This window comes from Aeromonas sp. A04 (assembly GCF_047780465.1).
Taxonomy (GTDB): domain Bacteria; phylum Pseudomonadota; class Gammaproteobacteria; order Enterobacterales; family Aeromonadaceae; genus Aeromonas; species Aeromonas bestiarum.
The window spans coordinates 1-53,885 of the sequence record NZ_JBLNHP010000008.1 but is presented as its reverse complement, the minus strand read 5'-3'; the positions used below and the strand labels follow the sequence as shown (position 1 = coordinate 53,885).

The window sequence follows — 53,885 nt, the reverse complement described above, 5'->3', positions numbered from 1 at the left end:
TTGAGGCAGGCAAGCACGCCGGCGGCCAGGAACTGGCGGATCGGGTGTTCGGTCAGGCTTGCCACAGTGGTGGTCTGGAGGTTGGAGGTGAGGCAGGATTCGATGCCGATGCGGTGCTCCGCCAGATAGGCCATCAGACGGGGATCCTGGATCGCCTTGACGCCGTGGCCGATACGCTCGGCGCCCAGATCGCGGATGGCTTGCCACATGCTCTCGGGGCCGGCGGCTTCACCGGCGTGCACGGTCACGCGCATCCCCGCATCGCGCACCTTGCGAAAGTGCTCGGTGAACAGCTCGCCCGGGAAGCCCAGCTCGTCGCCGGCCAGATCGACGGCAACCAGCTTGTCGCGGTGGGCCAGACAGGCCTCCAGTTCGATGCGGCACTGCTCGGTGCCGAAGGTGCGGCTCATGATGCCGATCAGGTTGGTCTTGATGCCAAAGTCGCGGCTGCCGGCAGCCACGCCATCTATGATGGCCTCCACCACGCCTTGCGGGTGCAGCTTGTGAGCCATGGCCATGTAGGCCGGGCTGAAGCGAAGCTCGGCGTAGTCGATACCGGCACGCAGCAGATCTTCCACGTTCTCGTAGGCGACCCGGCGGCAGGCGTCATAGTCGGCCAGCACGGCCACGCCCCAGTCCAGCTTCTTGAGGAAGGCGACCAGACTCGGTTCGTTCTCGACGATCTGCACGTGGGGGCGCAGCGCCTCCAGTTCATCGGCGGGCAGCTGGATATTGTGCTGACGTCCCAGCTCGAGGATGGTCTGCGGACGAATGTTGCCGTCCAGATGGCGGTGCAGGTCGGTCAGGGGGAGAGATCTGTCAATCATGGTGACGCCTTCTTCGAGTCGGGTTTGAAAGCCTGCCATTCTAGGCAGGGCTCTCAAAAAAGATACCCCGTTTGAAATCAAACGGGGTCTTATTGGTCAGTGATTTGCGAAGGCGTGATGGGAATCGTTTTTCCCGAGGATTCAGGAGAGGTCGAGTTCCTTCAGCTTGCGAGTCAGGGTGTTGCGACCCCAGCCGAGCAGGCGGGCGGCCTCCTGTTTGTGGCCATGGGTGTGATCCAGTGCCGTCTCCAGCATGATCCGCTCGAACTGGGGCAGGGCATCGGCCAGGATATCGGTCTCCCCCAGCGCCAGCTTGCTGGCGACCCAATCCTGCAACTGCTGCTGCCAGCCACCGGTCAGGGCTGGCTGGCCCGGCTCGGCCGCGCTGGTGATGGGGGTCAGCAGCTCGGCGGGCAGATCCCCGACCAGCACCTCCTGGCCAGAGGCCATCACGGTCAACCAGCGGCAGACGTTCTCCAGCTGGCGTACGTTGCCCGGCCAGGGCAGGCGGCTGATGTAGGCCTGGGTGTCCGGATGCAGGCTCTTGGCCTCCACGTTCAGCTCCTTGGCGGCGCGCAACAGAAAGTGCTGGGCCAGCTGGGGTATGTCTTCACGGCGCTCCTTGAGGGCCGGAATGTGGATGCGGATGACGTTGAGGCGATGGAACAGATCTTCCCGGAATTCGCCGTCGGCGACCCGCCTCTCCAGATTCTGGTGGGTGGCGGCGATGATCCGCACGTCCACCTGCACCGGTTGATGGCCACCGACCCGGTAGAACTGGCCATCGGCCAGCACCCGCAGCAAGCGGGTCTGCACATCCAGCGGCATGTCGCCTATTTCGTCGAGAAACAGGGTGCCACCGTCGGCCTGCTCGAAGCGGCCGTGACGTATGTTGTTGGCGCCGGTGAAGGCCCCCTTCTCATGGCCAAACAGCTCGGATTCGATGAGATCTTTCGGGATGGCCGCCATGTTGAGGGCGATGAAGTTTTTGTGGGCGCGCGGGCTGTGCTTGTGCAGCGCGTGGGCGACCAGCTCCTTGCCGGTGCCGCTCTGGCCGTTGATCAGCACAGAGATGCTGGAGCGCGACAGCCGGCCTATGGCGCGAAACACCTCCTGCATCGCCGGCGCCTCGCCGATGATCTCGGGTGTGGCGGTGGCTTCTTGCTGACGAGACTTGCGCTTGGTGCGCTGCTCTTTCAGGTGATTCTCGGCGCGGCGCACCAGGGTGACCGCCTCGTCGATGTCGAACGGCTTGGGCAGGTACTCGAAGGCGCCGCGCTGGTAAGCGTTGACCGCGCTGTCCAGGTCCGAGTGGGCCGTCATTATGATGATGGGCAGATCGGCCTGGCGGCGGTGGATCTGCTCCAGCAGGCTGAGGCCGTCTATGCCGGGCATGCGGATATCGGAGAGGATCACATCCGGCGATCGCATCTCCAGCGAGCTCAGCAGGGCCTCGCCGTCGGCGAAGCTCTCGCACTCGAAGCCTTCGCTGCCGAGGGTGCGTTCCAGCACCCAGCGGATAGAACTGTCGTCATCGACGATCCACACTTTTGCTGTCATGACGTTCCCTTATTTGCGAAGCGGTAGAAAGATGGTGAATTCGGTGTGGCCTGGCCAGCTGATGCAGTCGATCCGCCCCTTGTGCTGATCGATCAGGTTCTGGGCGATGGAGAGGCCGAGCCCGGTGCCTCCCTCCTTGCCGGTGATCATGGGGTAGAAGAGGGTATCGCGGATGGCATCGGGAATGCCGGGGCCGTTGTCGATGATCTTGATCTCGGCCGCCAGCCGGTAGCGCTGGCCGTGGATGGTGATCTGGAAGGCGGTGCGGGTCTTGATGCGGATGAGCCCGGTTTGCTCGCCTATGGCCTCGGCGGCGTTGCGCACCATGTTGAGAAACGCCTGCTGCAGCTGATCCGGCTCCATCTCGAATTCCGGAATGCTGGGATCATAATCCCGTTCTATGCGGACCGTCGGCGGCAGCTCCAGCTCCACCAGGCGGCGTACCTGTTCCAGCACCGAGTGGACATTGTGCATCTGGTGACGACCCGGGCGTTGTGGACCGAGCAGGCGATCGACCAGCACTCGCAGCCGGTCGGCCTGCTCTATGATGATGCCGGTGTATTCACGCAAGGCCGGATCCGGCAGCTCTTTTTGCAACAGTTGGGCCGCGCCGCGCAGGCCGCCGAGAGGGTTCTTTATCTCGTGGGCCAGACCGCGCACCAATTCCTTGGCCGCCTGCTGCTGGGCATGTTGTTGCAGCTCCTGGCTGATCTTCTTCTGCTGATCGATCTTGCGCAGCTCCACCACCATCAACCTTTGTTCATGGTCGGCGAGCGGGCTCACGCTCATCTCCACCAGTCTGGGTTCTCCTTCCACCACCAGGGTCACTTCGCTGTCGGTGAAGCCCTGCCCCGAGGTGAGGCACTGCTTGAGACGTTGCAGATCGAGGGAGATGTGTTCCAGCAGATGGGGCAGCTCGATCCCGATCAGCCGGCGCTGGCTGAGGGAGAGCAGTTGTTCGGCCGCCGGGTTGACGAACTGGATGCAGAGCCGCTCATCCATCAGGATGACGGCGGTCAGCAAGTTATCGAGCAGTATCTTGGCTTGATCCGGGCGGGTTGGCACAGGTTTCTCCCTAAAACGGTGCTATACACCAGTAATGCACCAATGTGGTGCATTTAGTCTACCCGTATCGATGCACAGGATCACCCCTTGTTGGGGAGCGGGGTCACTTTTGGTGCCGGATTGAGGCTGGCTCGGTGCAGGTAGAAGGTGACTACCCTGGATTTAGCAAGGATCGTACCGTCTTTGGCCAGCAGCTCGAGTTGGGCCTCGTGCGCACCGCGATCCAGGTTCTCGACCCGAATGGCCAGGCCATTGTTGACTATGGGGGCCGCCTTGCCATCCAGCGTCAGGCGCACGTCGTACTGGGTCGGCGCTTTCGGGCTGATCTGGCCCTGGAACACCACGTTGCCCGTGTTGTCGCGCAGCGTGCTGCCCTGTTCTGGTGAGAGCAGCTCGATCACCAGCTTGGCCGCTTCCTTCTCCTTCTTGGCATCGACGCCGGTCAGGCTGTTGAAGTTCTCCACCTGTACCGAGCGCGGCGAGCTGCCAATGAGAGGGGCAACCCGCAGATCCACTTCTTTGGCCTGCTGGCCGGGGGGAGGGGCATCCGTGTAGTGGACGACACCCTTGCTGTCTGTCCAGGAGTACACCTTGGCGGCCTGAGCCCCCATGCTCGCCAGCAGCAGACTCAGTGCCCATACGGGGTATGTGTTTCTCATCCATCTCTCCTTGACGGGATTTTGCTTAATCCTATCAGAGAAAAAACCCGCCTGTTGGCGGGTTTGGTCAAGTTCTGAGCTGTGGTCCGGATTAAACGGAGTAGTACAGTTCAAACTCCAGCGGGTGCGGGGTCATGCGCACGCGGTCAACATCCTGCTGTTTCAGTTCCAGGTAGGAGTTGATGAAGTCATCGCTGAACACGCCACCGCGGGTCAGGAACTCGCGATCGCTGTCCAGTGCGGCCAGGGCTTCGTCCAGAGAGCCGGCAACGGTCGGCACTTCGGCGGCTTCTTCCGGCGGCAGGTCATACAAGTTCTTGTCCATGGCATCGCCTGGATGGATCTTGTTGATGATGCCGTCCAGACCGGCCATCAGCTGGGCTGCGAACGCCAGGTACGGGTTGGCAGCCGGATCCGGGAAGCGTACTTCGATGCGACGGGCTTTCGGGCTCGGCACTACCGGGATACGGATGGAGGCAGAGCGGTTGCGGGCGGAGTAGGCCAGCATGACAGGTGCTTCATAACCCGGCACCAGACGCTTGTAGGAGTTGGTGGTCGGGTTGGCGAAGGCGTTGATGGCCTTGGCGTGCTTGATGATACCGCCGATGTAGTGCAGTGCCATCTCGGACAGACCGCCGTACAGGTCGCCGGCGAACAGGTTGACGCCGTTCTTGGCCAGGGACTGGTGGCAGTGCATGCCGGAGCCGTTGTCACCGAACATGGGTTTCGGCATGAAGGTGACTGTCTTGTTGTAGGCGTGGGCCACGTTGTGGATCACGTACTTCAGCACCTGCACTTCATCCGCTTTCAGGGTGAGGGTGTTGAAACGAGTCGCGATCTCGTTCTGACCGGCGGTCGCCACTTCGTGGTGGTGAGCTTCAACGACCTGGCCCATCTCTTCCAGCACCAGACACATGGCGGCGCGGATGTCCTGGGAGGAGTCGACCGGTGCAACCGGGAAGTAACCGCCTTTCACGAACGGACGGTGGCCCTTGTTGCCGTGCTCATACTCGGTACCCGAGTTCCAGGCGGCTTCTTCAGATTCGATTTTCACGAAGCTGTGGCCCATGGTGTTCGAGAAGGTGATGTTGTCGAACATGAAGAATTCCGGCTCCGGCCCGAACAGCACGGTGTCAGCGATGCCGCTGGCTTTCAGGAAATCTTCGGCACGCTTGGAGATGGAGCGCGGATCGCGGTCGTAACCTTGCATGGTGGCCGGTTCCAGCACATCGCAGACGATGTTCAGGGTGGTCTCTTCGGTGAACGGATCCAGCTTGGCGGAGGCCGCATCCGGCATCAGCACCATGTCAGACTCGTTGATGCCCTTCCAGCCGCCGATGGAGGAGCCATCGAACATCTTGCCGTCTTCGAAGAAGTCTTCGTTGACCTGGTGGGAAGGGATGGATACGTGCTGCTCTTTACCCTTGGTGTCGGTAAAGCGCAGGTCAACAAACTTGACTTCGTGTTCCTGGATCAGGGCCAAAACGTTCTGGGCTGACATGCTAAGTAACCTCCGGTGTTAAAACTCTTAGGGTGAATGCGTCATCACATTCACATAAGCCAGTATCGTGCCAAGTTTGTGACAGCTTGATTTCAGGGCATTTGCGACTATAAGCCTGCCCCAAGACCCGCCATCTCAGCGCGTTACGCCTCAAAGTAGTGCAACAGTGGATCGTTTTGGTGCACTAAAATGGTGCGCAGTATACGGTCAGCCCCCATCTAAGCAGGCTTTGAACGGAAGGTCCATGATCCCGATCCCCTGTTATGCGTGAATGCACTGCAATTCTGCTAGGCAGATCACAAAGGCGAGAGTACAATTAGCGCCCAATTTTACCCGGTGATTGAGGCGAGAATGTTAGAGAATTTACGCAATATTGCGATTATTGCGCACGTAGACCACGGCAAAACTACCCTGGTTGATAAGCTGCTGCAGCAGTCTGGAACCCTGGACCGTACCACTGATGGTCAAGAGCGTCTGATGGATTCCAACGATCTGGAAAAGGAACGTGGTATTACCATTCTCGCCAAGAACACTGCGATCCGCTGGAACGACTACCGCATCAACATCGTTGATACCCCGGGTCACGCCGACTTCGGTGGTGAAGTAGAGCGCGTCATGTCCATGGTCGACTCCGTGCTGCTGCTGGTTGATGCTGTTGACGGCCCTATGCCGCAGACTCGTTTCGTGACCCAGAAAGCCTTCGCCCAGGGTCTGAAGCCGATCGTGGTCATCAACAAGATCGACCGTCCGGGTGCTCGTCCTGACTGGGTAATGGATCAGGTATTCGACCTGTTCGACAACCTGGGTGCCACCGATGAGCAACTGGACTTCAAAGTTGTCTACGCCTCTGCACTGAACGGTTGGGCTACCCTGGATCAGGGCGTTGAGTCCGACAACATGGAACCCCTGTTCCAGGCCATCGTTGACAACGTCGAGCAGCCGAAGGGTGACCCCGCCGGTGCCTTCCAGATGCAAATCTCCCAGCTGGACTACAACTCCTACGTGGGTGTTATCGGTATCGGCCGCATCAGCCGTGGTCGCGTCAAGACCAACCAGCAAGTCACCGTCGTCGGTGCCGATGGCAAGACCCGTACCGGCAAAGTCGGTCAGGTGCTTGGCTACCTGGGTCTGTCCCGTACCGAAGTGGTTGACGCGCAAGCGGGCGACATCATCGCCATCACTGGTCTGGGCGAGCTGAAAATCTCCGACACCATCTGTGACAACGGCGCTGTTCAAGCCCTGCCGCCGCTCTCCGTTGACGAGCCGACCGTGAACATGACCTTCCAGGTCAACACCTCACCGTTCGCCGGCAAAGAAGGCAAGTTCGTGACCTCCCGCAACATCCTGGAGCGTCTGAACCAGGAGCTGGTCCACAACGTGGCCCTGCGTGTGGAAGAGACCGAAGATCCGGACAAGTTCCGCGTATCCGGTCGTGGTGAATTGCACCTCTCCATCCTGATCGAAAACATGCGTCGCGAAGGCTACGAGCTGGCGGTATCCCGTCCGGAAGTTATCCTGCGCACAGTGGACGGCGTTCTGCACGAACCGTTCGAAACCGTGACTGTCGACGTGGAAGAGATCCACCAGGGTTCCGTGATGGAGCAACTCGGCCTGCGTAAGGGCGAGATGACCAACATGACCCCGGATGGCAAGGGCCGTGTCCGTCTTGACTTCATGATCCCGAGTCGTGGCCTGATCGGCTTCCAGACCGAGTTCCTGACCATGACCTCAGGTACCGGTCTGCTGTACCACACCTTCGACCATTACGGTCCGCACAAGGGTGGCAGCATCGGCGAGCGTCAGAACGGCGTGCTGATCTCCAACGCTACCGGCAAGGCTCTGACCTTCGCCCTGTTCGGTCTGCAAGACCGTGGTCGTCTGTTCATCGGTCACGCGACCGAAGTGTACGAAGGCCAGGTGATCGGTATTCACTCCCGTTCCAACGACCTGACAGTGAACTGCCTGAAGGGCAAGCAGCTGACCAACATGCGTGCCTCCGGTACCGATGAAGCCCAGGTGCTGACTCCGCCGATCCGCATGACCCTGGAACAGGCTCTCGAGTTCATCGACAACGATGAGCTGGTAGAGATCACGCCCAAGGCTATCCGTGTGCGTAAGAAACTGCTGACCGAGATGGATCGCAAGCGCGCTGGTCGTGCTTGATATCTGTTCCTCGACAGACAGAGAGAGGCCTTCGGGCCTCTTTTTTTATGGTCGCTCGGCGGGGTATCGTTGGCCAGCATGCCCGAACAGGTCGCATCGATCCGGCCCATGGGTGGCCAAATGGCCATGCAATCTGACACAATGCCGGCATGATGAAGACATTGGGAATCACGATGCAGCAGAAATTCGGTGGCCGTCTCGGCCATGCCCTCTCCTTTTTACGCCACGATGGTGGCCACTTCGCCCAGTTTGTCTGGGGTCGTTTCCAGCAGGACAGGCTGACGGTGACCGCCGGTTATCTGGCCTATGTCACCCTGCTCTCCCTGGTGCCCATGATTGCCGTGGTGTTCGGCATGATGTCCGCCTTTCCCGTATTCCAGACCCTGAAACAGGCGATGGAGCAGTTCGTCTATCACAACTTCGTGCCCACCGCGGGTGAGATGCTCAAGGAGTACATAGACGGCTTCGTGGCCAATGCCACCAATACCACTGCCGTCGGCATAGGCGCCCTGATAGTGGTGGCGCTGATGCTGATCTCGGCCATCGACAAGAACCTCAACTACATCTGGCGCTCTACCCAGGGCCGACCGCTGGCGCAGGCGTTTGCCATGTACTGGATGATACTGACCCTGGGCCCTGTGCTTATCGGCGCCAGCATCGCCATCTCCTCCTACATTTTCTCGCTGCGGCTGTTTGGGGCCGAGAGCCTGTTCGGCATCGGCTACCTGCTGCTGCGCGGCTTGCCGTTCCTCTTCTCCGTGCTCACCTTCCTGCTGGTCTATACCGTGGTGCCCAACTGCAAGGTGCGGCTGATACACGCCTTCATCGGCGCCCTGGTGGCCGCTACCCTGTTCGAGCTGGCCAAGCGTGGATTTGCCATCTACATCACCAACTTCCCCTCCTATCAGGCCATCTATGGCGCCCTGGCGACCATTCCGATCCTGTTTGTCTGGGTCTATCTCAGCTGGTTGGTGGTCTTGCTTGGCGCGGAAACCACCGCCTGCCTCGGCGAATATGAGCGACCGGGTGCTGATGAGTTGGCCTGATCCGGCCTCTTGCTGTTAGCATCGATGACCGCCCCCGTCAGCAGATGGGGGCGGTCATTTTGTTTCAAGAGGAGAGGGATGTGATTGCATTGATCCAGCGGGTTTCCGAGGCCAGCGTAACGGTAGAGGGAGAAGTGACCGGGGCTATAGGTCAGGGACTGTTGGTGCTGCTCGGGGTGGAGCAGGGGGATGACGAGGCCAAGGCCGACAAGCTGCTGCACAAGGTGAGCGGCTACCGCATCTTCTCCGATGACGAGGGCAAGATGAATCTGAACGTGAGTCAGGCTGGCGGCAGTCTGCTGGTCGTTTCCCAGTTCACTCTGGCGGCGGATACCAAAAAAGGCATGAGACCCGGCTTCTCCGGCGGCGCCCACCCGGTTGAGGCCGAGCGGCTATATGACTACTTCGTGGTGCAGGCAACTGCCAGCGGCATACCGACCGAGACGGGCCGCTTTGCCGCCGACATGAAGGTGGCGCTGCTCAACGACGGTCCTGTGACCTTCTGGCTGCAGGTCTGAGAGGATGTATCGGCAGAGCCGGTGGCAATAACCGGGAGCATCGCGGCTAGGCGAGGTGGCGCGGGATTGCGTGCAGGATCACGTTGATGTAGCCGGGCACGGGGTGCGCCTGGGTGGGGCCAATCCACTCCTCGGCCAGCATGAGTGCCTGCTCCAGCTCCCTGTGGGTGCGCGGCAGCAGGTTGATGATGAGGGGACCGCGCAGCCGGGCGGCCAGGGTCTGATAGAGGTGATGCTGGAACATCAGCAGGGGGTTGCCATCCTGGCTGAACAGGTCGAGCAGCGCGAAGTCATAGGTGTCGTCGCGGGCCAGCAGGAAGGCGAGGGCATCGGCGTGGTGCAGGTGCAGAGCCCGATCAGCGGGCTCCGCCGGGTGGCGGAAGAACACTTGAAACAGGGTCAGCACCTCTTCGTCCAGATCCACGCAGTCGTGCCGTGCCTCGGGCCAGCGTGCCCCCAGGTGACGGGTGAGATCGCCGCCGCCGAGCCCCAGCTCCAGCACCCGGGTAGCCGTCACCGGCAACAGGCTGGCGATGCACTGCTGATGGGGCAGGCAGAGACTGGCCGGCTGGGCGAGGGACATGGCCGACTGCACCACGCCGTCTATCTCCAGCCAGCGGTGATGGGCATTTTCCAGTATGGAGAGGCGCCGTTCCGGCTTGGCGCTCAGGTGCAATAAGTGGTCGGCTTGGTACGCTTGCAGATTGAAGTCCATGAATTTGCACGGCAAGATGGTTTTCGACCAGTGTAACTCAAGGATGGAACTATGTACCGGGTGGTCACTCCCCAGACGGCAGCCGAGCTGGATGCTTACTACCAGCTGCGTTGGGAACTGCTGCGTAAACCCTTCAATCTGCCCGTCGGTTCCGAGCGGGATGAATACGATACCGTCGCCATCCACCGCCTGATGCTGGCCCCTGACGGCACGCCCATCGCCGTCGGCCGGTTGTTTGTCGGTGGCGACGAGGCCCAGATCCGCTTTATGGCGTTGCGCCCCGAGTTTCGCGGGCAGGGGCTGGGTGTCCGCATGGTGGAAGATCTCGAGCAGTTGGCCCGCAGCGAGAAGGTGAAGCGGCTGGTGATGAATGCCCGCCAGGAGGCGGTGGAGTTCTATCGCAAGTGCGGTTTCCTCGAGGTGGGGGAAGGCCCCGTCTCCTTCGGTCGCATTCCGCACCGCCAGATGATCAAGTCTCTCAGCCCCTTGCAGACTATCCAGTATCGCCCCGAGTGGTGCCAGGATCTGACCACCCGCTGGTCGCGGGGCATCCCCATCAGCGAGAAGATGGGGGTACACATCACCCACTACGACGGCCAGACCTTCCATCTCAAGGCCAATCTGGCGGCCAACCTCAACGTGCACGACACCATGTTTGCCGGCAGCATCTACAGCCAGTGCGTGCTGGCGGGCTGGGGCCTGATCTGGTTGCAGCTCAAAGAAGCGGGTCTGGTGGGGGATACAGTGCTGGCGGAGGGCAACATCAAGTATTACCGCCCGGTCAACGAGGAGCCGGAGGCGCGGGTGGCCCGCGAGGGAATGCCCGCCGTGCTGGCGCCGCTCAAGGCGGGAGAGTCGGCCAAGTTCAGCCTCAAGATCAAGCTGTTCAGTGGTGACAAGCTGGCGGCCGAGTTCCTCGGTCACTACGTGGTGCAGCCCATCAAGCGGCCCGGTCAGCAGGCCTGACGCTTTTCACCTCGCAAGATTGCAACAAGGCCTCATGATGAGGCCTTGTTCGTTTTACTGCTCGCTGGTCGGCGTGGGCGCTTTGGCGGGCTGTGCCGGTCGCCAGAGCGGGCTGTTGCGCCCCTGGGCCGGATAGCTCACCCCCACCTCCCAGCCACAGGAGGCCTGCTTGGCCGGGAACTCCCAGCTCAGCACGGGGGCGTCGAGCGGGCCGCGCCAGTGGCTCAGCAGCTCGGCGCAGCGCTGGCCATTCAGGGCGCCGAGATCCAGCTGCCACTGTTCGTTGACCAGATCCATGCCCCCCTGCAGGGCGAGCAGGTGAGTGATGGTGGAGGCGCCGGCCTGCTCTATCTGCAACTGGCCCTGCTCCACCTTGCCCTGCAGCTTGATGCGGTAGAAGGGGGTGTCCCCCGCCTGCATGGCTTGCCACAGCTGATCCGGGCTGAGGGTGGGCGGGGTGGCGCCCTTGAACCACTCATCCAGCAGGGGATCTATCTGCACCTTGTCCCAGAAGGGCTCGGTGGCATCAAGGGCAAAGCTCCCCTGCAGGGAGCTGCGCCAGGCGCCCGGAGTGCCACCGTGCAGCGCCTGCAGATCGGCGCTCAGATCCATCTTGCCGGCGAAGGAGACGGGCGAGTGGAGGATCTTGCCCCACTGCACCAGATCCAGTTTCTCGCCCTTGATCTGCAACCGGCTGGTCTGGCCCGGTTCCTTGCCCCACTGGCCGCTCAGGCTGAGGGAGCCCTGGTCGGGCAGCGAGCTGGTCAGCTTGTTGAGCAGCCAGGCACTGGGGGTCAGCTCGCCGTCCAGCGCGCCGTTGCGGGCACTGAGGCCATCCCACACCAGCTCGAACCACTGGCTCTCTATCCTGGCCCGGCCGAGCAGGGGGGCGGGCTGTTGGCCCCGCAGGCCGAGATCGGTCAGATAAAGCTGCCAGCCGGTCAGCGACAGCGGCAGGGCATCGTCGAAGGAGAGCACCTTGAGCTTGTCGAAGGCCAGCTTGCGGATGTCGATCTGCTGTGGCCGCCAGCTCTGCCAATCCTGCCACCACCCCTGTGGCAGGCTGATGTCCATGCCGCTCAGGGCCATGTCTTTCAGGGTCAGCTTCTGCTGCTGGGTATCCAGCGCCAGCTCCAGATTGAATTCGCCTTCGTAGGCCTTGCCCTGCACCTCGGCGTCGATCTGCTGGGGCGAGAAGGCGACCTTGCCCTGGATGGCCTCCAGCTGGAACAGGCCGCGGCCGAGATCGCCGAGGGTCCCCGAGAAGTAGCCGGTCGGCGTGCTGCCGGCCTGCCAGTTGAAGGCGGTGAGCTGGCCGTTGAGGTTGTTGAGGGCCAGCTCCTGCTCGATGTCGTTGAAGCTGAGATCCCGGATCTGGCCGAGATCCAGGCTGACCTGACGCAGGGGAGATTCGGTCTTGGCAAGGGTGCTCCACTCGATGCGCATACCCTGGGTCTTGAGGTTGCTCAGCCGCAGGCTGCGTGCCGGCCAGTCCAGCTCCATGCCGGTTTCCAGCAGGCCATCGAACAGGTTGGTGGTCAGCTTGTCGGTACTCAGCACCTGGCCTTCCAGTCGACCCTTGAGGTTGAGGCGGGAGAGGGCCACGGCGGGGGTTGTCAGCTGATTGATGTTGAGGCTCAGGTTGGCCTGGGGTGGCCGCACCGGATTGAGCAGTTGCCAGTCGTTGAGGGTGGCGTTGAGGCCGCTCAGGGTCAGCTCGTCACTCTGCAGGCTGAGCCGATCGATAATGCTGTCGCTGATGGTGAGGGAGTGAACTGGCAGGTTCGGCAGCTGGTTGGGCAGCGGCAGCCTGATGACGGGGCGAATGAGATCGAGGTGGGCGATGCGCACGTCCCGGTTCAGCCAGTCGATGCTCTCTATCTCCAGATAGAGCTTGTCGAGGGTCACTGCGTCGCCATAGCTCACCTGCTCGGCCAGCAGGGTGTAGGGGTGGAGCGGGTTGAACACCAGCCGCCCTATGGTGACGGGCACCCCTGTCTGCTGGCTGATCCAGCCGGCGATGGGGCCCTTGGCCCGCTCCGCATCGAACAGGCCGAGGCCGACCCAGACAAACAGCAGCAGGAAGGCGAATGTATAGAGCAGGCCGCGTAGCCAGGAATTCATGGGTGCTTTCCTCCTGTTTCGGGATGGTTGTCAGGCGTTGGAGTAGTGATCTCGCAGACCCAGCCAGCGGCGGATCAAGGGGCCCACGCGGGAGCCGTGTCTGTCCATCAGGCAATGAGCCCATCTTCTGCATTTGCCTTGGTCAGGCATTGGAATAGTGATCCCGTAAACCGAGCCAGCGCCGTATCAAGGGATCGACATGGCTCGGGTGGCGGTCCATCAAGAAGCGCGCCATCTTCTGCACCTGCGGGATGAGCGACTGGTCGCGCACCAGGTCGGCGATCTTGAGATCGGCCAGCCCGGTCTGACGGGTACCGAGCAGTTCCCCCGGGCCGCGCAGCTCGAGATCGCGCTGGGCGATCAGGAAACCGTCGTTGGTCTCCCGCAACACTCCGAGCCGGCTCTGGGCCGTCTTCGACAGGGGAGCATGATAAAGCAGCACGCAGTGGGAGGCCACAGAGCCGCGACCGACCCGGCCGCGCAACTGGTGCAGCTGGGCCAGCCCGAGCCGCTCCGGGTTTTCGATGATCATCAGGCTGGCGTTGGGCACGTCCACCCCCACCTCGATGACTGTGGTGGCGACCAGCAGCTGCAATATGCCCGCCTTGAACTCCTCCATCACCCGCTGCTTCTCGATGGGGCGCATCCGGCCGTGCACCAGCCCGATATGCAGGCCGGGCAGCTGGTTTTGCAGCTCGGCGGCGGTATCCTCGGCGGCCTGGCACTCCAGCACCTCGGACTCCTCGATCAGGGTGCAGACCCAGTAGGCCTGCTTGCCCTCTTCACAGGCCAGCTTGACCCGCTCTATCACATCCTGGCGACGGCTGTCCGGCAGCGCCACCGTGGTGATGGGGGTGCGGCCCGGCGGCAGCTCGTCGATGATGGAGGTGTCGAGATCGGCATAGGCGGTCATCGCCAGGGTGCGGGGAATGGGGGTGGCTGTCATGATGAGCTGATGGGGATGGACTCCCTCCCGCTCCCCTTTTTCGCGCAGGGCGAGCCGTTGGTGTACCCCGAATCTGTGCTGTTCATCGATGATCACCAGGGCCAGGCGCTGGAATACCACCTGCTCCTGGAAGATGGCGTGGGTGCCCACCACCATCTTGACGCTGCCGTCGGCGATGGCGGCGAGCTGAGCCTCCCGCGCCTTGCCCTTCTGCTTGCCCGCCAGCCAGCCGACTCCGATGCCGAGCGGTGCCAGCCAGTGGCCGAAGTTGATGGCGTGTTGCTCGGCCAGCAGCTCGGTCGGGGCCATCAGCCCCACCTGGCAGCCGTTGCCGATGGCTTGCAGTGCCGCCAATGCAGCGACCAGCGTCTTGCCTGAGCCCACGTCGCCCTGCACCAGCCGCATCATGGGGTAGCTGCGTTGCAGATCCTGGCCGATCTCCGCGACCACCCGGTTCTGGGCACCGGTGGGAGTGAATGGCAGGGCGCCGAGCAGTTGTTCGACCAGCGCTGGCGCCGGCTTGAGGACACGGGCTAGCTGGGTTTGCGCTTGGGCACGGACTTTCAGCACCGAGAGGTTGTGGGCCAGCAGCTCTTCCAGCACCAGTCGCTGCTGGGCCGGGTGCTGGCCGCTTTCGAGCAGCGCCAGCGCCACCGAGGGGGGCGGACGATGGAGCAGGCGCAGGGCGGCGGCCAGTTCGATTTGCTGGGGATAGAGGCCGGCGGGCAGCAGCTCCTCCACCCCGTACAGGTCGAGCTGGGCCAGCGCCTGATCGGTGAGGTTGCGCAGGGTGAGCTGGCGCAGCCCTTCCGTGGTGGGGTAGACGGGGGTGAGCGCTTCTTCGGTCTGGCCAGCTTGTTCTTCGCCGAGCAGCTTGTACTCGGGGTGGGCCATTTCCAGCCCGTATTTGCCGGGGCGCACTTCGCCGAAGCAGCGGATCAGGCGGCCCTGGCTCAGGCTGTTCTTCTGGGCTGCGGTGAAGTTGAAGAAGCGCAGGGTCAGGGTGCCCGTGCCGTCGCTGATGCGACAGACCAGCATGCGGCGGCGGCCCATCACCAGCTGAGTGTCCTGGATTTCGCCCTCGACGGCGCCGTGCAGCCCGGGTGGCAGATCGCCGATGGGCCACACCTGGGTACGGTCCTCGTAGCGCAGGGGGAGGTGGAACAGCAGATCCTGTACCGTGGCCAGCCCCAACCGCTCGAGTTTCTCCTGCATCTTGCTGCCGACGCCCTTGAGGCTGTCGAGGGAGATTTTATCCAATTTCATCAATTAGATGCCCGAAAACACTGTAAATATGTCCAGATGATAGGGGTTGTTGATGGCTCGATGCAAGCCGCGTTGCTGTGAGCAGGGCCGGCCGGGCGGCTGGAAAAAGGCGATAGCCGCATGTGACAAAGGCCTGCCGAAAAACGGGAGGCCTTTGTTGCAGCTGCCTGCGGGCGGAAGTGGGGGCGATGCGCCCCGGCGTCAGATGATGCGTTTGAGCAGGATATGAGCCCTGACCCTGTGGATCCGGGCCAGCAGCTTGCGCACCTGTTCCGGGTAGTCCTTGATCTGCTCAATCTGATCGAAGTGGCTGATCCGCTTGGTGTTGGCGAGTATGTTCTCCCGCTCCCCGTTGAACTGGGCACGCAGGTGATGGCGACGATCGTACACCAGCAGACCGTTCTCCAGATCCAGCGCCCAGGCGCGGGGGTTCAGGTTGTTGCCGGTGAGCAGCGCCCACTCGTCATCCACGAAGATCCCCTTGAGGTGGTAGGAGTTGCGCTCGCAGCACCACAGCATCAGGTTGAGACGGCCGGCATCGATGTGATGCTGGTTGCGCTCGGCAAACTTGCGCAGATTGGTCTCGTACAGATAGGGCAGGCCGCCTATGGTGGTGAATTTCTCCTCCGGCGGGATGAAGAAGTCGTTGGCCGTCTTGTCACCCACCACTATGGTCACCTTGCAGCCGCGCTTGAGCAGGGCCTCGATGTCCTTGTTCAACTCCTTGGGCGGGTTGAAATAGGGGGTGCAGATGAAGATTTCCCGCTCGGTGGCACGCACCAGGGTACGGATCATCTTGTTGAGCTGATTGCCCCGCTTGCCCAGCCCCGTCATCGGAGTGATGGCGATCTCCTGGCTGTTGACCGGCATGCTCTCGAAGCGGTACTGGCCCAGGCGCAGGCTGTGTTTGAAGCGGCGGATCGGCCCCTTCAACTGCTTGGCAGTGGGGATGTCGGTGCGATCCAGCCGCTGCACCGCTTCGCTCTTGAGGAAGAGATCGTCCACATAGTGGACCATGCAGCGGGTCAGCTCGGGGCTGGTGATCTGGTGATAACGGTCGAAACGGTAGCGATCCTGCTGATGCAGATAGATGTCGTTGAGGCTGGCACCCGAGTAGAGCAGGGTGTCATCGAAGATGAAGCCCTTGAGGTGCAGCACGCCGAGCAGTTCGCGCCCCTTCACCGGCACGCCGTAGATAGCGATCTGGTGTTCGTGGCGGGCGGCCATTTCCTGATACATCAGGTGGTTGCCCCCCTGCTTGCCCTTGCCGATCAGACCGCGCTGGGCACGGTGGAAGTCGACGAAGAGCTTGATGTCCAGGGCCGGGTTGCGCTGCTTGGCGGCGTAGAGGGCGGACAGTATCTCCCGTCCCGCTTCGTCATCCTGCAGGTAGAGGGCCACCAGATAGATGCGGTGAGTCGCGCTGGCGATGAGCGAAAGGATCCGGCTCTTGAAGTCCCGGGCGCTGTTGAGCACCTGAAACTGATCTGCGGCGACGGCGATCTGGGGCAGACGAGCCAACAGCTGTCGATAGTGTGCCGATGAATGCATAGAGAAACCTGAAATCACTGCGTTAAGCGTTCCACTCGGAGCGATGGATAGGCGATTCTAGCAACCTCGACCTGTTAGCCAAAGAAAGAATCGTCATAAAGATGAAAAAGGCCTCACATTGGAGGCCTTTTCGACAGCAGTTATGTTCAAAGGAAGCTGTAGATGATCATCGCCATGACGCCGCCGGTGGTGCCTATGATGGTCTCCATCACAGTCCAGGTCTGCAGGGTCTGCTTCTCGGAGAGGCCGAGATAGCGGTTGGCCAGCCAGAAGCCGGAGTCGTTGACGTGGGAGAGCACTATGGCCCCGCCACCGATGGCGATGGTCACGGCGGCCAGCTGGGCACCGTTCAGCCCGAGCGGTTCCAGCATGGGCAGCAGCAGGCCACAGGCGGTCAGCATGGCGACGGTGGCGGAACCCTGAATGACCCGCACCGCGGCCGCCAGTATGAAAGCCAGTGCGACTATGGGCAGGCCGGAATCCGCCAGCATGTTGCCGAGGGCGGCACCCACCCCGGAATCCACCAGGATCTGCTTGAACACGCCACCGGCACCGGTCACCAGTATGATGACACCGGCTGGCTGGATGGCACTGTTGCAGACGCTCATCACCTCGTCACGGGACATGCCACGGCGGATCCCCAGCAGATAAAAGGCGGCCAGACAGGCGACCATGATGGCGGTGAAGGGGTGACCGATGAACTCCAGCCAGTTGTGCAGGGTGGAACCCGCCTCGACGAAGCGGCCGACTATGGTCTTGAGACCTATCAGCAGCAGCGGCAGACCGATCAGGCCCATGGCCAGTCCGAATGAGGGCAGGGTCTTGCAGTCGTCGTGGGCGCTGCTCTGGGCATCGGCGGGCAGCGGCACATCCACCACCTTGCTGATCAGCTCCCCGAACAGCGGGCCTGCCAGGATCAGGGCCGGCACGGCGGCGATCAGGCCGAACAGTATCATGTAGCCAAAATCGGCCCCCAGCTGGGATGCTACCAGAATGGGGCCCGGCGCCGGAATAAGGAACGCCTGGCAGGTGGCGATGCCCGCCAGCAGCGCTATGCCTATCTTCACCACGCTGCCGCCGCCGCGACGGACGATGGCAAAGGCCACCCCGATCAGCAGCACCACGGCCACGTCGAAGAAGAGCGGCAGAGCGCAGATGAAGCCGGTCAGTGACATGGCCCAGTTGGCGCGCTTGACGCCGAAGGTACCGAGCAGGGTATGGGCCACCCGGTCGAGGGCACCGGTGACCTCCATCACCTTGCCGAACATGGCGCCCAGCGCCACCACCACGGCGACGAAGCCCAGGGTGCCGCCCATCCCTTTCTGGATGGTGTTGGCGATTTCGGCCGGGTTCATGCCGGCGGCGAGGCCGGCCACCATGGAGACCAGGATGAGGGAGACGACCGCGTGCAGGCGGGCCTTCATCACCAGAAAGAGCAGCAGCACTATGGAGCCGGCGGCCGTCATGATCAGGGAGAGGTCAGACATTGTTGTGCGTTCCTTGTTCCAGATTCAGTATCGACACCCTGCCGATCCGTCGGCAGGCCATATCTTTATGATTTATTTAGATTTATGGCCAGGGCGCAAGCTCGCTTGCCCAGGTGACTGTGAGTTCGCTCAGTCTGTGGCAGACTTCACATTTCTTGTTGTTACCGGTAACATGTTACCGGTAACGTGCTAAGTTAGAACCCATCGGCAGCACGATTTTTGAAAAATGGGATAGAGGTCAAACAATGGCGGGCAAGAGCATTATCGTGATGGGTGTGTGTGGTAGCGGCAAGTCCAGCGTCGGCCTCAAGGTGGCCCAGGCGCTGGGTGCCAAGTTCATCGATGGTGATGACCTGCACCCCAGAGCCAATATCCAGAAGATGGCCGGTGGCAACCCGCTCAACGACGAGGATCGCGCCCCCTGGCTGGAGCGGATCCGTGATGCGGCGTACAGCCTGGAACAGAAGAACGAGGTGGGCGTCATCGTCTGCTCGGCCCTCAAGAAGCAGTACCGCGACCAGATCCGCGAGGGCAATGACTCGGTGCATTTCCTGTTTCTGGATGGTGATCAGCCGCTTATCCTCGAACGTATGCGGGCACGCAAGGGCCATTTCATGCGGGAAACCATGGTACAAAGTCAGTTCGATACCCTGGAGCGCCCGGATGGCGAGGCAGGTGTATTTCACATCGATATAGACGGCACCTTCGAGCAGGTGGTTGATCGGGCCGTCACAGCATTGGAGCAAGCCCAATGATCCATCAGGTTATTTCCAGCGTCACCGCCCGCATTCGCGAGCGCAGTGCCGCCCGTCGCCAGGCGTTCCTGGCCCGTATTCAGCGCCAGGCCGAGCAGGGCAAGACCCGCGCCGCCCTGGCTTGCGGCAACCTGGCCCACGCCGTGGCCGCCTGCAGCAGTGACGAGAAGGGTCGTATCCTCGACATGACCCGTGCCAACGTAGGCATAGTCACCGCCTACAACGACATGTTGAGCGCCCATCAGCCCTATCAGGGCTACCCGGACATCATCAAGGCCGCGCTGGCCGAACTGGGTCACAGCGCCCAGGTGGCGGGTGGCGTACCGGCCATGTGCGACGGCGTGACCCAGGGTCAGCCGGGGATGGACATGTCTCTGTTTTCCCGCGATCTCATCGCCCAGGCGACCGCGCTGTCACTCTCCCACAACACCTTCGACGCCACCTTGCTGCTCGGTATCTGCGACAAGATAGCTCCGGGCCAGATCATGGGGGCGCTCTCCCACGCGCACCTGCCCACCGCCTTCGTGCCGGCCGGCCCCATGGCCAGCGGCATCAGCAATGATGACAAGGTAAAGGTGCGTCAGCAGTACGCCGCCGGTGAACTGGGCCGCGATGCCCTGCTGGAGATGGAGTGCGGCGCCTATCATGCTCCGGGCACCTGCACCTTCTACGGCACAGCCAACACCAACCAGCTGGTGTTCGAGGCCATGGGCCTGATGCTGCCGGGCTCCGCCTTCGTCCATCCTCACAGCGAGTTGCGCCACGCGCTCACTGAAGAAGCCGCCCGTCGGATCAGCGCCATGATCCCTGGCTCTCCTGCCTACCGCCCCTTGAGCGAGGTGCTGGACGAGCGCTCCCTGGTCAACGGTCTGGTGGCCCTGCTCGCCTCCGGCGGCAGCACCAACCACAGCATCCACATGGTGGCGCTGGCGCGGGCCGCCGGCCTGCACCTGACCTGGGACGACATCAGCGATCTCTCCGATGTGGTGCCGCTCTTGGTACGCATGTACCCGAACGGCCCGGCCGATGTGAATGCCTTCGAACAGGCGGGCGGCGTTCCCGGCCTGATGCGTCGTCTGGCGCAAGAGGGGCTGATCCACATGGATGCCACCCCTGTGTTTGGCGAGATGCAGGATTACCTCAGCCGTCCGGCTCTGGTGGATGGCGAGCTGGTGTGGCAACCAGTGGGTGAAAGCACGGATCCGAGCGTGCTGTCGCCGACCGGTTCCGTGTTCCAGGCCACCGGCGGCACCAAGCTGCTGGCGGGTAATCTGGGCCGCGCCGTGGTCAAGGTCTCCGCCGTGGCGCCCGAGTATCGCGTTATCGAAGCGCCCGCCCGGGTTTTCTCCTCCCAGCATGCGGTGGAGGCGGCCTACAAGGCTGGCAGCCTCAATCAGGATGCCGTTATCGTGGTGCGCCACAACGGCCCGGCGGCCAACGGCATGCCTGAACTGCACAAGTTGATGCCTGTGCTCGGCAACCTGCAGAAGGCGGGCCACAAGGTGGCGCTGGTTACCGATGGCCGTCTCTCCGGCGCCTCCGGCAAGATCCCGGCGGCCATCCATGTCACCCCGGAAGCGCTGCACGGCGGCGCCATCGGCCTGCTTGCCGATGGCGATCTGCTGCGGGTGGACGCGGTAAACGGTCGCCTCGATTGCCTGACCGATTTGAGTGGCCGTACCCAGGCCGAGATTGACCTCACTCTGGAACAAGAGGGGTGGGGCCGTGAACTGTTCAGCGTGATGCGTCGCGCGGTATCGAGCGCCGAGTGTGGCGCCACCATCTTTGATTAAGGAAGCGTTATGCAAAACTGGAAAGTGACCCCCGCCGAAGTGTTTGCCGCCTCTCCGCTGGTTCCTGTTATGGTCATCAATGAGCTGGAGCAGGCCCTGCCGATGGCCAAGGCGCTGCTCGACGGCGGCATCTCGGTATTCGAGATCACACTGCGTACCCCGGTGGCGCTCGATGCCATCGCCCTCATCGCCAAGGCGATACCGGATGCCATGGTCGGTGCAGGCACAGTGCTCAACTGCGCGCAGTTTGATGCAGCCGTGGCCGCCGGTGCCCGCTTCGTCATCTCCCCGGGGATGACACCGGCGCTGCTGGCCCACGCCGCCAACAGCACGGCGCCCTTGATACCGGGTGTTGCCACCGCCTCCGAAGTGATGCAGGCGCTGGAAGCAGGCTACGACCATCTGAAGTTCTTCCCGGCCGAAGCGAACGGCGGCACCAAGGCGCTGGCTGCCATCGCAGCACCGCTTCCCCAGATCAAGTTCTGCCCCACCGGCGGCATAGGCCCGAAAAACGTGGCCGACTACCTGGCGCTGAAATGCGTCGCCACCGTCGGCGGTTCCTGGATGCTGCCGGCCGATGCTGTCAAGAGCGGCAACTGGGAGGAGGTGACCCGCCTCTCCCGCGAAGCGGTCGAGCTGGTGAAACGCTAAGCGCGCGTTCTTTATAAAAAAGAGCAGGCCACCCTTGGGTGACCTGCTCTTTTTTTGCCTTTGAATCAGGGGGATAAATCGGCTGGCGTCTCGGATCAGACTGCTTCACGTGCGTACCATCAGGCTTTGACCCTCCCTTCGCGCAAGCGTCAGCCCAGGCTCTCCCCGACATAGAGGGAGAAGCCCATATCCTTGCGGGTGTCGGGCAGTGGCTGGCCGCTGAGTCGTGCCAGCAGCATGGTCGCCGCCTCACGGCCTATCTCCTTGCGTGGTGTGACGATACTGGCCAGCTTGGGGGTCATGGCATGGCCTATGTCGAGGGCGTTGCTGCCGGCGATGGCGATCTGCTGGGGGACGGGTATCCATTTTGCCTGACACTGCAGCAGGGCGCCAACCGCCAAGTCGTCATTGGTACAGAAGAGGCCATCGAGGTCGGGATAGCGCACCAGCGCCTGATCCAGCAGTTGACCACCCAGGGTGAAGCTGGAGGATTGCTCGGTCAGCAGGTGCTGACCGGTCAGGCCGAAATCGGCCATCGCCTGGTAGTAACCCTCCATCCGCAGCTGGGTGCGCACGTCGAGCCGCGCCCCCAGATAAACCAGCTTGCGTCGGCCCCGGCGCAGCATCTCTGTTACCATGGCCCGGGCGGCGGCCCTGTGATCCATCCCCACTACCATGTCAATGGGGGCTTGCGGCAGATCCATGGTTTCCACCACGGGAATGCCGGCGGTAGCGATCATCTTGCGGGTACGCTCCGTGTGCTGGCTGTCGGAGAGGATCAGGCCGTCCACGTGATAGGAGAGCAGGGAGGCCACCTGCTCCTCTTCCCGCTCCGGGCTGTAGCCGTAGTGAGCGAGCAGGGTCTGGTAGCCGGCGGGCCGGGTCACCGACTCTATGCCATGTACCACGGCGGAAAACACCTGGTTGGAGAGAGAGGGGATCAGGATGCCGATCGCCTTGCTGGTGGCGTTGGAGAGAATGTCAGGTGCTCGGTTGGGGATATAGCCCAGCTCTTCCACTGCGGCGGCGATCCGCTCACGGGTGCCCTCGGCCACGGCGTGAGGATCGCGCAGATAGCGGCTGACGGTCATCTTGGTGACCCCGGTCAGGTCGGCTATGTCCTGCAGGGTAGGGCGGCGTTTGCGGGTGTCGTTCATCTGGGGATCCGGCAGGAATGTTACACGTAACATTACCGTTTTTGTTTAACAAAGTCAGCATATGACGCCATCAGGAGAGGATGACTCGGATGATCAAGGGCAAGTGCTTCGAGGGGAAGCGTTTCGAACAGCAGGATGTGGAAGAGGAACAGTTTGATGGTTGCCGCTTTGTCGACTGCAACTTCTCCTGGCTGGACTTGAGCGAGAGCCGCTTCGTTGACTGCACCTTCTATGAGCGGGAGCGCGAGCTGGGCTGCCAGTTGCAGGGTTGCGACCTGCGGGAGGCGAGCTTTCTGCGCTGCGATCTGACTCTGGCAGATCTCAGCCGCAGCCAGTGCCTGGGGCTGGAGATGCGCGACTGTCAGGCCATGGGCATCAATTTCGCCCACGCCAGCTTCGCCAACCAGATCACCGTCAAGAGCTACTTCTGCGAGGCCCATCTTACGGGCAACAACTTCAGCTACGCCAACTTCGATGGCTGCCTGCTGGAGCGATGCGAGCTCAGTGGCAACCGCTGGCAGGGGGCCAGCCTGCTGGGGGCCTCGTTGGCGGGATCTGATCTGAGTGGCTCCGAGTTTGGCCAGATAGACTGGGCCAGCTTCAACCTGCAGGGCTGTGATCTGCGTCAGTGCGATCTCCCCGGGCTGGATCTGCGTCGGGTCAACCTGGACGGGGTGCAGATCAATGAAGAGCAGCAGCAGGGGCTGCTCGAACAGCTCGGCCTCATCGTCTTCCCCTGATCCCGGCGGTCGAAAACGGGGTAAGTTTTCGTCATTCGATGCCGCTGACAGGGCCGTCGGCGACGATCAAAAAAGCCTGCGTTATGCAGGCTTTTTGTCATCGCGTGTACGGGGTCAGCGTTTGGCCAGCCACTTGGTCGGGTTGATGGCTTCACCCTGATAGCGGATCTCGAAGTAGAGGCCGGGTCTGTCCTGGCCGCCACTGTCGCCGACCAGCGCCACGGGCTCACCCTGCTCCACGCTCTGGCCCACTTGACGCAGCAGCGACTGGTTGTGACCGTAGAGGCTCATGTAGCCACGGCCGTGGTCGATCACCAGCAGCATGCCGAAGCCATCCAGCCAGTCGGCGTACACCACCTGGCCCGGTGCGACCGCCTTGACCTGGGTCCCTTCACTGGCGCCAATCAGGGTGCCCTTCCACTTGAGCTCGGCGGTGCGGGGTGAGCCGTAGGAGATGAGGATCGGGCCCTGCACCGGCCAGCGCAGGCTGCCGTTGGTGCTGAGACCGCCGTAGCCGCCACTGCTTGGCTTGCTATTGCGCGCGGCGGCTTGCTGCTCCGCCACCCGGTTCTGTTGTTCGGCGACTTTCTGCTGTTGGGCCGCGAGCCGTTGCTGCTCGCCGACCTTCTGCTGCTGCGCCGCGATCCGCTGCTGTTCGGCAATCCGTTTCTGCTCGGCGGCCAGGCGTTGGGCCTCCAGGCGGCGCTGGCGCTCCTGTTCGGCTTTCAGCTTGGCCAGCCGCTCCCGCTCGGCCCGCTCACGACGCTCCTGCTCTTCCCGCTGGCGACGCAGCTCTTCCAGCCGGGCCTTCAGGGCTTTCTCCGCCTTGACCAGCTTGGTCAGCTTCTGTTCGTCATCCTGTACCGACTGCTGCAGTTGGTTGCGTACCTTGGCGCGGCTCTGCTGGCTGGCCAGCAGGCTCTGGTGATGTTGCTGCTGTTCGCTCAGCAGGGTTTGCAGCTTGTTCTCGGTCTCTTTGGTGGCCTGCTGGTTTTTCGCCAGCTTGGTGCGGGTCGTGCGCAGGGCTTCGATGGCCTCGATGCGGGCCTTGTTGAGGTAGTCGTAGTAATCGAGAGAGCGGCTCAGTTTGGCCGGATCCTGCTGATTGAGCAGCAGTTTGAGGTAATCGTGGTTGCCCGCCTGGAAGGCGCTTTCCGCCTGCTTGGCCAGCAACTGCTTCTGATGGCTGGCCTGTTGTTCCAGATCCAGCTTGTCCTGTTGCAGGCCCACCAGTTTTTGCTGATTCTGTTTCAGCTGTTGTTTGGTCTGCTCGAGCTTGGCTGCCGCGGCCGAGATGGCCTGCTCATCGGCCTTGAGCTGGGTGTTGAGTTTGGCCAGCTCCTGCTTGCTGAGCTTGATGGTTTTCTGTTGCTCTTTGATCTGGGACTGCATGGTGCCGAGCTGCTGATTGGCAGCCAGGGCCTTGCCCGCGACAAACGACAGGCAAAAAAACAGCGCGCCGGCCAACAGGCCGACGCGACTGGTTTTGTTTGAAATAACTTCGCATCCCCGCATGGGGAAGGATTATTTCAGAATCATCAGGGGCTTGCCAGTCATTTCCGGCGGCACCGGCAGACCCATCAGGGTCAGCATGGTCGGCGCCAGATCGGACAGTTTGCCACCTTCAACCACCTCGGACTTGCGACCGAAATAGATGAGGGGAACCGGCAGGTTGGTATGGGCTGTGTGGGCCTGACCCGTCTCTTCGTCCAGCATCTTCTCGGCGTTGCCGTGGTCGGCGGTGATCAGGCATTCGCCACCCACTTCGGCCAGGGCCTCGGTGACACGACCGATGCAGTGGTCAACCGCCTCACAGGCTTTGACTGCCGCATCGAACACGCCGGTGTGACCGACCATGTCGCCGTTCGGGTAGTTGCAGATGATGGTGTCGTACTTGCCGCTCTTGATGGCGGCAACCAGCTTGTCGGTCAGCTCTTCGGAGCTCATTTCCGGCTGCAGGTCATAGGTGGCCACTTTCGGGCTGGCGACGATCTCGCGGTCTTCGCCGGTGAAGCAGGACTCTTCGCCACCGTTGAAGAAGAAGGTGACGTGGGCGTACTTCTCGGTTTCGGAGATGCGCAGCTGGGTCTTGCCCTGCTTGGCCAGCCACTCACCCAGGGTGTTTACCAGGGCGGTCGGCGGGTAGGCACAGGCGGTTTTGATGTCGGCCGCGTATTCGGTCAGCATCACGAAGTTCAGCGCCGGGGTGGCGGCACGGGCAAAGCCGGTGAAGTCGCTGTCGACGAAGGCGCGGGTGATCTCGCGGGCACGGTCGGCACGGAAGTTCATGAAGATCAGCGCATCGCCATCCTGCATGGGGGCGGCGGCACCGATGCGGGTGGCCTTGACGAATTCGTCGTTCTCGTCGCGGGCATAGGCGGCAGCCAGGGCTTCGCTGGCGCTGTCGGCGGTGAACTCGCCCTTGCCCTGAGTCATCAGGTCATAGGCTTGCTGCACGCGATCCCAGCGGTTGTCACGGTCCATGGCGAAGTAGCGGCCGATCATGGAGGCGAAACGACCCTTGCCCAGACGGGCAAACAGGGCATCGAACTGTTCGATGGAGGACTGGGCGGAGCGCGGCGGTACGTCGCGGCCATCCAGGAAGGCGTGGAAATAGATCTGCTCGGCGCCACGCTTGGCGGCCATTTCGATCATGCCCATGATGTGCTCTTCGTGGCTGTGTACGCCACCCGGGGACATCAGACCCATGATGTGCACGGCCTTGCCCTTGGTCACGGCACCGTCAACAGCCTTGGCCAGTTCGACGTTCTGGAAGAAGTCGCCGTCCTTGATCTCTTTGGAGATGCGGGTCAGTTCCTGATAGACGATGCGACCGGCACCTATGTTGACGTGACCCACTTCGGAGTTACCCATCTGACCATCCGGCAGACCCACGTCCAGGCCGGAGCCGGAGATCAGGGTGCTGGTGTAGTCACGGGCGAGACGGTCGAGGTTGGGAGTCTTGGCGGCAGCGACGGCGTTGTGCTCTTGCTTGGTGCTGTAGCCCCAACCGTCCATGATGACCAGAACCAAAGGTTTCTTAGCTGTTGACATAAGGCTATGTCCTCTCGGATAGGAATGAATTGCGGGAAGTGAAACTAGCGTAATATTACTACATCTGCCGAAATAGTCACCTGATAGCCAAGCCCAGGCCCGCCGTCGTTCAGGACTGTTGCCAGCCTGTTTCCCCTTTGTCGCCGGCTTGTCTCCCGGCTCGAAGAATCCTCGCCTCAAGGCGTCGGACGCCACTTTTTATTCCGATCCTTTATCGTGCCCCTGCCCGATGGGAGCCCGCTCCCGCTTTGCCGCCAAGATGGCTGATCTTGGTGGGGTCCCCATGTATACTCGGGCCCTTGTCTTGGTCCCTGGATAGTAGAAGATGCAAGAGTATTTGGATTTTGCGGCCCGTAACCCGCTGCTGACCGCAGCCTGGTTCGGCCTGGCAGGCACCCTAGTTTACACCACTGTGCGTGCTCGTTTTTCTCCGGTTAAGACGGTGAACAACCACACGGCTACCCTGCTGATCAACCGTGAAAATGCCACAGTGGTGGACATTCGCAGTCAGGAAGAGTTTGCCAAGGGCCATCTGGCCGGTGCCCAGCACCTGCCGCTCAGCCAGATCCAGAGCAATAACCTGGGTCCGGTTGAAAAGCATAAAGATGCCCCCATCATAGTGGTGTGCGAGTCGGGGATGACCGCTGGTGGCGCGGGTCGCCAACTGAGCAAGGCCGGTTTCAAGCAGGTGTATGTGCTCAGCGGTGGCATGGCCCAGTGGCGTGCAGATAATCTGCCGGTGACCAAAAAACGCTGATTTAAGGGCCTGCGCCCACATATTTTCTTAAAAAGGAATCAAACGAAATGGCTGACGAAATCAACAACCAGGAAGTACAACCGGAATTCCACATCCAGCGTGTTTACACCAAGGATGTCTCTTTCGAAGCCCCGAATACCCCGCACATCTTCCAGAAAGAGTGGCAGCCGGACGTCAAGCTGGACATGGACACCAAGACCAACATCCTGGCTGACGGCGTGTATGAGGTTGTGCTGACCCTGACCGTGACCTGCAAGCTGGAAACCGAGACTGCCTTCCTGTGTGAAGTACAGCAAGCCGGTATCTTCACCATAGGCAACCTGCCGGAGCCGCAACTGGCTCACTGCCTGGCCGCCTTCTGCCCGAACATCCTGTTCCCGTATGCCCGCGAAGCCGTGGCCAACATGGTGAGCAAGGGTTCCTTCCCGCAGCTGAACCTGGCACCGGTCAACTTCGATGCCCTGTTTGCCCAGCACATGGCGCAAGCACAGGCCCAGCAGGCGACTGCGGAAGCCTGATAATGGCTGACCAGATCGCTATCTCGGTCTTGGGGGCGGGGTCTTATGGCTCCGCCCTTGCCATTTCTTTGGCGCGCAACGGTCATCCGACCCTGCTGTGGGGTCACGACCCTGCCCATGTCGCCGAGCTGGAACAAGACCGCTGCAATAAGGCTTTTCTGCCGGATGTCCCTTTCCCTGCCGATCTGCAGCTGACCGCCGATCTGCAGGCGGCGGTGCAAGCCGCGCCCGTGCTGCTGCTGGTGGTGCCGAGCCATGTGTTCGGCCAGGTGCTAGCTCAGGTCAAACCCTTCCTGCGCCCCGATACCCGTATCGCCTGGGCCACCAAGGGGCTGGAACCTGACAGCGGCCGCCTGCTGCAAGATGTGGCCCGTGAGGTGCTGGGTGAGGCGATCCCGCTGGCGGTGATCTCCGGTCCCACCTTCGCCAAGGAGCTGGCCGCCGGCCTGCCGACCGCCATCTCGGTGGCGTCGACTCACGATGACTTCGCCGATGACCTCTCCCTGTTGCTGCACTGCGGCCGTTCGTTCCGGGTCTATACCAATCCGGACTTCGTCGGTCTGCAGCTGGGCGGCGCCGTCAAGAACGTCATCGCCATCGGTGCCGGTCTCTCCGACGGGTTGGGGTTTGGCGCCAACGCCAGAACCGCGCTCATCACCCGGGGTCTGGTGGAGATGCAGCGTCTGGGGGCGGCCCTGGGTGCCGACGCCAAAACCTTCATGGGGATGGCGGGGCTCGGGGATCTGGTGCTGACCTGTACCGACAACCAGTCGCGCAACCGTCGCTTCGGTCTGGCCCTCGGGGCCGGCAAGAGCGTGGATACCGCCATGGCCGAGATAGGTCAGGTGGTGGAAGGCTATCGCAACACCAAGGAGGTGCATCTGCTGGCGGCCCGTTGTGGCGTCGAGATGCCCATCTGCGAGCAGATCTTCCAGGTGCTCTATCAGGGCAAGAACCCGAAAGAGGCCGCCATCGCCCTGCTCAGTCGGGACAAGCGCGACGAATAAGAGTAAATCCCATTAGGCTGTTTTATTAGCCATTTTGAACCTGGGCAGTGCTCGAAATCCTCACGTATGCCTATACGCTCCGGTTTCTGCGCGCTGTCCGTGTTCAAACTGCCGTCAACAACGACGCCTACTGAGATAGGCTCATTCGGTTCGCCGGATAGCAAAAGGCCCCGCCAGATTGGCGGGGCCTTTTTATGTGCAGCAAGGGGATCAAGCCTGGCGGGTGATCGCCACTGGCACGGGATCAATAGTAGGAGTGATCGCCGCGCTGGTGCTCGGTGGCATCTTTGACGCCGTTGAGCTCGCCCGGGAATTTCTCCAGCAGCTGCTTCTCGATCCCCTCTTTCAGGGTGTAATCGACCATGGAGCAACCGTTGCAACCGCCGCCAAACTGCAGGATGGCCAGCTTGTCTTCGGTCAGCTCGACCAGGGTGACCTTGCCGCCGTGACCGGCCAGCATGGGGTTCACCTCGGACATCAGCACATATTCGATGCGGTCGATCAGCGGTGCATCGTCGGCCACCTTGCGCATCTTGGCGTTTGGCGCTTTGAGGGTGAGCTGGGAGCCCATCTGATCGGTGACGAAGTCGATGGTGGCATCGACCAGGAAGGGGGCGCTCAGAGGATCGACCAGGCAGTCGAAGCCGCTGAAGGGCAGGTGTTGATCTTCCGGATCGACCGCGTCGGGTGGGCAATATGATACGCCGCACTCGGCATTCTGGGTTCCCGGATTGACCACAAACACCCGGATATTGGTGCCATCAGGCTGTTTTTCCAGCAGTTTACGGAAATGGGCCTGGGCGGTGTCGGAAATGCTGATCATCACTATCCTCATAAACCTGAGTGTACGACTAGGGTATTCATGATAACTCGCTTGGCAGTGCTTGGGTAGCGTGCTGATGGCGCCGGGCATATGTCAAATATACCTATGGCCGCCTGATGTGACTGAGCCTGCGGGATACATGCCGCGGATTATTGAGGATGTGTGCGGGGGCGGCATACATCTCTGTGGCAGCCTGATATGCCTGGGCTTGCGGTAGCCATATCGAGCGTCATTTGAGGTGTTTGAGCGTGCGGCAAATGGCCCACACCTCCACTTTTTCGATGCCGCTCTCGTGCAGTACGCGGGTGAGCTGGCCTGCCGTCGCCCCCGTGGTCACCACATCGTCGAGCAGGGCCACGTGCCGATAGTGGTGGGGCTGGATCTGGAAGGCGCCGCGCAGATTCCGTCGCCGCTGAGCGGCACTGAGCCGGGTCTGCTGCGGGGTGGCTCGGGTTCTGCGCAGCAGCCGGGTGTCGCAGGGGATGCCGGTGATCTCGCTGAGGGTGATGGCTATCTCCTCCGCCTGATTGAAGCCGCGCCACCACAGTCGCCACCAGTGCAGGGGAACCGGAATGATGGCCTCGGGGAGATCGTCTCTCTCCAGATGATCGGCCAGCAGACGGGCGAGCAGCGGTGCCAGCAGGATCTGGCCAGAATATTTCAGCTGCGAAATGAGCATGGAGTAGGGGGCCTGGTAGTCGCCAATGACCTGTAGCCGCTGCCAGGGCGGTGGCCTGCGCTGGCAGCGCCCGCAGACAGGTTCGGTTTCTCCGTCAGGTTCCGGCAAGGGCGCCGCACACAGGCTGCATTTGCGATAGGGCTGGTGGAGGGCCTGCTGGCACCAGCTGCAGAGCAGCGGCTGTGTATCGCAAGGCTGTTGGCAGAGCAGACAGTGGCCCTGCCAGTCGGCATGGTTGCCAAGGATCGGACTTGCTTTGGCGAGCAGCCGCTTTAACATGCTGACCCCAAGAGAATGAACAGGGATCTTGAGTCTAGATGAGCGTATCGGTAGAGCGATTTGGTCAGGGGCCCGATCTGGTGCTGTTGCACGGATGGGGCATGAATGGCGCAGTCTGGCATGGTATTGCCCAGCCGTTGGCGGCCCATTATCGGCTGCATCTGGTGGACTTGCCCGGGTTTGGCAACAGTCCGCTGGCCGACGGGAGTGAGTACTCCTTGCCCTGGCTGGCGGAGCAGGTCGCCGCCGTCTTGCCGCAGAAATGCCATCTGCTCGGCTGGTCCCTCGGTGGTCTGGTGGCGAGCCAGTTGGCGCTGACCCAGCCTGAGCGCTGCCAGAGCCTGATCACGGTGGCGAGCTCCCCCTGCTTCATGGCCCGTGACGACTGGCCGGGGATAGCCCCCAAGGTGCTGACCGGCTTCAATCAGATGCTGGCGGGTGACTTCAAGCAGACCATAGAGCGTTTCCTCGCGATCCAGGCCATGGGCAGCGAACACGCCCGGGATGATATCCGCCAGCTGCGCCATTGGTTGGCCGAACGTCCGGCTCCCCAACTTGCGGCGCTGGAGGCTGGACTCGGTCTGCTGGCTGACGTTGATCTGCGCGATGCGCTGGCAACGCTGAGCCTGCCCTGGCTGCGGGTCTATGGCCGACTGGATTCGCTGGTGCCCAAGGCGGCCATACCACTGCTGGACGAACGCTACCCAGCCAGTCACAGCCTGGTGCTGGAAAAGGCCTCGCACGCACCCTTTATTTCCCATCCACAGCAGTTCGTTGAAATCATTCGACATTTTGTTGGTTGAAAAACAACCTATTTGCTTCATTAATCCTCTGACGTGACGGATAATTAATCCAGCGTCAGAGGAGTGTCATCATGCGTATAGATTCTGCATTGAACAGCGGAGTACAAGGGTTTCAGCGAGCGGAACAGATTGCCGACAAGGCATCCAGCCAGATCGCCCGGCTCAACACCCCGAGCGGTGATCAGGTACAACTGCCCGATGAGCTGGTCAACCTCAAGGTGGCCGAAGTACAGGCCGGAGCATCTGCCAAGGTGATCCAGACCGCCAGTGATGTTATGGGTACCCTGATCGATATCCGGGTGTGACATGAACATCAATGTCAGTCTGCCGACCATTATTCCTAATCAGCTGCAACCGCAGACGGAATCGGCACGCACTGACAATCGCCGTGCAGCCCTCATCCCCCAGACCCGTCAGAGCGAGGCATTCAATGCCGAGCCTGAAGTCGGCTCACAGAAAGACAAGTCCAAGGCCAGCCAGGCCAATCCCAACCAGACCTCCCAGCAGACGCGGGAAACTTCCCAGACCGGCAATCCGCAAACGCCGGTTGATCACCGCTTCGTAGAGGCCACGGGGGAAGAGGGGCAGCGCAACAAGCAACAGCAGGATCCCAGACAGCAGGAGCAACAACAGAAGCAGGAGCTGCAGATCAAGGAGCTGGCCGACAGGGATCAGGAGGTACGGACCCACGAGCAGGCACATCAGAGCACTGGCGGCCAGTATGCCAGCAGTCCGACCTATCAGTTCTCGATGGGACCGGATGGCAAGCGTTACGCCACCGGCGGTGGCGTCTCTATCGATATTGGAACCATTCCCGGCGATCCCAGGGCGACCATCGCCAAGATGCAGCAGGTGCGTGCCGCCGCCCTGGCCCCGGCCGATCCTTCCGCACAGGATCTGAGCGTGGCCAGAAGTGCCGCCGCCAAGGAGGCTCATGCCCGCAAGGCGCTGCTCTCATCCGACCCAGACTCCGCCTTGGCGGCCGATGGCAGCGCTAAGACGGGCGTGCTGAACGGCTACATGGAGCAGCGCAACCAGGTCATTGCCCAGCGTTATCAACAGGCGGTCAGGCCTGCTGCGCAGCAAGGGTTCAGCCTGAACGTCTGAGCGCGGCGCCACTCTTCCCCCTGATTTTTCGATCACGCCCCGGGCATTTGCAACTAATCTGAGGGGTAATCCCATTCATCCTCACAGGAGTCGTCATGCACTTTGATGAAGTCAAACCGGAAGACTTTGCCACCTTCTCCCGCGTTCCCCCTCCTCACCTTCAGATGGAACAGTTTTTGATGCAGCTTGGTGGTGGCGGAACCGAAGGCACTCACTTCAAGAAGAAAGTCATGCTGGCGGCCGGTTGGAGCCATACCGGCGTGGTTTCCTATGGCAAGTACCCGCAGGAGGCCTGCAAGGCATTCAATCGACTGCGGGAGGTGCTGGCCCGGCATCAGGATCCTGAAAGCATTCTGGCCACCCTCAGTCAATGAGTCTTGGTGTCTCGTAAAAAAGCCCCTTTCGGGGCTTTTTTCATATCTTGACGGCTTATTTCTTGGTTTTGGAGAGGGCTGCCGCGAAGGCGTTACCCATGGCGCCACCTACCGGCGTGCTTGGACGCGGCGCCTGTCTCGGCTGGGCACTGCCAGCATTCGTGTTGCGGGACTCCGCAGGCTTGCGGGCCGGTTGTCCGGCTTTTTCGTCCAGTCGCATGGTCAGGCTGATGCGCTTGCGCGGGGCATCCACCTCCAGCACCTTGACCCGCACTATGTCACCCGCCTTGACCACCTCGCGGGGATCCTTGACGAAACGATCGGTCAGGGAGGAGATGTGCACCAGCCCGTCCTGATGGACGCCGATGTCGACGAAGGCGCCGAAGTTGGTGACATTGGTGACCACACCTTCCAGCACCATCTCGGGCACCAGGTCGCTTATCTTCTCCACCCCGTCCCTGAAGGTGGCGGTCTTGAACTCGGGGCGCGGATCCCGGCCCGGCTTGTCCAGCTCGCCTATGATGTCGGTGACTGTGGGCACGCCGAATTGCTCGTCCGTGTAGTCGGCCGGTTTCAGGCTGCGCAGCAAGCTGCTGTTGCCGAGCAGGCTGTCCACAGTCTGTTCAAGTTGGGCGAGGATCCGCTCCACCACCGGATAGGATTCCGGGTGTACCGCCGAGCCGTCCAGCGGATTGTTGCCGCCGCGAATGCGCAGGAAGCCGGCACACTGCTCGAACGCCTTGGGCCCGAGTCGGCTCACCTTCAGCAGTTGCTGGCGGCTCTTGAAGGCGCCGTGCTCATCCCGATAGGCGACTATGTTCTGGGCCAGGGTCTGGGAGAGGCCGGAGACCCGGTTGAGCAGGGCGACCGAGGCGGTATTCACATCCACACCGACCGCGTTCACGCAATCCTCGACCACGGCATCCAGTCGGCGGGCCAGCTGGCTCTGGCCGACGTCGTGCTGGTACTGGCCCACGCCTATGCTCTTGGGATCGATCTTGACCAGCTCGGCCAGGGGGTCCTGCAGGCGGCGTGCGATGGAGACGGCGCCACGGATGGAGACGTCGAGATCCGGGAACTCCTGGGAGGCGAGCTCGGAGGCGGAGTAGACCGAGGCCCCCGCCTCGCTCACTACTATCTTCTGCGCCTTGGCGGCGGGGTAGCGCTCGAACAGATCGCTCACCAGGCGGTCGGTCTCCCGGGAGGCGGTGCCGTTGCCTATGCTGATGAGCTCGACCTTGTGCTTCTGGCACAGTTCGCTCAGGGTCTTGAGGCTCTGATCAATCTGGCGCTTGGGTTCGAACGGATAGATGGTGGCGTGATCGACCAGCTTGCCGGTGGCATCCACCACGGCTACCTTGACCCCGGTGCGGATGCCGGGATCCAGCCCCATGGTGCAGCGCATGCCGGCCGGCGCTGCCATCAGCAGATCCTTGAGGTTCATGGCGAACACCTTGATCGCCTCGTCCTCTGCCGATTCGCGGATGCGGCCGATAAGCTCGGTTTCCATCTGCAGAGAGAGCTTGATCTTCCAGGTCCAGCTCACCACTCCCTGCAGCCACTTGTCGGCCGGACGGCTCTGCAGATTGAGTTTGAGGTGATGGGCGATGATCCCTTCGCAGGGGCTGGCACTCTCATCGTCACCGGTGACCAGCGCCAGGTTGAGGATCCCCTCGTTGCGCCCGCGCAGCATGGCCAGCACCCGGTGGGAGGGGGCCTTGTGCAGGGGCTCGTCGTGCTCGAAGTAGTCCTTGAACTTGGCCCCTTCCTGCTCCTTGCCTGCCACCACGCGGGCCCGCAGGGTGGCGTTTTGCCACAGGTAGTCCCGCAGCTTCTCCAGCAGATCGGCCTGCTCGGCGAAGCGTTCCATCAGGATGTAACGGGCGCCGTCGAGGGCGGCCTTGCTGTCGGAGATCCCCTGCTCGGCATTGAGGAAGCGGGCTGCCGCCTGCTCGGGATCCTTCATCGGATCGGTGAGCAACAGATTGGCCAGCGGCTCCAACCCAGCTTCTATGGCCATCTGCCCCTTGGTGCGACGCTTGGGCTTGTAGGGGAGGTAGAGATCTTCCAGCCGGGTCTTGCTGTCGGCACCGTTCAGCTCGTGCGCCAGCTCGGGGGTCAGCTTGCCCTGTTCCTCGATGGAGCGAAGGATCACCTGGCGGCGATCTTCCAGTTCACGCAGATAGCCGAGGCGGCTCTCCAGGGTACGCAGTTGACTGTCGTCCAGACCGCCGGTCACCTCCTTGCGATAACGGGCGATAAAGGGAACGGTCGAGCCTTCATCCAGCAGGCGCACGGCGGCCTGCACCTGTTCCGGGCGGGCATTCAGCTCACCGGCAATCTGTCTCTCTATTACATGGCTGTGCATCTGGGATCTCTGTGGTCGCTTCTATCCAACTGGCCCGGGGTGGCGTCGATGTGCTGCGGCCGGGTATGCCGCTCGGCAGCTCGCCGTCTCTCTGCACCATGAGGGGGGACCGCATGGTGTGCATTGAGCGTTGCCGGGGCTGGCCCGCACCCAAGGCGCCAAATGTGAGCACTATATGGGGTCGGGCGGCGCTATGCCACCCTGCTGAAATGACATGCATGGCTGTCGGGCCGAATGGCGGGAGAGGGGCTGGCCGCCCAGATACTTGTCATGGGGGCTCTTTGCTTGGACGGGCAGGGCATCAGCCCTTACCCATGGCGGGGAGGCGAACGCTTCCCGCTACCGTCACTTCGGATAACTGATCTCGTTGACATACCAACAGACGTCACCGACTGGCGTAGGCACTATGGCCTCATCCCCGACCTCCTTCTTGAGCAGGGCGCGGGCCATGGGGGAGTCGATGGAGATGTAATCCTTGCGACCGAAGATCTCGTCATAACCGACGATGCGAAAACGCTTGGTCTCGCCCTCGTCGTTCTCCACCTCGACCCAGGCGCCGAAGAACACCTTTCCCTCCTGGGCGGGGGCATAATCGACGATCCCCAGCTCCTCGAGGCATTTGCGCAGGTAGCGCACCCGCCTGTCGATCTCCCGCAACCGCTTCTTGTTGTACTGGTAGTCGGCATTCTCGCTGCGATCGCCCAGGCTGGCGGCCCAGGCCACCTTGCGGGTGGTCTCGGGGCGTTCTTCACGCCACAGGAAATCGAGCTCTTCTTTCAGCTTGTTGTAGCCTTCGCGGGTGATCAGCTTGGTCTTCATGGATTTCAAGTACCTGCGTCAATGTGGGCTGATGGGCCTCTGGTGGCTCGGCCGATCTTATCCGCTGTCGCCTCGCTGTCGAGCAAAACCTGCGTCGTCATGGGAGAGGGCGTGGGCCGGGGGGCGCAAGGCGGCCATGGGCAATAACCAGTAACATATTTATGCTTTGCCGTTGGGGGCCCGGGCTCTAGTATTGGCAGCATATCGAGAGGAGAGGCAAGCAATGAGTCAGCAATACAAGGTTCTGGTGGTCGACGATGATTTGAAATTGCGTTCCCTGCTGGAGCGCTATCTGACCGAACAGGGATTCGTGGTTCGTGGCGTCGCCAATGGTGAACAGGCGGATCGCCTGCTGACTCGTGAAAATTTCAGCCTGATGGTGCTGGACTTGATGCTGCCGGGGGAGGACGGCCTCTCCATCTGTCGCCGCCTGCGCGAGGCCGGCAACCAGATCCCGGTGCTGATGCTCACCGCCAAGGGCGATGAGGTGGATCGCATCGTCGGGCTCGAGATGGGGGCCGACGATTATCTGCCCAAGCCGTTCAACCCGCGCGAACTGCTGGCGCGGATCCGCGCCGTGCTGCGCCGTCATACCGTCGAACTGCCCGGGGCTCCCTCGACCGCCGAGAAGATGGTGACCTTCGGCAGCTATCAGCTCAACCTGGCGACCCGTGAACTCAGCCGTGATGGCGAGCCGGTAGCCCTGACCAGCGGCGAATTTGCCGTGCTCAAGGTGCTGGTCAGCCATCCCCGCGAGCCCCTCTCCCGCGACAAGCTGATGAACCTGGCCAGAGGGCGCGAGTACACGGCGACCGAGCGCAGCATAGACGTGCAGGTTTCCCGCCTGCGCCGCCTGCTGGAGCAGGACCCGGCCCAGCCGCGTTACCTGCAGACCGTCTGGGGCCTGGGTTATGTGTTCGTGCCGGACGGTGATGGCGAATGAAGAAAGTGAGCAGCATGTTTTCCCGCATGCTCTGGTTTCTGGCCGCCGTCCTGGTGGTCTATCAGTTTGTCTCCTATGCCACCTTCTACAACTATCTGCTGGCGCCGACCGTCAAGCAGATCAGCCACCTGCTGGCCAATCAGGTCAAACTCATCTTTCCGGTCGAAAGCAACCAGCTGGCGCTGAGCGAGGATGCCGAGGCGCTGGTCTATGTGGCGACCGGCAGCGACATCTATACCCAGACAGAGGCGGAGCAGCACGGGCTCAATGACTCCAAGCCCTACACCTATCTGGAAGAGAGCATCAGCCGCGAGCTGGGGGGCAAGACCAAGGTGCGGGTCGAGATCCAGGATCACTACATCATCTGGATCCAGCCGCCCCAGGCCAATCAGGTGTGGGTTCGCATCCCGCTGACCGAGATCGAGGATGACGACATAGAGCCGCTGATCCTCTACATGAGCGTGCTGCTGGTGGTGACCCTGTTCGCGGCCTGGCGGTTTGCCCGCCAGCTGGTGCGTCCGCTGGAGGATCTGGAGGCCGGTGCCGTGGCCGTGGCCCGCGGCAACTTCCCCGACGCGCTGGGAGAGCAGGGCTCGCGGGAGGTACGCCGGTTGACCCGCACCTTCAACCACATGTCGAGCTCGATCAAGGGGCTGATCGAGGAGCGCAACCTGATGATGGCCGGGGTCTCCCACGATCTGCGTACCCCCTTGACCCGCATCCGGCTGGCGACCGAGATGATGTCGTCCGGGGATGAGTATCTCAAGGAGAGCATCAACGCGGACATTGACGAGTCCAACGGCATCATCGATCAGTTCATCGACTACATCCGGCCGGACGAGGGGCTGGATACCCAGCAAATCGACCTGACCCAGCTGATCCACGACGTGCTGCTGGTGCAGACCGATCAGGGGCTGGAGGTGGATCTCGAATTGCCGGAAGAGGCGGTGCGGGTGGCCTGCAATCCCATCAGCATCCGGCGCATCCTCAACAACCTGTCGGGCAACTCGTTGCGCTATGGCGCGAGCCGCCTGCATGCAGAGCTGAAGGATGATGGCCACTGGGTGCGGCTGCGGCTGTCAGACAACGGCCCCGGCATCCCGGAGCAGGATTATTACCGGGTGCTCAAGCCCTTTACCCAGGGCAACGAGGCCCGCACTGGCAGCGGCAGCGGCCTGGGGCTGGCCATAGTCGCCAAGATTGTCTCCCAGCACCATGGCACCATACGGCTGGGGAGCTCGGAACTGGGGGGCTTGCTGGTGGAGATCCGGCTACCCAAGAACCAGCCACTGGAGTGGATGGATTGAGAGAAGGGCGTATCCGCGGATACGCCCTTCTGCATTGTCAGGCTTGCGGCTCGGCGCTCTTGCGGTAGCGCTTGCCGTATTTGAGCTGCTGGATCAGCAGGGCGGCCACGATCAGCCCGAGCCCTATGGGGGTAGCCGGGTGTATGGCTTCGCCGATCAGCAGGTTGAGCAGTACCAGGGAGGCAAACGGCGAGATGAAGATGAGGTTGCTGATGGGGGCCGTGTTGGTGGCGTGGCGCAGGGCCATCAGCCAGAGCACGAAGCCGAAACCCATCTCGAACAGGCCCACATAGATGGCGCCGGCCCAGCCCTGCCAGGCGGTCATGGCAAAATCGGAGAGCAGCCAGGTCGCCGCGACGATGAAAGGCAGGCTGATGATGAAGCCGAGCAGCAGGCTGACGATGGGGTCTCCCTGATTGCGGGTGTTGAGGATCCAGTAACTGGCCCAGATAAGGGTCGATACCAGCGCCAGGGTCACCCCGAGCGGGCTGTCAAACTGCAGGCCGAATACATCCCCCTTGGTGGCGATCACCAGGGCCCCAAAGTAGCCCAGTACTATGGCGACGCCGTCGCGGCGGCGCAGCTTCTGGCCGAGAAAGGGAACGGCCAGCAGGCTGAGGGTGATGGCCCAGGTGTAGTTGAGGGTCTGCGCCTGTTGCGCGGGCAGCAGGTCATAGGCCTTGAACAGCAGCAGGTAATAGAGGAAGGGATTCAATACCCCCAGCGCCAGGTAATAGAGGGGGCGGGCCTTGAGGTAACTCAGCAGCAGTGCCAGCTTGCCCTGTTTGGCAACGATAGCGCCGAGAGTCAGGGTCGAGGTGAAGGCGGCCACAAGCAGCAGCTGCACAGGCTCGAAGTAGGCGAGGGAAATCTTGAAGGCGGTGGCGACCGTCGACCAGAGCGCAACGGCGCAGAGTCCATACTGATAGGCTTTCTTTTGATCTTTGAGCATAGAATGTCGTTCCACTGACGGAGGCAGGTGCACAGTCTACCAGCCTGTTTGTAACATTGTCGTCACCCCCGGTTGGCGGGGAATGGCGTCACCGCCGGCGAGATCCATCTGTCACATAAAACTGCGCACAATCTGTTCGCTCTCCCTTGCGCAAATTTGAAAAATCCGTATAATCCCCTCCGCTTACCCATGAGGTAAGCCAGACGATATGTCTGCTGCTGAGTTGTTCGTTTACGGACAGCCAGCCATACAGTCCTCCCGATATGGGGGGAAACGTGAAAAATCACACCTCTGGCGGGATCACTCCCGGTCGGGCGGTGTTGGTTTATGTTCTTTTATCTATTGGAGCTCTGTCAATGCAGAACCAAAGAATCCGTATTCGCCTGAAGGCTTTTGATCATCGCCTGATTGATCAATCCACAGCGGAAATCGTTGAAACTGCAAAGCGCACCGGCGCGCAGGTTCGCGGTCCTATCCCGCTGCCGACTCGCAAAGAGCGCTTCACCGTCCTGATCTCCCCGCACGTCAACAAAGATGCGCGTGATCAGTACGAGATCCGCACTCACAAGCGTCTGGTAGACATCGTTGAACCGACTGACAAGACCGTTGACGCTCTGATGCGTCTGGATCTGGCAGCTGGTGTAGACGTCCAGATCAGCCTGGGTTAATTACGGAAAGAGGTTGATAACAATGACAATCGGTCTTGTAGGTCGCAAAGTGGGTATGACTCGCATCTTCACTGAAGATGGCGTTTCTATCCCGGTGACTGTTATCGAAGTTGAAGCTAACCGTGTAACTCAGGTCAAATCTGTAGAAACCGACGGCTACAACGCTATTCAGGTTACCACTGGCGCCAAAAAAGCCAGCCGTGTGACCAAGCCGGAAGCTGGCCACTTCGCCAAAGCTGGTGTAGAAGCCGGCCGCGGTCTGTGGGAATTCCGCTTGAACAACGGTGAAACTTTCACTGTTGGTAGCGAGCTGAAAGTAGATCTTCTCGCTGACGTTAAGATGGTAGACGTTACCGGCACATCCAAAGGTAAAGGTTTTGCGGGCACTGTAAAGCGCCACAACTTCCGTACCCAGGATATGACCCACGGTAACTCCTTGTCTCACCGCGCTCCGGGTTCTATCGGTCAGAACCAGACTCCGGGTCGTGTATTCAAGGGCAAAAAGATGGCTGGTCACATGGGTGCTGAGCGTGTAACGACTCAGAACCTGGAACTGGTTCGTGTTGACGCTGAACGTAACCTGCTGCTCATCAAAGGTGCAGTCCCAGGTGCAACCAACGGCAACGTGATCGTCAAACCTGCCGTCAAAGCGTAACGTCTGAGGAGATAGTAATGGAATTGGTAATGAAAGACGCCAAGAGCGCTCTTGAAGTTTCCGAGACTACCTTCGGGCGCGAATTCAACGAAGCTCTGGTTCACCAGGTCGTCGTTGCATATGCCGCAGGTGCCCGTCAGGGTACTCGCGCGCAGCTGACTCGCTCTGAAGTGTCTGGTGGCGGCAAAAAGCCGTGGCGTCAGAAGGGTACTGGTCGTGCCCGTGCTGGCTCCATCCGTTCGCCCATTTGGCGTTCCGGTGGTGTGACTTTTGCTGCTAAGCCGCAAGATCACAGCCAAAAAGTAAACAAGAAGATGTACCGCGGCGCTATCCGTAGCATCCTGTCCGAGCTGGTACGTCAAGAGCGCCTGATCGTTGTCGAGAAATTCGGCATCGAAGCGCCGAAGACCAAAGAACTGATCGCCAAGCTGAAAGAGATGGAACTGACTGACGTTCTGATCGTGACAGCTGAAGTCGATGAGAACCTGTTCCTGGCTGCTCGCAACCTGTACAAAGTTGACGTGCGTGACGTTGCCGGTATCGACCCGGTCAGCCTGATCGCTTTCGACAAGGTTCTGATGACTGCTGATGCAGTTAAGCAAATCGAGGAGATGCTGGCATGATCCGCGAAGAGCGTCTGTTGAAAGTTCTGAAGGCTCCGCATATCTCTGAAAAGAGCACCATGGTCGCCGAGAAGCAGAACACTATCGTGTTCAAAATTGCTGTCGACGCCACCAAGGCGGAAGTCAAAGCTGCAGTTGCGAAACTGTTCGAGGTCGAAGTTGAGACCGTCCGTACCCTGAACATGAAGGGTAAAACCAAGCGCGCAGGTGCACGCGTAGGCCGTCGTTCCGATTGGAAAAAGGCTTATGTGACCCTGAAAGCTGGTCAGGACATCGACTTCATGGGCGCAGCCGAGTAAGAGGAGTTCTGAAAAATGGCAATCGTTAAGTGCAAGCCTACTTCTCCGGGCCGCCGCCACGTCGTTAAGATCGTCAATCAAGAGCTGTACAAGGGTAAGCCCTTTGCCGCTCTGCTGGACAGCAAGAGCAAGTCCGGTGGTCGTAACAACAACGGTCGTATCACTACCCGTCATATCGGTGGTGGTCACAAGCAGCATTACCGTATCGTCGACTTCAAGCGCGACAAAGACGGTATCCCGGCCAAAGTAGAGCGCCTGGAATACGATCCTAACCGTACCGCTAACATCGCTCTGGTGTTGTATGCAGACGGTGAGCGTCGTTACATCCTGGCTCCGAAAGGCCTGAAAGCTGGTGACGCTATCGCTTCTGGTGCTGATGCCGCCATCAAGGTAGGTAACACCCTGCCGATGCGCAACATCCCGGTCGGTTCGACTGTTCACGCCGTTGAGATGAAACCTGGTAAAGGTGCCCAGCTGGCTCGTTCCGCTGGTACTTTCATCCAGATCCTGGCTCGTGAAGGTAACTATGTAACTCTGCGTCTGCGTTCCGGCGAAGTACGTAAAGTTCTGGCCGAGTGCCGCGCCACCATAGGTGAAGTCGGTAACTCCGAGCACATGTTGCGTCAACTGGGTAAAGCCGGTGCCAACCGCTGGCGTGGTATTCGTCCGACCGTTCGCGGTATGGCGATGAACCCGGTCGACCACCCGCACGGTGGTGGTGAGGGTCGTAACAAGGGCATGCAGCCTGTGTCCCCATGGGGCCAGAAGGCTAAAGGCTTCAAGACCCGTAAGAACAAGCGTACCGACAAGTACATCGTACGTCGTCGTAACAAGTAATTGTTAACATAGAGGAATCACCATGCCACGTTCTCTCAAGAAGGGTCCATTTATTGACCTGCACTTGCTGAAGAAGGTAGAGAAAGCGGTGGAAAGCGGGGATAAAAAGCCGGTTAAGACCTGGTCCCGTCGTTCAATGATCATCCCGAACATGATCGGTTTGACCATCGCTGTCCATAATGGTCGTCAGCACGTTCCGGTTTTCGTTACCGAAGAAATGATCGGTCACAAACTGGGTGAATTCGCACCGACTCGTACTTATCGCGGCCATGCTGCTGATAAGAAGGCTAAGAAGCGCTAAGGGATAAATGATGGAAGCTATCGCTAAACACCGTTATGCCCGTACTTCTGCCCAGAAAGCTCGTCTGGTAGCCGATCAAGTACGTGGTCTGTCCGTAGACAAGGCTCTGAATCTCCTGACCTTCAGCCCGAAAAAGGCTGCTGTGCTGGTTAAGAAAGTGCTGGAATCTGCCATTGCAAACGCTGAGCACAACGAAGGCGCCGACATCGACGCCCTGCGTGTTGCTACTATCATGGTCGACGAAGGTCCCTCCATGAAGCGCATCCGTCCGCGTGCCAAAGGTCGTGCGGATCGTATCCTCAAGCGTACCGCTCACATCACTGTAGTGGTATCCGACGCTAAGGCTGGGAGATAAGCAATGGGTCAGAAAGTACATCCTAATGGCATTCGCCTGGGTATTACCAAGCCTTGGAATTCTACCTGGTTCGCGAACACCAAAGACTTCGCTGACAACCTGTACAGCGATTTTCAAGTACGCCAGTTCCTGACCAAGGAGCTGAAAAACGCTTCCTTGTCCAAGATCACCATCGAGCGTCCGGCCAAGAGCATCCGTGTGACCATTCACACCGCTCGTCCGGGTGTCGTGATCGGCAAGAAAGGCGAAGACGTTGAGAAACTGCGCAAAGCCGTCGCCGTAATTGCTGGCGTGCCTGCTCAGATCAACATTTCCGAAGTCCGCAAGCCGGAGCTGGATGGCAAACTCGTTGCCGACAGCATCACTTCCCAGCTGGAACGTCGCGTTATGTTCCGTCGTGCTATGAAGCGCGCCGTACAAAACGCCATGCGCCTGGGTGCCAAGGGCATCAAAGTGGAAGTGTCCGGTCGTCTGGGCGGCGCTGAAATCGCGCGTACCGAATGGTACCGTGAAGGTCGTGTGCCTTTGCACACCCTGCGTGCCGACATCGACTACGCAACTTCTGAAGCCCACACCACTTACGGTGTGATCGGCGTCAAAGTTTGGATCTTCAAGGGCGAAGTTCTGGGCGGTCTGGCTGCAGTCAATGCTGCCGCTGCTCAAGAGCAAGCTCCTGCAAAGCCCAAGCGTGACAACAAGCGCCGCGCTGCTAAGTAAGGAGATCGGTAAATGTTGCAACCTAAGCGTACTAAATTCCGCAAGACCCATAAGGGTCGTAACCGCGGTCTGGCCACCTCTGGTAACGAAGTATCCTTCGGTACCTTTGGCCTGAAGGCGACATCTCGTGGCCAACTGACTGCTCGTCAAATCGAAGCAGCCCGTCGTGCCATGACCCGTCACGTTAAGCGTCAAGGTAAGATCTGGATCCGTGTATTCCCGGACAAGCCCATCACCGAAAAGCCCCTCGAAGTTCGTATGGGTAAAGGTAAGGGTAACGTGGAATATTGGGTTTGCCCGATCCAGCCTGGCAAGGTTCTGTACGAGATGGACGGTGTACCTGAGGCTCTGGCGCGTGAAGCGTTTGCCCTGGCCGCAGCTAAGCTGTCTGTTCAGACCACTTTCGTAATTAAGACGGTGATGTGATGAAAGCCCAAGATCTGCGTCAAAAGAGCGTCGATGAACTGAACCAGGAGCTGCTGGGCCTGCTGCGTGAGCAATTCAACATGCGCATGCAAGCGTCCACCGGCCAGCTGGCTCAGACTCACACTCTGAAACAAGTGCGTCGTGACGTCGCACGTATCAAGACTGTACTGACTGAGAAGGCAGGTGCGTAATGACTGACAAGATCCGTACTCTGCAAGGTCGTGTAATTAGCGACAAGATGGAGAAATCCATCACTGTTGCTATCGAGCGCAAGGTAAAGCACCCGATCTACGGTAAGATCATCAAGCGCACTACCAAGCTGCACGTACATGATGAGAACAACGAGTGTAAAGCTGGCGATCTCGTGGAAATCCGCGAGTGCCGCCCGCTGTCCAAGACCAAGTCCTGGACCCTGGTTGCGATCTTAGAAAAGGCCTAATCGGTACTTTTTAGCCCAAACGGCCCCTTAGCGGGGCCGTTTGTTTTTTAGGCTACCTTTTCTAAAAATCCTGTGTTATAGTTTCGCGCCTTTTGAAGGCAGCCAGATCCCGAGAGGGATAAGAAGTAAACAAAGCGGAGCACTAAAATGATCCAGATGCAAAGTATGCTGGGCGTAGCCGACAACTCCGGCGCTCGCAGTGTAATGTGTATTAAGGTTCTGGGTGGCTCGCACCGCCGTTACGCCGGCATCGGCGACATCATCAAAGTTTCCATTAAGGAAGCCATTCCTCGCGGTAAAGTGAAGAAAGGTGATGTGTATAACGCGGTGGTCGTACGCACCCGTAAAGGCGTTCGTCGTCCGGACGGCTCAGTCATCCGTTTCGACAACAATGCGGCTGTGTTGCTTAACAACAACCAACAGCCAATCGGTACTCGTATTTTTGGCCCGGTGACCCGTGAACTCCGTAATGAGAAGTTCATGAAGATTGTGTCCCTGGCACCCGAAGTACTGTAAGGAGTCGAACGATGGCAGCTAAAATCCGTCGCGAAGACGAAGTGATTGTTCTTACCGGCAAAGACAAGGGCAAGCGTGGCAAAGTCACTCAAGTCCTGGTAAGCGAAGGTAAGGTATACGTTGAAGGCATCAACCTGGTGAAGAAACACCAAAAGCCGGTACCCGCACTGGGTCAGGCTGGCGGTATCATCAGCAAAGAAGCCCCAATGGACGTTTCTAACGTAGCGCTGTTCAACTCTGCCGCTGGCAAGGCTGATCGCGTTGGTTTCCGGATTGAAGACGGCAAAAAAGTTCGTTTCTTCAAATCCACCGGCGAACTTGTGAAGTAATTGGAGTTTAACGATGGCGAAACTGCATGATTACTACAAATCCGATGTAGTAAATGAACTGGCCAAACAGTTCGGTTACAAGACTATCATGCAAGTCCCTCGGATCGAGAAAATCACCCTGAACATGGGTGTTGGTGAAGCTATCTCTGACAAAAAGCTGTTGGAAAATGCCGCTGCCGATATGGCTGCCATTTCCGGTCAGAAGCCGCTGATCACCAAAGCTCGCAAATCTGTTGCGGGCTTCAAGATTCGTGAAGGCTACCCGATAGGTTGTAAAGTAACCCTGCGTGGCGAGCGTATGTGGGAGTTCCTGGAACGGCTGATTTGCATCTCCGTACCGCGTATCCGTGACTTCCGTGGCCTGAACGCTAAAGCGTTCGACGGTCGTGGTAACTACTCCATGGGCGTGCGTGAGCAAATCATCTTCCCGGAAATCGACTATGACAAAGTCGATCGCGTTCGTGGTCTGGATATCACCATCACCACTTCCGCGAATACCGATGAAGAAGGCCGTGCTCTGCTGGCTGCCTTTAACTTCCCATTCCGCAAGTAAGGTTAGGGTTATGGCTAAAACATCCATGAAAGCACGTGAAGCAAAGCGTGCGAAGCTGGTAGCCAAGTTCGCGACCAAGCGAACCGAGCTGAAAGCTATCATCGTTGATATGAACGCTTCTGAAGAAGCGCGTTGGGATGCTGTCTTGCAACTGCAACAGCTGCCCCGTGATTCCAGTCCGTCCCGCCAGCGTAACCGTTGCAATATTACTGGTCGTCCGCACGGTTTCCTGCGCAAGTTTGGCCTGTCCCGCATCAAGGTGCGTGAGCATGCCATGAAGGGCGAAATTCCAGGCCTCAAAAAGGCCTCTTGGTAAGAATCTCGGGAGTTAGACTATGAGCATGCAAGATCCGATCGCGGATATGCTGACCCGCATCCGTAACGGTCAGGCGGCGAGCAAAGTTGCGGTTTCCATGCCTTCTTCCAAGCTGAAAGTGGCAATTGCCAAAGTGCTGAAAGAAGAAGGTTACATCGCTGGCTACTCCGTAGCGGGTGATGTGAAGCCTGAACTGGAAATTGAACTGAAATATTTCCAGGGCAAGCCGGTTGTAGAACTGATCCAACGCGTGAGCCGTCCCGGCCTGCGTATTTACAAGCGCACTACTGATCTGCCGAAAGTTATGGGCGGTCTCGGTGTTGCTATCGTGTCCACGTCTAAAGGTGTGATGACCGACCGTGCTGCCCGCAAGGCAAGCATGGGCGGTGAGATCATCTGCTACGTCGCTTAATAGGAGGTCGGAAATGTCTCGCGTTGCTAAGGCACCCGTCACTATTCCTGCTGGCGTAGAGGTGACTCTGAACGGTCAGGAACTGTCCATCAAAGGTGGTAAAGGTTCTCTGGTTCGTTCCATCCACGCCGGTGTAGAAGTGACCAAAGAAGACAATGTACTGAAGTTCGCCCCGCGCGACGGCATCGCTGGTGCTGACGCTCAGGCCGGTACTGCACGTGCATTGGCTAACAACATGGTAATCGGTGTTACCCAAGGCTTCGAGCGTAAGCTGCAGCTGGTTGGTGTAGGTTACAAAGCCTCCATCAAGGGCAATGCTGTCGCGCTGGCCCTGGGCTTCTCTCACCCGGTAGAGCATGCGCTGCCGGCTGGTGTCACCGCTGAATGCCCGACCGCTACAGAGATCGTTCTGCGTGGTGTGGACAAGCAGCTGGTTGGCCAAGTCGCCGCCGATATCCGTTCTTACCGCGCTCCGGAGCCCTACAAGGGCAAGGGTGTACGCTATGCCAACGAGCAAGTGCGTACTAAAGAAGCTAAGAAGAAGTAAGGTAACACTATGGACAAGAAAGCAGCTCGTCTCCGTCGTGCTACTCGTGCTCGGAAGAAGATGCAGGAACTGGGAGCTACCCGTCTGGTTGTTCACCGTACCCCGCGTCATATCTACGCGCAGGTTATCGCAGCCAACGGTTCCGAAGTTCTGGCCTCTGCTTCTACAGTAGAGAAAGCCATCAGTGAAGCGCTTAAATACTCCGGTAATGCTGATGCAGCTACCGCAGTAGGTAAAGCAATCGCTGAGCGTGCTATTGCCAAAGGCGTTCAGAACGTATCTTTCGATCGTTCCGGTTTCAAGTATCACGGTCGTGTAGCCGCTCTGGCTACCGCTGCTCGTGACGCTGGTCTTCAGTTCTAAGCTAGGAGTCGAAGATGGCTAAAGTCGAATCTCAAGCCGGCGAACTGCAAGAAAAGCTGATTGCAGTAAACCGTGTTTCGAAAACTGTTAAAGGTGGTCGTATCATGTCCTTCACCGCGTTGACCGTGGTGGGTGATGGTAACGGCCGTGTAGGTTACGGTTACGGTAAGGCCCGTGAAGTTCCGGCCGCTATTCAAAAAGCGATGGAACAGGCTAAACGTAACCTGAGCAAGGTAGAACTGAACAATGGCACTCTGCACCACCCGGTGCGCGGTGTTCACTCCGGTTCCACCGTGTTCATGAAGCCGGCCTCACAAGGTACTGGTATCATTGCAGGCGGCGCCATGCGTGCTGTTCTGGAAGTTGCTGGTATCCACAACGTGCTGGCCAAGACCTACGGTTCCACCAACCCAATCAACGTTGTTCGCGCAACTGTCGACGCTCTGGTACAGGGTCAATCCCCGGCCCAGATCGCTGCCAAGCGTGGTCTGCGCGTTGAAGAAATTCTGGGGTAATGCGACATGGCTAACACTGTAAAAGTAACTCAAACTCGCAGCTCTATCGGCCGTCTGCCAAAGCACAAGGCGACTCTGCGTGGTCTGGGTCTGCGTCGCATTGGTCACACCGTTGAGCTGGAAGATACTCCCTGCGTACGCGGTATGATCAACCAGGTTTATTACATGGTTAAGGTGGAGGGCTAAGCATGCGTCTGAATACTCTGTCTCCGGCCGCTGGTTCCAAGCCTGAAAAACAACGTCGTGGTCGTGGTATCGGCTCCGGCCTGGGCAAGACTGGTGGTCGTGGTGTGAAAGGTCAAACCTCTCGTTCCGGTGGCGGTAAAGTCCGCGCTGGTTTCGAAGGCGGCCAGATGCCTTTGAAAATCCGTCTGCCGAAGTTCGGTTTCTTCTCTCGCAAATCTTTGGTTTCTGCCGAAGTGCGTCTGAACGAAATCGCCATGGTAGAAGGTGATGTGGTCGATCTGAGCACTCTGAAGCAAGCCGGTGTTGTTACTAAGAACATCGTTTTCGCTAAAGTTGTTCTGTCTGGCAACATTGACCGTGCTGTGACCGTTCGTGGTGTGTCCGTCACCAAAGGTGCACGTGCAGCCATCGAGGCCGCTGGCGGTAAAATCGAGGAATAATCAGTACAATGGCTAAGAAACCAGGATTGGATGTTAAAGCACAGGGTGGTCTGAGTGAACTGAAGAGCCGTCTGCTCTTCGTTCTCGGGGCGATTATCGTTTTCCGTGCAGGCTCTTATGTGCCGATTCCTGGTATTGACGCCGCCGTACTGGCCGAGTTGTTCCAACAACAGAAGGGCACCATCATTGAGATGTTCAACATGTTCAGTGGTGGTGCACTCTCGCGTGCTTCTATTCTTGCGCTGGGGATCATGCCGTACATTTCGGCGTCGATCATTATCCAGCTGCTGACTGTGGTTCACCCCGCTCTTGCTGAACTCAAGAAAGAAGGTGAATCCGGCCGTCGCAAGATTAGCCAATATACCCGTTGGGGCACGCTGGTTTTGGGAACTTTCCAGGCCATTGGTATTGCAACCGGTCTGCCGAATATGATGCAGGGACTCGTGACTCATCCGGGTTTGGGCTTCTATTTCACGGCCGTTGTGAGTCTGGTCACCGGTACCATGTTTTTGATGTGGTTGGGTGAGCAGATTACCGAGCGTGGGATCGGTAATGGTATCTCGTTGATTATTTTCACGGGTATCGTTGCTGGTTTGCCGCATGCCATTGGTGCTACGGCCGAACAGGCACGTCAAGGGGAATTGCACATCCTGCTGTTGTTGTTGCTGGGCTTGATTGTTTTCGCAGTGACTTACTTTGTGGTGTTCGTGGAACGTGGTCAGCGTCGTATCGTCGTTAACTACGCCAAGCGTCAACAAGGCCGCCAGGTATTCGCCGCGCAAAGCACACACCTGCCGTTGAAAGTGAATATGGCCGGTGTGATTCCTGCGATTTTCGCATCCAGCATCATCCTCTTCCCAGGGACCATTACCTCTTGGTTTGGTCAGGGCGAGGGCAAGATCGCTGATATCCTGCAACAGGTCTCTATGGTCCTGCAGCCGGGTCAGCCCTTGTATGAGATGTTGTATGCAGCAGCCATTATCTTCTTCTGTTTCTTCTATACCGCGCTGGTGTTCAACCCCCGCGAGACAGCAGACAACCTGAAGAAGAGTGGAGCCTTTATCCCGGGGATCCGCCCGGGCGAGCAGACAGCACGTTACATCGATAAGGTTATGACTCGCCTGACATTGGCAGGTGCACTCTATATAACCTTTATCTGTCTGGTACCCCAGTTCTTGATGACTGCTTGGAACGTACAGTTCTACTTCGGTGGCACTTCGCTGCTGATTATCGTGGTAGTTATCATGGACTTCATGGCTCAGGTACAAACCCATATGATGTCTCATCAATATGGCGACGTCCTGAGGAAGGCCAACCTGAAGGGCTACGGCCGCTAAAGGTCGGCGTAGTTACGGAGTTAAGCAATGAAAGTTCGTGCTTCCGTTAAGGCAATCTGCCGTAACTGCAAAATCATCAAGCGTCACGGTGTGGTGCGTGTGATTTGCAGCGAGCCAAAGCATAAACAGCGCCAAGGCTAATTTTTTACGGTTAGTACTTGCAACAAATAGTTGTGCTGGCTAATATAGCCAGCCAACTTTTGTTGTGTATTGGTTGACCGCCACGTATCCGCTCACGGGCTTTGTGGTGGTCGTTATCTACGCTACGTAGGAGTGAACAGTGGCCCGTATCGCTGGCATTAACATTCCTGACCATAAGCATGCAGTCATTGCGTTGACTGCGATTTATGGCGTCGGTCGTACCCGCTCCAAGGCCATCTGTGCCGCAGCCGGTATTGCTGAGAATGTGAAAATTAAAGACTTGGACGAAGCTCAGATCGAAAGTCTGCGCGAGCAAGTAGGTAAATTCACCGTTGAAGGTGACTTGCGTCGTCAGATTTCCATGAACATCAAACGCTTGATGGATCTGGGTTGCTACCGTGGTTTGCGTCACCGTCGTAGCCTGCCTGTTCGTGGTCAACGTACCAAGACCAACGCTCGTACCCGTAAGGGTCCGCGCAAGGCTATCAAGAAGTAACGGGAAGGTAGAAAATGGCTAAAACTCCGACTCGTGCTCGCAAGCGCGTTAAAAAGCAAGTGAGCGACGGTATTGCGCACGTTCATGCATCTTTCAACAACACAATCGTGACCATTACTGACCGTCAGGGCAATGCTCTGTCATGGGCTACCTCCGGTGGTTCAGGTTTCCGTGGTTCCCGTAAGTCCACTCCGTTTGCTGCCCAGGTAGCTGCTGAGCGTGCTGGTGAGATCGCCAAAGAATACGGCGTGAAGAACCTGGAAGTCATGGTCAAAGGTCCGGGTCCCGGTCGTGAGTCTTCCATCCGCGCTCTGAACGCGGCTGGTTTCCGCATCACTAATATTACTGATGTGACTCCGATCCCGCACAACGGTTGTCGTCCTCCCAAGAAGCGCCGCGTATAACGCTGTAGCTACTTGGTCTAGGATTGTTGGAGAAAGAAGATGGCAAGATATATCGGTCCTAAGCTTAAGCTTAGCCGTCGTGAGGGCACCGACCTCTTCCTGAAGTCTGGTGTTCGTGCGATTGATTCTAAGTGCAAGATTGACACCGCCCCTGGTCAGCACGGTGCGCGTAAAGCGCGTCTGTCCGACTACGGTGTTCAGCTGCGCGAGAAACAAAAAGTTCGTCGTATCTACGGCGTATTGGAAAAACAGTTCCGCAACTACTACCGCGACGCTGCCCGTCAAAAGGGTAACACCGGTGAAAACCTGTTGCAGCTGCTGGAAGGTCGTTTGGACAACGTTGTTTACCGTATGGGCTTCGGCGCTACCCGTGCTGAATCTCGTCAGCTGGTGAGCCACAAAGCCATCATGGTAAACGGTCGCGTTGTGAACATTCCTTCTTTCCAGGTTTCCCCTGAGGACGTGATCTGCGTTCGTGAGAAGGCTAAGAAGCAAGCGCGTATCAAAGCTTCCCTGGAAGTTGCTGGTCAGCGTGAGAAGCCGACTTGGGTAGAGGTTGATGCCGCTAAAATGGAAGGTGCTTTCAAGCGTCTGCCAGAGCGTTCCGACCTGTCTGCCGACATTAACGAACAGCTGATCGTCGAGCTTTACTCCAAGTAAAGCTAGCTTCTAAAGAGAGGACACAATGCTGGGTTCTGTAACAGATTTTCTTAAACCGCGGCTAGTTGACATCGAGCAAGTTAGCCCGACTCATGCGAAAGTGACTCTTGAGCCACTCGAGCGTGGCTTTGGTCACACGCTGGGTAACGCCCTGCGTCGTATTTTGCTGTCATCTATGCCCGGTTGTGCAGTTACTGAAGTCGAAATTGACGGGGTACTGCATGAGTACAGCAGCAAAGAAGGTGTACAGGAAGACATTCTTGAAATCCTGCTCAACCTGAAAGGTATCGCTGTAAAGCTGGAAGGCAAGGACGAGGTAACTCTGTCCCTGACCAAGTCTGGAACAGGCCCCGTTACCGCTGGTGATATCACTCACGGTGATGAAGTCGAGATCGTAAACCCGGAGCACGTAATCTGCCACCTGACTGGTGCCAATGCTGAAATCAGCATGCGCCTGAAAGTTCAGCGCGGTCGTGGTTATGTGCCTGCTTCTGCTCGTGTTCACAACGATGATGAAGAGCGTCCGATTGGTCGCCTGCTGCTGGACTCCGCGTTCAGCCCCATCGTTCGTATTGCCTACAATGTTGAGGCAGCACGTGTGGAACAGCGTACCGACTTGGACAAGCTGGTCATCGACATGGAGACCAATGGTACTCTGGATCCTGAAGAAGCCATCCGTCGTTCAGCCACTATTCTGGCCGAACAACTGGAAGCCTTCGTGGATCTGCGCGATGTCAGCGTGCCCGAGAAGAAAGAAGAGAAACCCGAGTTTGATCCGATTCTGCTGCGTCCTGTCGATGATTTGGAGCTGACAGTTCGTTCTGCGAACTGTCTGAAGGCAGAAGCTATCCACTATATTGGTGATCTGGTACAGCGTACCGAAGTTGAGTTGCTTAAGACTCCTAACCTCGGTAAGAAGTCCCTGACTGAGATCAAGGACGTGTTGGCCTCCCGTGGTCTGTCTCTTGGCATGCGCCTCGAGAATTGGCCGCCCGCCAGCATCGCTGACGAGTAATCCAGATTACGGGTTTCACAGATTTAGTTAGAAGGATAAGGTCATGCGCCATCGTTTGAGTGGTCGTCAACTGAACCGGAACAGCAGCCATCGTCAGGCTATGTTCCGCAACATGGCCAGCTCCCTGGTTCGTCATGAGATCATCAAGACGACTCTGCCTAAGGCAAAAGAGCTGCGTCGTGTCGTTGAACCGCTGATCACCCTTGCCAAGACTGATAGCGTTGCTAATCGTCGCCTGGCATTTGCCCGTACTCGCGATAACGCGATCGTGGCTAAGCTGTTCAATGAACTGGGCCCGCGCTACCTGGAGCGCGCCGGCGGTTATACTCGCATTCTGAAATGCGGTTTCCGTGCAGGCGACAACGCCCCTATGGCTTATATTGAGCTGGTAGACCGCCCGGCCGCTGCTGAAGCAGCTGCTGAGTGATAAAGAAAAAGCCGGGCTTGTCCCGGCTTTTCTTTTAATGGATTCTGATACTGCCTCAACTGCCTCAACTGCCTCAACTGCCTCAACTGCCTCAACTGCCTCAACTGCCTCAACTGCCTCAACTGCTTCAACTGCCACAACTGCCTCAACTGCCTCAACTGCCTCAACTGCCTCAACTGCCTCAACTGCCTCAACTGCCTCAACTGCCTCAACTGCCTTCTTATATAAGCTATTCGCCTATATGCATCGTTATGATGCTTCTCATACCTGGCATCAGGGTGTCGTGTCGAGGCGGATGGCTTGTGTGTGAGATGTGCTGCGCTGTAAAGCAGAGAAAAATAGGCGTTTTTAACCCTCCCAATGCCGGTTTCTGTGGATAAGTTTGTACAAAAGCTGTGGTTGGTTATGAATAACTAAATAAGTGCCGATTTTTGCAGTTTTATTGCATTGCGACCCTTGCCAACGCGATCAATCTCTCTATAATGCGCCACATCGACAGGGCAAGCGGCAACGCAAACAAGCCGGTCGGTGCCTCGAAAAGCCTTTAAAAATAAGGCTTGACTCGAGAAGGCGGTTGAGTAGAATTCCACTCCCGCAGCAACACACTGTTGCGTCGCTCTTTAACAAT

At 59.5% G+C, this 53,885-nt stretch carries 63 protein-coding genes (1 of these 63 running past the window's edge); 45 read left to right on the top strand and 18 right to left on the bottom strand.

The window, feature by feature from the left end:
* The 5 genes from add to glnA form a co-directional block, all read right to left on the bottom strand.
* A protein-coding gene (gene add, locus ACM3N8_RS19105; protein WP_416016496.1) for an adenosine deaminase crosses the window boundary here: on the bottom strand, positions 1–827 show its 5' portion. Its footprint begins 175 nt before the window's first position; 827 of the gene's 1,002 nt are visible here — the first part of the coding sequence; the start codon lies at positions 825–827; the stop codon falls past the left edge of the window.
* Positions 828–968: 141 nt separating this feature from the next.
* Positions 969–2,387 (bottom strand): nitrogen regulation protein NR(I), encoded by a 1,419-nt coding sequence (gene glnG, locus ACM3N8_RS19100; protein ID WP_043136458.1) that lies wholly within the window; start codon positions 2,385–2,387, stop codon positions 969–971.
* Positions 2,388–2,396: 9 nt separating this feature from the next.
* On the bottom strand, positions 2,397–3,452 hold the full coding sequence (gene glnL, locus ACM3N8_RS19095) for a nitrogen regulation protein NR(II) (RefSeq protein WP_043136455.1): 1,056 nt from the start codon (positions 3,450–3,452) through the stop codon (positions 2,397–2,399).
* An 80-nt stretch (positions 3,453–3,532) separates the two neighbouring features.
* Positions 3,533–4,111 carry a DUF4124 domain-containing protein gene (locus ACM3N8_RS19090; protein WP_098981030.1) on the bottom strand — a complete coding sequence of 193 codons (579 nt, stop codon included), beginning with the start codon at positions 4,109–4,111 and terminating at the stop codon, positions 3,533–3,535.
* Positions 4,112–4,202: 91 nt separating this feature from the next.
* Positions 4,203–5,612 carry a glutamate--ammonia ligase gene (glnA, locus tag ACM3N8_RS19085; RefSeq protein WP_042866924.1) on the bottom strand — a complete coding sequence of 470 codons (1,410 nt, stop codon included), beginning with the start codon at positions 5,610–5,612 and terminating at the stop codon, positions 4,203–4,205.
* Positions 5,613–5,963: 351 nt separating this feature from the next.
* Here glnA and typA point away from each other — a divergent pair, with 351 nt between their 5' ends.
* From typA to dtd, 3 genes are all read left to right on the top strand, one after another.
* Complete coding sequence (gene typA / locus ACM3N8_RS19080; RefSeq protein ID WP_043136450.1) at positions 5,964–7,775, top strand: translational GTPase TypA; 1,812 nt, start codon at positions 5,964–5,966, stop codon at positions 7,773–7,775.
* A 173-nt stretch (positions 7,776–7,948) separates the two neighbouring features.
* The gene (locus ACM3N8_RS19075) at positions 7,949–8,821 is read left to right on the top strand and encodes a virulence factor BrkB family protein (RefSeq protein WP_043136447.1); all 873 of its coding nucleotides are present in this window, start codon (positions 7,949–7,951) and stop codon (positions 8,819–8,821) included.
* 80 nt (positions 8,822–8,901) lie between these two features.
* The gene (gene dtd / locus ACM3N8_RS19070; RefSeq protein ID WP_274453209.1) at positions 8,902–9,339 is read left to right on the top strand and encodes a D-aminoacyl-tRNA deacylase; all 438 of its coding nucleotides are present in this window, start codon (positions 8,902–8,904) and stop codon (positions 9,337–9,339) included.
* A 46-nt stretch (positions 9,340–9,385) separates the two neighbouring features.
* On the opposite strand, the gene ACM3N8_RS19065 is transcribed toward dtd, so the two are convergent.
* Positions 9,386–10,054 (bottom strand): spermidine synthase, encoded by a 669-nt coding sequence (locus ACM3N8_RS19065; RefSeq protein ID WP_241280518.1) that lies wholly within the window; start codon positions 10,052–10,054, stop codon positions 9,386–9,388.
* Positions 10,055–10,105: 51 nt separating this feature from the next.
* Here ACM3N8_RS19065 and ACM3N8_RS19060 point away from each other — a divergent pair, with 51 nt between their 5' ends.
* Complete coding sequence (locus ACM3N8_RS19060; RefSeq protein ID WP_416016495.1) at positions 10,106–11,020, top strand: YiiD C-terminal domain-containing protein; 915 nt, start codon at positions 10,106–10,108, stop codon at positions 11,018–11,020.
* A 54-nt stretch (positions 11,021–11,074) separates the two neighbouring features.
* On the opposite strand, the gene ACM3N8_RS19055 is transcribed toward ACM3N8_RS19060, so the two are convergent.
* The 4 genes from ACM3N8_RS19055 to gntU all read right to left on the bottom strand — a co-directional run bounded on the left by ACM3N8_RS19055 (position 11,075) and on the right by gntU (position 18,394).
* Complete coding sequence (locus ACM3N8_RS19055; RefSeq protein ID WP_416016494.1) at positions 11,075–13,144, bottom strand: AsmA-like C-terminal region-containing protein; 2,070 nt, start codon at positions 13,142–13,144, stop codon at positions 11,075–11,077.
* A 142-nt stretch (positions 13,145–13,286) separates the two neighbouring features.
* Entirely contained in the window at positions 13,287–15,356 is a 2,070-nt protein-coding gene (recG, locus tag ACM3N8_RS19050; RefSeq protein ID WP_416016493.1) for an ATP-dependent DNA helicase RecG, read from the bottom strand.
* A 201-nt stretch (positions 15,357–15,557) separates the two neighbouring features.
* Positions 15,558–16,907: a CDP-diacylglycerol--serine O-phosphatidyltransferase gene (gene pssA, locus ACM3N8_RS19045; protein ID WP_274453212.1), complete on the bottom strand. Its 1,350-nt coding sequence runs from the start codon at positions 16,905–16,907 to the stop codon at positions 15,558–15,560.
* Between the two features lie 146 nt (positions 16,908–17,053).
* On the bottom strand, positions 17,054–18,394 hold the full coding sequence (gene gntU, locus ACM3N8_RS19040) for a gluconate transporter (protein ID WP_042866935.1): 1,341 nt from the start codon (positions 18,392–18,394) through the stop codon (positions 17,054–17,056).
* A 245-nt stretch (positions 18,395–18,639) separates the two neighbouring features.
* Here gntU and ACM3N8_RS19035 point away from each other — a divergent pair, with 245 nt between their 5' ends.
* The 3 genes from ACM3N8_RS19035 to ACM3N8_RS19025 are packed head-to-tail and all read left to right on the top strand — an operon-like array spanning position 18,640 to position 21,593.
* Positions 18,640–19,149 carry a gluconokinase gene (locus ACM3N8_RS19035; RefSeq protein ID WP_241280504.1) on the top strand — a complete coding sequence of 170 codons (510 nt, stop codon included), beginning with the start codon at positions 18,640–18,642 and terminating at the stop codon, positions 19,147–19,149.
* A complete protein-coding gene (gene edd / locus ACM3N8_RS19030) occupies positions 19,146–20,942 on the top strand; it encodes a phosphogluconate dehydratase (protein WP_290019247.1) in 1,797 nt (598 codons plus the stop codon). Before ACM3N8_RS19035 ends, edd begins: the two co-directional genes overlap by 4 nt.
* 9 nt (positions 20,943–20,951) lie before the next feature.
* The gene (locus tag ACM3N8_RS19025; RefSeq protein ID WP_290019246.1) at positions 20,952–21,593 is read left to right on the top strand and encodes a bifunctional 4-hydroxy-2-oxoglutarate aldolase/2-dehydro-3-deoxy-phosphogluconate aldolase; all 642 of its coding nucleotides are present in this window, start codon (positions 20,952–20,954) and stop codon (positions 21,591–21,593) included.
* Between the two features lie 149 nt (positions 21,594–21,742).
* Here the strand turns inward: ACM3N8_RS19025 and ACM3N8_RS19020 are convergent, their stop codons facing one another.
* Entirely contained in the window at positions 21,743–22,750 is a 1,008-nt protein-coding gene (locus ACM3N8_RS19020) for a substrate-binding domain-containing protein (RefSeq protein WP_058395582.1), read from the bottom strand.
* Positions 22,751–22,839: 89 nt separating this feature from the next.
* On the opposite strand from ACM3N8_RS19020, the gene ACM3N8_RS19015 reads away from it, so the two are divergent.
* A complete protein-coding gene (locus tag ACM3N8_RS19015) occupies positions 22,840–23,490 on the top strand; it encodes a Qnr family pentapeptide repeat protein (protein ID WP_290019278.1) in 651 nt (216 codons plus the stop codon).
* A 114-nt stretch (positions 23,491–23,604) separates the two neighbouring features.
* Here the strand turns inward: ACM3N8_RS19015 and ACM3N8_RS19010 are convergent, their stop codons facing one another.
* Both ACM3N8_RS19010 and gpmM read right to left on the bottom strand, forming a co-directional pair.
* A complete protein-coding gene (locus tag ACM3N8_RS19010) occupies positions 23,605–25,005 on the bottom strand; it encodes a peptidoglycan DD-metalloendopeptidase family protein (protein ID WP_274453216.1) in 1,401 nt (466 codons plus the stop codon).
* Positions 25,006–25,014: 9 nt separating this feature from the next.
* Complete coding sequence (gene gpmM / locus ACM3N8_RS19005; RefSeq protein ID WP_043554032.1) at positions 25,015–26,544, bottom strand: 2,3-bisphosphoglycerate-independent phosphoglycerate mutase; 1,530 nt, start codon at positions 26,542–26,544, stop codon at positions 25,015–25,017.
* Positions 26,545–26,869: 325 nt separating this feature from the next.
* Between gpmM and ACM3N8_RS19000 the strand changes: the two genes are divergently transcribed.
* Genes ACM3N8_RS19000 through gpsA form a run of 3 tightly spaced genes read left to right on the top strand, consistent with a single transcriptional unit; the run spans position 26,870 to position 28,826 of the window.
* The gene (locus ACM3N8_RS19000; protein WP_042866955.1) at positions 26,870–27,301 is read left to right on the top strand and encodes a rhodanese-like domain-containing protein; all 432 of its coding nucleotides are present in this window, start codon (positions 26,870–26,872) and stop codon (positions 27,299–27,301) included.
* 47 nt (positions 27,302–27,348) lie between these two features.
* Positions 27,349–27,819, top strand: coding sequence for a protein-export chaperone SecB (secB, locus tag ACM3N8_RS18995; RefSeq protein WP_005319808.1), 471 nt, complete (start codon positions 27,349–27,351; stop codon positions 27,817–27,819).
* A gap of 2 nt (positions 27,820–27,821) precedes the next feature.
* Entirely contained in the window at positions 27,822–28,826 is a 1,005-nt protein-coding gene (gpsA, locus tag ACM3N8_RS18990) for an NAD(P)H-dependent glycerol-3-phosphate dehydrogenase (protein WP_043136411.1), read from the top strand.
* 244 nt (positions 28,827–29,070) lie between these two features.
* On the opposite strand, the gene nfuA is transcribed toward gpsA, so the two are convergent.
* Together nfuA and ACM3N8_RS18980 are read right to left on the bottom strand one after the other, a co-directional pair.
* Entirely contained in the window at positions 29,071–29,649 is a 579-nt protein-coding gene (gene nfuA, locus ACM3N8_RS18985) for a Fe-S biogenesis protein NfuA (protein WP_011704302.1), read from the bottom strand.
* Positions 29,650–29,878: 229 nt separating this feature from the next.
* A complete protein-coding gene (locus tag ACM3N8_RS18980; protein ID WP_290019245.1) occupies positions 29,879–30,607 on the bottom strand; it encodes a ComF family protein in 729 nt (242 codons plus the stop codon).
* Between the two features lie 38 nt (positions 30,608–30,645).
* Here ACM3N8_RS18980 and bioH point away from each other — a divergent pair, with 38 nt between their 5' ends.
* The 4 genes from bioH (at position 30,646) to ACM3N8_RS18960 (ending at position 32,891) form a co-directional block, all read left to right on the top strand.
* A complete protein-coding gene (bioH, locus tag ACM3N8_RS18975) occupies positions 30,646–31,410 on the top strand; it encodes a pimeloyl-ACP methyl ester esterase BioH (protein WP_290019244.1) in 765 nt (254 codons plus the stop codon).
* A gap of 71 nt (positions 31,411–31,481) precedes the next feature.
* The gene (locus tag ACM3N8_RS18970; protein ID WP_042866965.1) at positions 31,482–31,715 is read left to right on the top strand and encodes a hypothetical protein; all 234 of its coding nucleotides are present in this window, start codon (positions 31,482–31,484) and stop codon (positions 31,713–31,715) included.
* 1 nt (position 31,716) lies between these two features.
* On the top strand, positions 31,717–32,517 hold the full coding sequence (locus ACM3N8_RS18965; protein ID WP_290019243.1) for a putative metalloprotease CJM1_0395 family protein: 801 nt from the start codon (positions 31,717–31,719) through the stop codon (positions 32,515–32,517).
* Positions 32,518–32,612: 95 nt separating this feature from the next.
* A complete protein-coding gene (locus tag ACM3N8_RS18960; protein ID WP_042866969.1) occupies positions 32,613–32,891 on the top strand; it encodes a hypothetical protein in 279 nt (92 codons plus the stop codon).
* Between the two features lie 55 nt (positions 32,892–32,946).
* Here the strand turns inward: ACM3N8_RS18960 and ACM3N8_RS18955 are convergent, their stop codons facing one another.
* Together ACM3N8_RS18955 and greB are read right to left on the bottom strand one after the other, a co-directional pair.
* On the bottom strand, positions 32,947–35,259 hold the full coding sequence (locus ACM3N8_RS18955) for a Tex family protein (RefSeq protein WP_416016492.1): 2,313 nt from the start codon (positions 35,257–35,259) through the stop codon (positions 32,947–32,949).
* 345 nt (positions 35,260–35,604) lie between these two features.
* A complete protein-coding gene (greB, locus tag ACM3N8_RS18950; protein ID WP_043136397.1) occupies positions 35,605–36,078 on the bottom strand; it encodes a transcription elongation factor GreB in 474 nt (157 codons plus the stop codon).
* Between the two features lie 223 nt (positions 36,079–36,301).
* On the opposite strand from greB, the gene ompR reads away from it, so the two are divergent.
* Positions 36,302–37,021 (top strand): two-component system response regulator OmpR, encoded by a 720-nt coding sequence (gene ompR / locus ACM3N8_RS18945; RefSeq protein ID WP_005319762.1) that lies wholly within the window; start codon positions 36,302–36,304, stop codon positions 37,019–37,021.
* Entirely contained in the window at positions 37,018–38,328 is a 1,311-nt protein-coding gene (envZ, locus tag ACM3N8_RS18940; RefSeq protein WP_172955230.1) for a two-component system sensor histidine kinase EnvZ, read from the top strand. Before ompR ends, envZ begins: the two co-directional genes overlap by 4 nt.
* A 37-nt stretch (positions 38,329–38,365) precedes the next feature.
* On the opposite strand, the gene ACM3N8_RS18935 is transcribed toward envZ, so the two are convergent.
* Complete coding sequence (locus ACM3N8_RS18935; RefSeq protein ID WP_043136391.1) at positions 38,366–39,280, bottom strand: DMT family transporter; 915 nt, start codon at positions 39,278–39,280, stop codon at positions 38,366–38,368.
* Between the two features lie 356 nt (positions 39,281–39,636).
* Between ACM3N8_RS18935 and rpsJ the strand changes: the two genes are divergently transcribed.
* The 28 genes from rpsJ (at position 39,637) to rplQ (ending at position 53,257) form a co-directional block, all read left to right on the top strand.
* Entirely contained in the window at positions 39,637–39,948 is a 312-nt protein-coding gene (rpsJ, locus tag ACM3N8_RS18930) for a 30S ribosomal protein S10 (protein WP_005307944.1), read from the top strand.
* Between the two features lie 22 nt (positions 39,949–39,970).
* On the top strand, positions 39,971–40,603 hold the full coding sequence (gene rplC, locus ACM3N8_RS18925; protein ID WP_005319753.1) for a 50S ribosomal protein L3: 633 nt from the start codon (positions 39,971–39,973) through the stop codon (positions 40,601–40,603).
* 17 nt (positions 40,604–40,620) lie between these two features.
* Complete coding sequence (rplD, locus tag ACM3N8_RS18920; RefSeq protein WP_005340616.1) at positions 40,621–41,226, top strand: 50S ribosomal protein L4; 606 nt, start codon at positions 40,621–40,623, stop codon at positions 41,224–41,226.
* Positions 41,223–41,525, top strand: coding sequence for a 50S ribosomal protein L23 (gene rplW / locus ACM3N8_RS18915; protein ID WP_042019359.1), 303 nt, complete (start codon positions 41,223–41,225; stop codon positions 41,523–41,525). The genes rplD and rplW overlap by 4 nt, the downstream gene beginning before the upstream one ends.
* A 15-nt stretch (positions 41,526–41,540) precedes the next feature.
* Positions 41,541–42,362 carry a 50S ribosomal protein L2 gene (rplB, locus tag ACM3N8_RS18910; protein WP_005319743.1) on the top strand — a complete coding sequence of 274 codons (822 nt, stop codon included), beginning with the start codon at positions 41,541–41,543 and terminating at the stop codon, positions 42,360–42,362.
* Positions 42,363–42,384: 22 nt separating this feature from the next.
* The gene (gene rpsS, locus ACM3N8_RS18905) at positions 42,385–42,663 is read left to right on the top strand and encodes a 30S ribosomal protein S19 (protein WP_005307960.1); all 279 of its coding nucleotides are present in this window, start codon (positions 42,385–42,387) and stop codon (positions 42,661–42,663) included.
* Positions 42,664–42,673: 10 nt separating this feature from the next.
* Positions 42,674–43,018 carry a 50S ribosomal protein L22 gene (gene rplV / locus ACM3N8_RS18900; protein WP_033130007.1) on the top strand — a complete coding sequence of 115 codons (345 nt, stop codon included), beginning with the start codon at positions 42,674–42,676 and terminating at the stop codon, positions 43,016–43,018.
* 3 nt (positions 43,019–43,021) lie between these two features.
* The gene (gene rpsC / locus ACM3N8_RS18895; RefSeq protein ID WP_033130008.1) at positions 43,022–43,735 is read left to right on the top strand and encodes a 30S ribosomal protein S3; all 714 of its coding nucleotides are present in this window, start codon (positions 43,022–43,024) and stop codon (positions 43,733–43,735) included.
* A 12-nt stretch (positions 43,736–43,747) separates the two neighbouring features.
* A complete protein-coding gene (gene rplP / locus ACM3N8_RS18890; RefSeq protein WP_005340612.1) occupies positions 43,748–44,161 on the top strand; it encodes a 50S ribosomal protein L16 in 414 nt (137 codons plus the stop codon).
* Positions 44,161–44,352, top strand: a complete 192-nt coding sequence (gene rpmC, locus ACM3N8_RS18885; protein WP_005319733.1) for a 50S ribosomal protein L29 — start codon at positions 44,161–44,163, stop codon at positions 44,350–44,352. The genes rplP and rpmC overlap by 1 nt, the downstream gene beginning before the upstream one ends.
* A complete protein-coding gene (rpsQ, locus tag ACM3N8_RS18880; protein WP_005319730.1) occupies positions 44,352–44,600 on the top strand; it encodes a 30S ribosomal protein S17 in 249 nt (82 codons plus the stop codon). Before rpmC ends, rpsQ begins: the two co-directional genes overlap by 1 nt.
* A 147-nt stretch (positions 44,601–44,747) precedes the next feature.
* Positions 44,748–45,116, top strand: a complete 369-nt coding sequence (rplN, locus tag ACM3N8_RS18875; RefSeq protein ID WP_005307975.1) for a 50S ribosomal protein L14 — start codon at positions 44,748–44,750, stop codon at positions 45,114–45,116.
* 11 nt (positions 45,117–45,127) lie between these two features.
* Entirely contained in the window at positions 45,128–45,445 is a 318-nt protein-coding gene (rplX, locus tag ACM3N8_RS18870; RefSeq protein ID WP_042033862.1) for a 50S ribosomal protein L24, read from the top strand.
* A 13-nt stretch (positions 45,446–45,458) separates the two neighbouring features.
* Positions 45,459–45,998, top strand: a complete 540-nt coding sequence (gene rplE, locus ACM3N8_RS18865) for a 50S ribosomal protein L5 (RefSeq protein WP_005319725.1) — start codon at positions 45,459–45,461, stop codon at positions 45,996–45,998.
* Between the two features lie 10 nt (positions 45,999–46,008).
* A complete protein-coding gene (gene rpsN, locus ACM3N8_RS18860; protein WP_005319722.1) occupies positions 46,009–46,314 on the top strand; it encodes a 30S ribosomal protein S14 in 306 nt (101 codons plus the stop codon).
* Positions 46,315–46,333: 19 nt separating this feature from the next.
* Positions 46,334–46,726, top strand: a complete 393-nt coding sequence (gene rpsH / locus ACM3N8_RS18855) for a 30S ribosomal protein S8 (protein WP_005307980.1) — start codon at positions 46,334–46,336, stop codon at positions 46,724–46,726.
* Between the two features lie 13 nt (positions 46,727–46,739).
* Positions 46,740–47,273 (top strand): 50S ribosomal protein L6, encoded by a 534-nt coding sequence (rplF, locus tag ACM3N8_RS18850; RefSeq protein WP_005319720.1) that lies wholly within the window; start codon positions 46,740–46,742, stop codon positions 47,271–47,273.
* A gap of 9 nt (positions 47,274–47,282) precedes the next feature.
* Positions 47,283–47,636, top strand: coding sequence for a 50S ribosomal protein L18 (gene rplR / locus ACM3N8_RS18845; RefSeq protein ID WP_005319717.1), 354 nt, complete (start codon positions 47,283–47,285; stop codon positions 47,634–47,636).
* A gap of 14 nt (positions 47,637–47,650) precedes the next feature.
* A complete protein-coding gene (gene rpsE, locus ACM3N8_RS18840) occupies positions 47,651–48,151 on the top strand; it encodes a 30S ribosomal protein S5 (RefSeq protein ID WP_042010196.1) in 501 nt (166 codons plus the stop codon).
* A 6-nt stretch (positions 48,152–48,157) separates the two neighbouring features.
* Positions 48,158–48,337 (top strand): 50S ribosomal protein L30, encoded by a 180-nt coding sequence (rpmD, locus tag ACM3N8_RS18835; protein ID WP_005307985.1) that lies wholly within the window; start codon positions 48,158–48,160, stop codon positions 48,335–48,337.
* Positions 48,338–48,339: 2 nt separating this feature from the next.
* Positions 48,340–48,777, top strand: coding sequence for a 50S ribosomal protein L15 (gene rplO / locus ACM3N8_RS18830; protein WP_005319708.1), 438 nt, complete (start codon positions 48,340–48,342; stop codon positions 48,775–48,777).
* A gap of 8 nt (positions 48,778–48,785) precedes the next feature.
* The gene (secY, locus tag ACM3N8_RS18825; protein ID WP_010672567.1) at positions 48,786–50,114 is read left to right on the top strand and encodes a preprotein translocase subunit SecY; all 1,329 of its coding nucleotides are present in this window, start codon (positions 48,786–48,788) and stop codon (positions 50,112–50,114) included.
* 27 nt (positions 50,115–50,141) lie between these two features.
* Positions 50,142–50,255 carry a 50S ribosomal protein L36 gene (rpmJ, locus tag ACM3N8_RS18820; protein WP_005319705.1) on the top strand — a complete coding sequence of 38 codons (114 nt, stop codon included), beginning with the start codon at positions 50,142–50,144 and terminating at the stop codon, positions 50,253–50,255.
* Between the two features lie 139 nt (positions 50,256–50,394).
* Complete coding sequence (gene rpsM, locus ACM3N8_RS18815; protein ID WP_005307991.1) at positions 50,395–50,751, top strand: 30S ribosomal protein S13; 357 nt, start codon at positions 50,395–50,397, stop codon at positions 50,749–50,751.
* A 14-nt stretch (positions 50,752–50,765) separates the two neighbouring features.
* Positions 50,766–51,155, top strand: a complete 390-nt coding sequence (rpsK, locus tag ACM3N8_RS18810; protein WP_005319702.1) for a 30S ribosomal protein S11 — start codon at positions 50,766–50,768, stop codon at positions 51,153–51,155.
* A gap of 39 nt (positions 51,156–51,194) precedes the next feature.
* Positions 51,195–51,815, top strand: a complete 621-nt coding sequence (rpsD, locus tag ACM3N8_RS18805) for a 30S ribosomal protein S4 (protein ID WP_005340600.1) — start codon at positions 51,195–51,197, stop codon at positions 51,813–51,815.
* Between the two features lie 25 nt (positions 51,816–51,840).
* A complete protein-coding gene (locus ACM3N8_RS18800; RefSeq protein WP_005307997.1) occupies positions 51,841–52,830 on the top strand; it encodes a DNA-directed RNA polymerase subunit alpha in 990 nt (329 codons plus the stop codon).
* Positions 52,831–52,873: 43 nt separating this feature from the next.
* The gene (gene rplQ / locus ACM3N8_RS18795; protein ID WP_005307999.1) at positions 52,874–53,257 is read left to right on the top strand and encodes a 50S ribosomal protein L17; all 384 of its coding nucleotides are present in this window, start codon (positions 52,874–52,876) and stop codon (positions 53,255–53,257) included.
* The last annotated feature ends 628 nt before the right edge of the window (positions 53,258–53,885 follow it).

Coding starts and splice junctions, on each gene's coding strand:
- secB (WP_005319808.1), top strand. CDS start 27,349: ATGGCTGACGAAATCAACAACCAGGAAGTACAACCGGAATTCCACATC.
- gntU (WP_042866935.1), bottom strand. CDS start 18,394: ATGTCTGACCTCTCCCTGATCATGACGGCCGCCGGCTCCATAGTGCTG.
- ACM3N8_RS19015 (WP_290019278.1), top strand. CDS start 22,840: ATGATCAAGGGCAAGTGCTTCGAGGGGAAGCGTTTCGAACAGCAGGAT.
- ACM3N8_RS18955 (WP_416016492.1), bottom strand. CDS start 35,259: ATGCACAGCCATGTAATAGAGAGACAGATTGCCGGTGAGCTGAATGCC.
- ACM3N8_RS18970 (WP_042866965.1), top strand. CDS start 31,482: ATGCGTATAGATTCTGCATTGAACAGCGGAGTACAAGGGTTTCAGCGA.
- rplV (WP_033130007.1), top strand. CDS start 42,674: ATGGAAGCTATCGCTAAACACCGTTATGCCCGTACTTCTGCCCAGAAA.
- rpmJ (WP_005319705.1), top strand. CDS start 50,142: ATGAAAGTTCGTGCTTCCGTTAAGGCAATCTGCCGTAACTGCAAAATC.
- pssA (WP_274453212.1), bottom strand. CDS start 16,907: ATGCATTCATCGGCACACTATCGACAGCTGTTGGCTCGTCTGCCCCAG.
- rpsQ (WP_005319730.1), top strand. CDS start 44,352: ATGACTGACAAGATCCGTACTCTGCAAGGTCGTGTAATTAGCGACAAG.
- recG (WP_416016493.1), bottom strand. CDS start 15,356: ATGAAATTGGATAAAATCTCCCTCGACAGCCTCAAGGGCGTCGGCAGC.
- rpsC (WP_033130008.1), top strand. CDS start 43,022: ATGGGTCAGAAAGTACATCCTAATGGCATTCGCCTGGGTATTACCAAG.
- rplC (WP_005319753.1), top strand. CDS start 39,971: ATGACAATCGGTCTTGTAGGTCGCAAAGTGGGTATGACTCGCATCTTC.
- ACM3N8_RS19035 (WP_241280504.1), top strand. CDS start 18,640: ATGGCGGGCAAGAGCATTATCGTGATGGGTGTGTGTGGTAGCGGCAAG.
- ompR (WP_005319762.1), top strand. CDS start 36,302: ATGAGTCAGCAATACAAGGTTCTGGTGGTCGACGATGATTTGAAATTG.
- rplN (WP_005307975.1), top strand. CDS start 44,748: ATGATCCAGATGCAAAGTATGCTGGGCGTAGCCGACAACTCCGGCGCT.
- ACM3N8_RS18960 (WP_042866969.1), top strand. CDS start 32,613: ATGCACTTTGATGAAGTCAAACCGGAAGACTTTGCCACCTTCTCCCGC.
- rpsN (WP_005319722.1), top strand. CDS start 46,009: ATGGCTAAAACATCCATGAAAGCACGTGAAGCAAAGCGTGCGAAGCTG.
- rplE (WP_005319725.1), top strand. CDS start 45,459: ATGGCGAAACTGCATGATTACTACAAATCCGATGTAGTAAATGAACTG.
- rplF (WP_005319720.1), top strand. CDS start 46,740: ATGTCTCGCGTTGCTAAGGCACCCGTCACTATTCCTGCTGGCGTAGAG.
- ACM3N8_RS18800 (WP_005307997.1), top strand. CDS start 51,841: ATGCTGGGTTCTGTAACAGATTTTCTTAAACCGCGGCTAGTTGACATC.
- gpsA (WP_043136411.1), top strand. CDS start 27,822: ATGGCTGACCAGATCGCTATCTCGGTCTTGGGGGCGGGGTCTTATGGC.
- ACM3N8_RS18935 (WP_043136391.1), bottom strand. CDS start 39,280: ATGCTCAAAGATCAAAAGAAAGCCTATCAGTATGGACTCTGCGCCGTT.
- typA (WP_043136450.1), top strand. CDS start 5,964: ATGTTAGAGAATTTACGCAATATTGCGATTATTGCGCACGTAGACCAC.
- ACM3N8_RS19025 (WP_290019246.1), top strand. CDS start 20,952: ATGCAAAACTGGAAAGTGACCCCCGCCGAAGTGTTTGCCGCCTCTCCG.
- ACM3N8_RS19010 (WP_274453216.1), bottom strand. CDS start 25,005: ATGCGGGGATGCGAAGTTATTTCAAACAAAACCAGTCGCGTCGGCCTG.
- ACM3N8_RS19000 (WP_042866955.1), top strand. CDS start 26,870: ATGCAAGAGTATTTGGATTTTGCGGCCCGTAACCCGCTGCTGACCGCA.
- nfuA (WP_011704302.1), bottom strand. CDS start 29,649: ATGATCAGCATTTCCGACACCGCCCAGGCCCATTTCCGTAAACTGCTG.
- ACM3N8_RS19055 (WP_416016494.1), bottom strand. CDS start 13,144: ATGAATTCCTGGCTACGCGGCCTGCTCTATACATTCGCCTTCCTGCTG.
- ACM3N8_RS19060 (WP_416016495.1), top strand. CDS start 10,106: ATGTACCGGGTGGTCACTCCCCAGACGGCAGCCGAGCTGGATGCTTAC.
- ACM3N8_RS19020 (WP_058395582.1), bottom strand. CDS start 22,750: ATGAACGACACCCGCAAACGCCGCCCTACCCTGCAGGACATAGCCGAC.
- ACM3N8_RS18980 (WP_290019245.1), bottom strand. CDS start 30,607: ATGTTAAAGCGGCTGCTCGCCAAAGCAAGTCCGATCCTTGGCAACCAT.
- rpsE (WP_042010196.1), top strand. CDS start 47,651: ATGGCTAAAGTCGAATCTCAAGCCGGCGAACTGCAAGAAAAGCTGATT.
- glnG (WP_043136458.1), bottom strand. CDS start 2,387: ATGACAGCAAAAGTGTGGATCGTCGATGACGACAGTTCTATCCGCTGG.
- ACM3N8_RS18965 (WP_290019243.1), top strand. CDS start 31,717: ATGAACATCAATGTCAGTCTGCCGACCATTATTCCTAATCAGCTGCAA.
- rpsD (WP_005340600.1), top strand. CDS start 51,195: ATGGCAAGATATATCGGTCCTAAGCTTAAGCTTAGCCGTCGTGAGGGC.
- rplQ (WP_005307999.1), top strand. CDS start 52,874: ATGCGCCATCGTTTGAGTGGTCGTCAACTGAACCGGAACAGCAGCCAT.
- bioH (WP_290019244.1), top strand. CDS start 30,646: ATGAGCGTATCGGTAGAGCGATTTGGTCAGGGGCCCGATCTGGTGCTG.
- gpmM (WP_043554032.1), bottom strand. CDS start 26,544: ATGTCAACAGCTAAGAAACCTTTGGTTCTGGTCATCATGGACGGTTGG.
- greB (WP_043136397.1), bottom strand. CDS start 36,078: ATGAAGACCAAGCTGATCACCCGCGAAGGCTACAACAAGCTGAAAGAA.
- envZ (WP_172955230.1), top strand. CDS start 37,018: ATGAAGAAAGTGAGCAGCATGTTTTCCCGCATGCTCTGGTTTCTGGCC.
- rpmD (WP_005307985.1), top strand. CDS start 48,158: ATGGCTAACACTGTAAAAGTAACTCAAACTCGCAGCTCTATCGGCCGT.
- ACM3N8_RS19075 (WP_043136447.1), top strand. CDS start 7,949: ATGCAGCAGAAATTCGGTGGCCGTCTCGGCCATGCCCTCTCCTTTTTA.
- rpsH (WP_005307980.1), top strand. CDS start 46,334: ATGAGCATGCAAGATCCGATCGCGGATATGCTGACCCGCATCCGTAAC.
- glnA (WP_042866924.1), bottom strand. CDS start 5,612: ATGTCAGCCCAGAACGTTTTGGCCCTGATCCAGGAACACGAAGTCAAG.
- rplO (WP_005319708.1), top strand. CDS start 48,340: ATGCGTCTGAATACTCTGTCTCCGGCCGCTGGTTCCAAGCCTGAAAAA.
- rplR (WP_005319717.1), top strand. CDS start 47,283: ATGGACAAGAAAGCAGCTCGTCTCCGTCGTGCTACTCGTGCTCGGAAG.
- ACM3N8_RS19065 (WP_241280518.1), bottom strand. CDS start 10,054: ATGGACTTCAATCTGCAAGCGTACCAAGCCGACCACTTATTGCACCTG.
- rpsJ (WP_005307944.1), top strand. CDS start 39,637: ATGCAGAACCAAAGAATCCGTATTCGCCTGAAGGCTTTTGATCATCGC.
- secY (WP_010672567.1), top strand. CDS start 48,786: ATGGCTAAGAAACCAGGATTGGATGTTAAAGCACAGGGTGGTCTGAGT.
- rpmC (WP_005319733.1), top strand. CDS start 44,161: ATGAAAGCCCAAGATCTGCGTCAAAAGAGCGTCGATGAACTGAACCAG.
- rplW (WP_042019359.1), top strand. CDS start 41,223: ATGATCCGCGAAGAGCGTCTGTTGAAAGTTCTGAAGGCTCCGCATATC.
- ACM3N8_RS19090 (WP_098981030.1), bottom strand. CDS start 4,111: ATGAGAAACACATACCCCGTATGGGCACTGAGTCTGCTGCTGGCGAGC.
- rplB (WP_005319743.1), top strand. CDS start 41,541: ATGGCAATCGTTAAGTGCAAGCCTACTTCTCCGGGCCGCCGCCACGTC.
- rpsS (WP_005307960.1), top strand. CDS start 42,385: ATGCCACGTTCTCTCAAGAAGGGTCCATTTATTGACCTGCACTTGCTG.
- rpsK (WP_005319702.1), top strand. CDS start 50,766: ATGGCTAAAACTCCGACTCGTGCTCGCAAGCGCGTTAAAAAGCAAGTG.
- edd (WP_290019247.1), top strand. CDS start 19,146: ATGATCCATCAGGTTATTTCCAGCGTCACCGCCCGCATTCGCGAGCGC.
- rplP (WP_005340612.1), top strand. CDS start 43,748: ATGTTGCAACCTAAGCGTACTAAATTCCGCAAGACCCATAAGGGTCGT.
- rplX (WP_042033862.1), top strand. CDS start 45,128: ATGGCAGCTAAAATCCGTCGCGAAGACGAAGTGATTGTTCTTACCGGC.
- rplD (WP_005340616.1), top strand. CDS start 40,621: ATGGAATTGGTAATGAAAGACGCCAAGAGCGCTCTTGAAGTTTCCGAG.